Annotated in this window: 38 protein-coding genes (2 of these 38 cut by a window edge); 18 read left to right on the top strand and 20 right to left on the bottom strand. The window is 54.2% G+C overall.

All coding sequences use genetic code 11. The features are described from left to right. The 3 genes from R3C20_00615 to R3C20_00605 all read right to left on the bottom strand — a co-directional run. On the bottom strand, positions 1-431 hold the start of the coding sequence (locus R3C20_00615; protein ID MEZ6038974.1) for a protein phosphatase 2C domain-containing protein. 919 nt of this gene lie to the left of the window's left edge; only the first 431 of its 1,350 coding nucleotides appear in the window; its start codon is at positions 429-431; its stop codon lies beyond the left edge, outside the window. Positions 432-756: 325 nt separating this feature from the next. Then, complete coding sequence (locus R3C20_00610) at positions 757-1,212, bottom strand: LuxR C-terminal-related transcriptional regulator (protein ID MEZ6038973.1); 456 nt, start codon at positions 1,210-1,212, stop codon at positions 757-759. A 554-nt stretch (positions 1,213-1,766) separates the two neighbouring features. Beyond that, positions 1,767-3,068 carry an adenylosuccinate synthase gene (locus R3C20_00605; protein ID MEZ6038972.1) on the bottom strand — a complete coding sequence of 434 codons (1,302 nt, stop codon included), beginning with the start codon at positions 3,066-3,068 and terminating at the stop codon, positions 1,767-1,769. Positions 3,069-3,339: 271 nt separating this feature from the next. On the opposite strand from R3C20_00605, the gene tgt reads away from it, so the two are divergent. Then, positions 3,340-4,581 (top strand): tRNA guanosine(34) transglycosylase Tgt, encoded by a 1,242-nt coding sequence (gene tgt / locus R3C20_00600; protein MEZ6038971.1) that lies wholly within the window; start codon positions 3,340-3,342, stop codon positions 4,579-4,581. A 110-nt stretch (positions 4,582-4,691) separates the two neighbouring features. On the opposite strand, the gene rho is transcribed toward tgt, so the two are convergent. The 3 genes from rho to R3C20_00585 form a co-directional block, all read right to left on the bottom strand. Continuing rightward, the gene (gene rho / locus R3C20_00595) at positions 4,692-6,584 is read right to left on the bottom strand and encodes a transcription termination factor Rho (protein MEZ6038970.1); all 1,893 of its coding nucleotides are present in this window, start codon (positions 6,582-6,584) and stop codon (positions 4,692-4,694) included. A gap of 780 nt (positions 6,585-7,364) precedes the next feature. Continuing rightward, the gene (locus R3C20_00590; GenBank protein ID MEZ6038969.1) at positions 7,365-8,267 is read right to left on the bottom strand and encodes a thioredoxin family protein; all 903 of its coding nucleotides are present in this window, start codon (positions 8,265-8,267) and stop codon (positions 7,365-7,367) included. A gap of 237 nt (positions 8,268-8,504) precedes the next feature. Further along, the gene (locus R3C20_00585; protein MEZ6038968.1) at positions 8,505-9,938 is read right to left on the bottom strand and encodes an anthranilate synthase component I family protein; all 1,434 of its coding nucleotides are present in this window, start codon (positions 9,936-9,938) and stop codon (positions 8,505-8,507) included. 242 nt (positions 9,939-10,180) lie between these two features. Between R3C20_00585 and R3C20_00580 the strand changes: the two genes are divergently transcribed. Next, positions 10,181-11,029, top strand: coding sequence for an alpha/beta hydrolase (locus tag R3C20_00580; protein ID MEZ6038967.1), 849 nt, complete (start codon positions 10,181-10,183; stop codon positions 11,027-11,029). A gap of 36 nt (positions 11,030-11,065) precedes the next feature. Here the strand turns inward: R3C20_00580 and R3C20_00575 are convergent, their stop codons facing one another. Continuing rightward, positions 11,066-12,463 carry a DUF1501 domain-containing protein gene (locus tag R3C20_00575; GenBank protein ID MEZ6038966.1) on the bottom strand — a complete coding sequence of 466 codons (1,398 nt, stop codon included), beginning with the start codon at positions 12,461-12,463 and terminating at the stop codon, positions 11,066-11,068. 88 nt (positions 12,464-12,551) lie between these two features. Further along, complete coding sequence (locus R3C20_00570; GenBank protein ID MEZ6038965.1) at positions 12,552-15,128, bottom strand: PSD1 and planctomycete cytochrome C domain-containing protein; 2,577 nt, start codon at positions 15,126-15,128, stop codon at positions 12,552-12,554. A gap of 225 nt (positions 15,129-15,353) precedes the next feature. Between R3C20_00570 and R3C20_00565 the strand changes: the two genes are divergently transcribed. After that, positions 15,354-16,844 carry a sulfatase gene (locus R3C20_00565; protein MEZ6038964.1) on the top strand — a complete coding sequence of 497 codons (1,491 nt, stop codon included), beginning with the start codon at positions 15,354-15,356 and terminating at the stop codon, positions 16,842-16,844. Here the strand turns inward: R3C20_00565 and R3C20_00560 are convergent. From R3C20_00560 to R3C20_00525, 8 genes are all read right to left on the bottom strand, one after another. Further along, the gene (locus R3C20_00560; protein MEZ6038963.1) at positions 16,813-18,540 is read right to left on the bottom strand and encodes a redoxin domain-containing protein; all 1,728 of its coding nucleotides are present in this window, start codon (positions 18,538-18,540) and stop codon (positions 16,813-16,815) included. The two genes, R3C20_00565 and R3C20_00560, sit on opposite strands and share 32 nt — an antisense overlap. 269 nt (positions 18,541-18,809) lie before the next feature. After that, complete coding sequence (locus R3C20_00555; GenBank protein MEZ6038962.1) at positions 18,810-25,706, bottom strand: hypothetical protein; 6,897 nt, start codon at positions 25,704-25,706, stop codon at positions 18,810-18,812. Continuing rightward, positions 25,703-29,161, bottom strand: a complete 3,459-nt coding sequence (locus tag R3C20_00550) for a hypothetical protein (protein MEZ6038961.1) — start codon at positions 29,159-29,161, stop codon at positions 25,703-25,705. Before R3C20_00550 ends, R3C20_00555 begins: the two co-directional genes overlap by 4 nt. A 128-nt stretch (positions 29,162-29,289) precedes the next feature. Beyond that, positions 29,290-30,201 carry an inositol monophosphatase family protein gene (locus R3C20_00545; GenBank protein MEZ6038960.1) on the bottom strand — a complete coding sequence of 304 codons (912 nt, stop codon included), beginning with the start codon at positions 30,199-30,201 and terminating at the stop codon, positions 29,290-29,292. Further along, positions 30,191-30,646: a hypothetical protein gene (locus R3C20_00540; protein MEZ6038959.1), complete on the bottom strand. Its 456-nt coding sequence runs from the start codon at positions 30,644-30,646 to the stop codon at positions 30,191-30,193. Before R3C20_00540 ends, R3C20_00545 begins: the two co-directional genes overlap by 11 nt. 97 nt (positions 30,647-30,743) lie before the next feature. After that, positions 30,744-31,709 (bottom strand): DUF1559 domain-containing protein, encoded by a 966-nt coding sequence (locus tag R3C20_00535; protein ID MEZ6038958.1) that lies wholly within the window; start codon positions 31,707-31,709, stop codon positions 30,744-30,746. Between the two features lie 55 nt (positions 31,710-31,764). Next, positions 31,765-32,259 carry a hypothetical protein gene (locus R3C20_00530; GenBank protein MEZ6038957.1) on the bottom strand — a complete coding sequence of 165 codons (495 nt, stop codon included), beginning with the start codon at positions 32,257-32,259 and terminating at the stop codon, positions 31,765-31,767. A gap of 21 nt (positions 32,260-32,280) precedes the next feature. After that, positions 32,281-33,243, bottom strand: a complete 963-nt coding sequence (locus R3C20_00525; GenBank protein ID MEZ6038956.1) for a DUF1559 domain-containing protein — start codon at positions 33,241-33,243, stop codon at positions 32,281-32,283. Between the two features lie 404 nt (positions 33,244-33,647). On the opposite strand from R3C20_00525, the gene R3C20_00520 reads away from it, so the two are divergent. Further along, positions 33,648-35,906 (top strand): DUF1549 and DUF1553 domain-containing protein, encoded by a 2,259-nt coding sequence (locus R3C20_00520; protein MEZ6038955.1) that lies wholly within the window; start codon positions 33,648-33,650, stop codon positions 35,904-35,906. A 54-nt stretch (positions 35,907-35,960) separates the two neighbouring features. On the opposite strand, the gene R3C20_00515 is transcribed toward R3C20_00520, so the two are convergent. Then, a complete protein-coding gene (locus tag R3C20_00515; GenBank protein MEZ6038954.1) occupies positions 35,961-37,475 on the bottom strand; it encodes a sigma-54 dependent transcriptional regulator in 1,515 nt (504 codons plus the stop codon). A 14-nt stretch (positions 37,476-37,489) separates the two neighbouring features. Further along, positions 37,490-40,048 carry a CHASE3 domain-containing protein gene (locus tag R3C20_00510; GenBank protein MEZ6038953.1) on the bottom strand — a complete coding sequence of 853 codons (2,559 nt, stop codon included), beginning with the start codon at positions 40,046-40,048 and terminating at the stop codon, positions 37,490-37,492. Between the two features lie 320 nt (positions 40,049-40,368). Between R3C20_00510 and R3C20_00505 the strand changes: the two genes are divergently transcribed. Continuing rightward, positions 40,369-40,776: a hypothetical protein gene (locus R3C20_00505; GenBank protein ID MEZ6038952.1), complete on the top strand. Its 408-nt coding sequence runs from the start codon at positions 40,369-40,371 to the stop codon at positions 40,774-40,776. 321 nt (positions 40,777-41,097) lie between these two features. Beyond that, a complete protein-coding gene (locus R3C20_00500; protein ID MEZ6038951.1) occupies positions 41,098-42,534 on the top strand; it encodes a porin in 1,437 nt (478 codons plus the stop codon). 425 nt (positions 42,535-42,959) lie between these two features. Here R3C20_00500 and R3C20_00495 read toward each other — a convergent pair whose 3' ends face one another. After that, positions 42,960-43,388, bottom strand: coding sequence for a hypothetical protein (locus tag R3C20_00495; protein ID MEZ6038950.1), 429 nt, complete (start codon positions 43,386-43,388; stop codon positions 42,960-42,962). A gap of 356 nt (positions 43,389-43,744) precedes the next feature. On the opposite strand from R3C20_00495, the gene R3C20_00490 reads away from it, so the two are divergent. From R3C20_00490 to R3C20_00435, 12 genes are all read left to right on the top strand, one after another. Beyond that, on the top strand, positions 43,745-44,668 hold the full coding sequence (locus R3C20_00490; protein ID MEZ6038949.1) for a DUF1559 domain-containing protein: 924 nt from the start codon (positions 43,745-43,747) through the stop codon (positions 44,666-44,668). Positions 44,669-45,057: 389 nt separating this feature from the next. Then, positions 45,058-46,236: a DUF58 domain-containing protein gene (locus R3C20_00485; GenBank protein ID MEZ6038948.1), complete on the top strand. Its 1,179-nt coding sequence runs from the start codon at positions 45,058-45,060 to the stop codon at positions 46,234-46,236. Between the two features lie 154 nt (positions 46,237-46,390). Further along, positions 46,391-48,850, top strand: a complete 2,460-nt coding sequence (locus R3C20_00480) for a transglutaminase family protein (GenBank protein ID MEZ6038947.1) — start codon at positions 46,391-46,393, stop codon at positions 48,848-48,850. 110 nt (positions 48,851-48,960) lie between these two features. Beyond that, positions 48,961-49,917 (top strand): MoxR family ATPase, encoded by a 957-nt coding sequence (locus R3C20_00475; GenBank protein ID MEZ6038946.1) that lies wholly within the window; start codon positions 48,961-48,963, stop codon positions 49,915-49,917. Between the two features lie 121 nt (positions 49,918-50,038). Further along, positions 50,039-50,545, top strand: coding sequence for a hypothetical protein (locus R3C20_00470; protein MEZ6038945.1), 507 nt, complete (start codon positions 50,039-50,041; stop codon positions 50,543-50,545). Positions 50,546-50,758: 213 nt separating this feature from the next. Then, on the top strand, positions 50,759-52,297 hold the full coding sequence (locus tag R3C20_00465; protein MEZ6038944.1) for a permease: 1,539 nt from the start codon (positions 50,759-50,761) through the stop codon (positions 52,295-52,297). Between the two features lie 5 nt (positions 52,298-52,302). Beyond that, the gene (locus tag R3C20_00460; GenBank protein ID MEZ6038943.1) at positions 52,303-52,503 is read left to right on the top strand and encodes a hypothetical protein; all 201 of its coding nucleotides are present in this window, start codon (positions 52,303-52,305) and stop codon (positions 52,501-52,503) included. 219 nt (positions 52,504-52,722) lie between these two features. Continuing rightward, positions 52,723-53,751 carry a DUF1559 domain-containing protein gene (locus R3C20_00455; protein ID MEZ6038942.1) on the top strand — a complete coding sequence of 343 codons (1,029 nt, stop codon included), beginning with the start codon at positions 52,723-52,725 and terminating at the stop codon, positions 53,749-53,751. A gap of 16 nt (positions 53,752-53,767) precedes the next feature. Continuing rightward, positions 53,768-54,196, top strand: coding sequence for a carboxypeptidase regulatory-like domain-containing protein (locus R3C20_00450; protein MEZ6038941.1), 429 nt, complete (start codon positions 53,768-53,770; stop codon positions 54,194-54,196). Positions 54,197-54,735: 539 nt separating this feature from the next. After that, complete coding sequence (locus R3C20_00445; GenBank protein ID MEZ6038940.1) at positions 54,736-56,508, top strand: arylsulfatase; 1,773 nt, start codon at positions 54,736-54,738, stop codon at positions 56,506-56,508. Positions 56,509-56,576: 68 nt separating this feature from the next. Next, the gene (locus R3C20_00440) at positions 56,577-57,068 is read left to right on the top strand and encodes a hypothetical protein (protein MEZ6038939.1); all 492 of its coding nucleotides are present in this window, start codon (positions 56,577-56,579) and stop codon (positions 57,066-57,068) included. A 32-nt stretch (positions 57,069-57,100) separates the two neighbouring features. Further along, positions 57,101-57,322 carry a hypothetical protein gene (locus R3C20_00435; protein ID MEZ6038938.1) on the top strand — a complete coding sequence of 74 codons (222 nt, stop codon included), beginning with the start codon at positions 57,101-57,103 and terminating at the stop codon, positions 57,320-57,322. Here R3C20_00435 and R3C20_00430 read toward each other — a convergent pair. After that, positions 57,305-57,671: the 3' portion of a PQQ-binding-like beta-propeller repeat protein gene (locus R3C20_00430; GenBank protein ID MEZ6038937.1), read on the bottom strand. It continues 3,794 nt past the right edge of the window; 367 of the gene's 4,161 nt are visible here — the last part of the coding sequence; its start codon lies beyond the right edge, outside the window; it ends in the stop codon at positions 57,305-57,307. The genes R3C20_00435 and R3C20_00430 overlap by 18 nt on opposite strands.

The raw sequence follows: 57,671 nt of genomic DNA, 5'->3' as shown, positions 1-57,671 counted from the left end.
AACGTTAGCTGCTCAATCAAACCGTGGCGAACGCGATAGATCCGGCTGTCACCAATGTGACCAATGATCAGGCCTCTTGGCGAGAGGCTCAGAGCACTGCAGGTGGTGCCCATGTCTGAATACTCTGGATTCTGCTGGCCTCGATCATGAACCGCCTGGTTCGCAGCCAGCACCGCGGAACGCATCCGTTCCATCAAGTCCACTGTCTTCAGGCCTGAGTAAGCTTCAGGCAAAGTATCGGTGGTTATCCTGCTGGCGAGATCACCGACAGAGTGCCCTCCCATGCCATCGGCCACAACAAACAGGTGCCCCTGAGCGGCCCATTCCTTCAGGTCAGAGCACAGGCGAACCGCAACCGAATCCTGATTCACAGCTCGGCGCATACCCACATCCGTTCTGGATGCGTATTTGACTACCGGCTGATCGGTCATGGTGCAGATATCCGGAAGATGCTTCTCGATCACTCAGCTCTTACTGGTGATACAGCGAATTATGGGCATCTCTTCTCAGGATCGCAAAGCCCGCAGGCAGTCTGACTAACGTTGGGAATCCCAACCTGCGAACACCAGCCGAAATTCAACGTGACCTGAGAGACAATATGACTCGCAGTGTAGTCAGATCCCAGACCACATCAATTGACTGAAAGGGGTCAGCCGCATTATCCCGCCAAATGTGGCGAAGCAACGTCTTTCATTTCAAATATCGGGGCACCTTCAGCGGATCGGCAGGCTTGCGCACACCGCCGCTGCATTCGTCTCAGCGGATAAATCGCGCTGGGTGATCAATCGTTGACCTTGAGACTTCATGCGACATTTGTGGCTGAGCGGCCGGATGCTCGATCGGCGCGCGATCTCTGATGATCACGGAATCCTGGTCAGCCAGGACGCTGAGTCTTACAAGTTCAGCAGTACTGTTCACTCCAAGCTTTCGAGCAGCATTTGCTCGGTGTTTTTCAATCGTCTTGACACTGATTTCGAGTTCCTGGGCGATGCTCTTGTTTGCCAAACCATGAGCAACAAGTGTCACGACCTGCAACTCACGACGAGACAGTCTTCGAATCTGCTGACGAGCGGTTTCGCGACGCGTGACCCACGCCCGGAACGCCGCTTCATCCCCGTGATCTGCGCCGGCAACTGGTTGCGAAGGCGGAGTGTTATAACCTGGGCGAGCGTACTCTGAACCATGGGCAAATGAATAATTGGGCTGGATCATAACTTATTCGTCTCCACAAATGAATGACAGGCGGTTCGCATTGGTACCACCAGGAGGTTGAGGGGAGTACCTGCCCGCAGGCGAATCAGTGATCCACGATTCGAGTCACGTTCCGGTCACCCAGGGCTTGTGATGAGCTCACTGCCGGATCCTGCCGCCTGAGTTTGGTTCGCTTACAGACACCTGTGTATTCGGGCCGGAATGTAACCCTGGTTCACAACGAGACGGAGGAAAACCATTACATCGATAACTTGAGGGCAGTTCCCCTGGATGATTCCAGGTACCACTCCTGCAACAGACGAGCAGACATACCAAATTGCGTGGTTCTCACATGAGATGCGTGAAAACCCTCTCTGCGTGTTTTCACGCATGTACATAGAGAAACTGAGCAGTGATGATTTCCCCGCGTTACGGTGAATCAATCATGGCTGAGTGCTTCCACGCAGTCGTCACCGTAACACACAGCAACCTTTGGGAGGCAGCATTGCGGTCGTCAGGGAACACCAAGGAAACCAGTGATTACGAAGCAATCAACAGGCACCGACGGAACGACATCATACTGCCAGGGCGTCCCTCGTCAGGAGAATGGTCTGTACCCGATCCGGGCCGACAGACACCAGTTCAACGGGCCGACCAACAAGTTCAGAGACAGCGTGCACGTAGTTCCGGGCAGCGACAGGCAGATCCTCGAATCGGGTCACGCCTGTGATGTCTTCCTTCCATCCATCAATGCGGCGCAGTACGGGCCTGGCCGCAGCGAGGTCCTCACATCGGGAAGGAAGATCCCGTGTGATGTTTCCGCGGATATCGTAGGCTTCGCAGATGTACAATTCATCAAAGCCGCTCAGTACATCCAGCAAGGCAATTGCGATGCTGTCGACTCCGCTGATTCGAGCGCTGTACCTGGTCGCGACGGCGTCCAGCCATCCGCAACGACGAGGACGACCCGTCACAGTTCCATATTCGTTGCCCGCCTTACGAATGCGATCGCCGATTTCATTCTCAAGCTCCGTTGGAAACGGACCGCCTCCGACTCGAGTGGTGTAGGCTTTTACAACACCAATCATTTTTTGAATCGCTCGCTCCGGTACACCACTCCCACTATGAATTCCACACCCGGAACTGTTTGAAGATGTGACATAAGGGAAAGTCCCGTGATCCACATCCAGCAGACTCCCCTGTGCCCCCTCGAACAGAATTCGCTTTCCGGATTCCAGAGCGTCCAGCAAGTAGGCCGTCGTGTCTGCCACCATGGGCCGGATACGATCGGCCGCGGCGGAATACTCAGCAATGATTTCGTCCGCGTTCAGCTTCTCACCATCCGGATCGAAAGCATTCAACAACATCTGTTTGATTGGAACAATCTCCCGAACCCGGGCAGCAAATGTGTCCGGGTCGACCAGATCACCAACGCGAATGGCGTGAAATCGACCAACTTTCTCCCGGTAGCATGTCCCGATGCCACGCATCGTCGTTCCAATTGCGGAGCCGCCACGAGTTTTTTCCAGGGCGGCCTCCTCCAGCAGATGCCAGGGGCAAATCACATGGGCTCGATCACTAATCATCAGACGATCGGAAGCGTCCTGTCCCCCGGCCATCAGACCGTCAAGTTCCTTCAGCACTGCCATAGGATTGACGACAACGCCCGGAGCGATCACGGATTTAACATGCCCCTGCAGAATTCCTGTCGGAAGGAGGCTCAGCTTGTAGGTCTTCCCGTCAAACTTGACAGTGTGCCCTGCATTATTGCCACCCTGATAACGCACAACGATATCGTGCTTTTCGGTCAGCAGGTCAACAACTTTTCCTTTGGCTTCATCGCCCCACTGCAGACCAATTACTGATGTTGCCGGCACTATTTCGACTCGCAAATACTGAACGTTTGTAGGCAGGGTTCAACAATCCACACAAAAAGAAACCGGACATCGGCAATCACCGAAGTCCGGAACGTGTGTTGCGAAGCGATTGTACCCTCAATGACTGAAATCCGAAGCCAACAGCCCGGATTTCCTGAGATCAATGCATTCCTTTTGAAACAACGGCTCGCCGCGCAACCAATTCGCCGATCCCGCACCGAATTCTGCAGAAACCCAGACCAGACAACTCTCAGAAAGCAAAACGACGCGAATGTCGTTTGCACAGCCAGACTGCGTCTGTACGTTACGCGAAACATTGCCGTCTGACCGAGAATCACAAACACTGGAATCTGTTATGGCCGAGTGGACTCCCGGCGGAGGCCTTCATTTCGAACTACTCGCAACCAGCAATCGCGCGCGGCGAGGACGTTTTGTGACCGCACACGGCGTTGTGGACACACCGGCATTCATGCCAGTTGGTACACAGGCAACGGTGAAGTGCTGCCTTCCGGATCAAGTCGCCGCGACTGGCGCGCAGGTCGTACTGGCCAATACCTACCACCTGGGGATCCTTGATCGGACTCAGATCGTCGAACGTCTCGGCGGCCTGCACGATATGATGCGTTGGAATCAAACAATACTCACAGACTCCGGGGGGTTTCAGGTCTTCAGTCTGCCCGAGCGTGAAATCACGGAGGAAGGAGTGACCTTCAGCTTCCGGACCAGCCGGAAAGGCGACAGCGAACGAATGACTCTTTCGCCCGAAAGCGCGATGGACATCCAGCGTCGACTTGGGGCAGATATCGTGATGGCGTTTGACGAGTGCGTTGATCATAAGGCGCCACGCAATTACATGTCTCAGGCAATGGATCGAACGCTGAGATGGCTGAAACGCTGCAATCAATGCCCACTTCAACCGCACCAGCACCTTTTTGGAATCATCCAGGGAGGAATGGAACTGGACTTGCGTACCAAGGCTGCAAGGCAGGTCACATCCCTTGATCTGCCCGGCTACGCAATTGGCGGAGTCTCAGTGGGTGAAGGACATGAGGCGATGGTTCGCGTCGTCAAACATACCGCACCATTGATGCCATCAAATCAGGTGCGTTATTTGATGGGAGTTGGATTGCCTGAGGACCTCGTCGCATCGGTCGGTGCGGGGATGGACATCCATGACTGCATCATTCCGACTCGATACGCTCGTGAAGGTACAGTGTTCACGTGGGATGGCAAAATGCGGCTTCAGGACAAGAAATACCGCAAAGACCGCTACCCGATCGATACATCATGCGAATGCCTCGCGTGTTCCGGCAGCTACAGTCGAGCGTACCTGCGCCACCTGTTGTTCGCTGATGAACCTCTGTACGGCACCCTCGCCACCCTGCACAACCTGCATTTCTACCAGGATCTGATGCGGGCGATGCGGTTGGCGATTGAAGAAGATCGCTTCGATGAATGGGCGGAATCTTTCCTGCGGAGGTACCTGCCCTCAGCGTCTGCGGCAAAGCGGTAGCTCAACTCCCTCCCCGCATTCAAAGACGAAGACAAAGACGATAGCCAGGCCGTTTGTTGGCGCCAACAAACGGCCTTGCTGTTTTGAATTGGAATCGTCAGTGGGTTCGCTTACAGGATCGCTCGAATCTTCTGAAGGAATTCGGCGTTCGTTGGAAACCGTTCCATCGTCTTGATGAGCTGTTCCATTGCTTCAACGGGGCTCAGGCTGATCAAACTGCGACGCAGCATGGTTGTTCCGTCAAGAACCTCAGGAGAGAGGATTTTCTCTTCACGACGAGTGCCGGAACGGCCAATGTCGATCGCCGGCCAGATCCGACGGTCTGCAAGGTCGCGGCTGAGCACCATCTCCATATTGCCGGTGCCTTTGAATTCCTGAAAGATTGCTTCGTCCATTCGACTACCGGTATCAATCAGAGCCGTACCGCAAACAGTCAGCGATCCGCCCTCGTCAAACCGACGAGCTGTGCCGAATAGTTTCTTGGGAATATCGAGAGCCCGAATATCAAGACCACCGGTCTGTGTCCGTCCTGTGTTGCTCCACTTGTTGAATGCTCGAGCAAGTCGAGTAATACTGTCCAGCAGAATGAAGACATCCTTCCCCTCTTCTGCTAATCGCTTACCACGTTCAATGATCAACTGACTGATCCGAATGTGACTTTCGACGTCATTATCGAGTGACGAAGAGATAACTTCGCCGTTCACATAACGCCGCATTTCCGTTACTTCTTCCGGACGCTCGTCGATCAGCAGGACCATCAGATGAATCTCAGGATGATTCTCGCTTACGGAGTTGGCAATATCCTGAAGCAACATCGTTTTGCCCGTCCGCGGCGGAGCCACGAGCAAGGCACGCTGCCCCTTACCAATTGGGCACAGCAGGTCCATAACCCGCATGGTGATCGGACGCGGACCAGTCTCTAGCCTGATTTGTTCGAAGGGATTAATTGGAGTCAGTTCATCAAAGTGTTTCACGTTGACGAACTCTTCCGGGGTGAAACCATCAATGGTCTCCACATCCTTCAGTCGAGGCCCCTGATTTCGGCTTCCCTGCCCGACTTCCCCCTTAACCAGAACACCTTCACGAAGCTGATATTTTTCGACAACTGAACTGGAAACGAACGGGTTCGAATCTTCAGCGGCATAGTTTTTCTTCGGGTCACGTAGAAAACCGTATCCCTTGGGATGAAGTTCAAGCACACCTTCAAACGTGCCCTCGATCACCTCAGTCGACGCCTGAACTGGTCGCGAACGTCGCATCCCGGGGCCCCCCACGCCGGATCGACCGGGACGGTTGTCAGGACCACGGCGAGGCCGCTCATCATTTCGCCCGCCGCGTCGACGCCCACCACGCCCTCGCTGGCCGGGTGGATCCTGGCGGATGCTCGCACCACCTCGCGGCACCTGCCCGTTATCTCCGACGGGTCTGTCAGCACGATCCGGGCCGCGACGGCGACGACGACGACGGCGGCGGGGACGGCGATCTCCGTCTTCACCGGCATCTTCACCGGATGCTGCAGGCGGGCGGTCTCCATCCGAATCCCCAAAATCAATTTCATCCGTACTGAAGAACGCCATTTGCCGTGGTGCTGACTTCGACTCGGCTTCCGGTGCATCATCAGCACCACCAGAAACAGAATCCGACTTCGGCTTCCGGCCTATTGATCGCCTTCGAACACCCTCGGACGGGGCTTCGTCTGAATCCGACTTCACATCCACAGTCGTATCGGGCTCCGCTTCCACTGTGCGTTTCCGGGTCGACTTGCGGACGGCCTTCCGAGGCTTGCGAACGGGAGCCTCCTCGCTGTCGACCCCATCGCCAAAATCGTCGGCAGAATCGTTCAGTTTGCGAGAGACGACTTCTTCCACTTCAACATCGTCGGCAACCTTACGCGTACGCGTTGTGCGGGTTGAGGCAGTTGCTGTTTTCTTTCGCGCTGTCGTACGCTTGCGAGCTGGACGAGCGGCTGTTCCTTCTGAAGACTCGGAACTGCTGGTGGGCATAGACTTAACCTAACTGAAGCGGCAGATTTGGAGCGACGCGTGGCCACTCAACTAAAAGAATAGATCTTCTGCATGCACGATGGAGTCGGCAACATTGCAAGCCGAGGAATCGCGGACCGTATAAAAGGAACTAACTGCATGCGGAACCAAAAGATGCCGAACGGATCGGCCATTGGGAGACAACAAAGATCGGCAGGTACGCTCGGTATCCGGAACGGAGATCAGTTTCCATTCGTCCGGGATTCTCACAGGAACGCAACGCTGCAAATTGAGGGCCTGGCCTCGATGGAGATGTATCGAAACGCCTTTGTTCCCGGCGGTTGCCCGACAGAGAACAGAAATGGAGAATGCTCTTCAGGCCTGTCTGGACTACGAACCACCACGCCGACCCAGATTGTACAAATATCTGTAGTCGTGTTCTTCGAATCACCACTTCGAAAAGACACCGGGGGTCGCGTTCTGAGAAGAAGGCGAGAAGCGAAACTGCCTATTGCTGACTGACCCTGAAAAAACCAATCGGAAATCATGCCAGAATTCAGCACTGGCAATCACCAACGAGTTTAGTGAGCTCAGACAGCGTGGAGCCCAATCAGGCAGCTCCGTGAGCAACACAAGTAACTTGAGGCTGCAAATCTGACTGCAGCACCATCAGCACCACGATTGAGGTCTGACGAAGTCTAGTATTAACGGTTCGAAAATCTGTGTCAATCGATCTCTGCCAGGTTCAGAAAAACATTTTTCACCTGGAAGACCTTCGTTTCCATCATATTCGGCAAAATACTACTGAAAACGCGTCCCCTGAATCTGATCGATTCTGATCGCCTGACGAATTCGAGTGTACTTCAGCGGAGATTCCTTGAACGCATTCTTGTTTTCAAGGCTGCTGAACAGGTACAGCTGGTTGTCGAAGAATGCGCCGTAGCGAATGCTGCCCGTGACAGCTTTCTGAGCAGACAGCAACACAACGGGATCGCATCCCAGATTACTGGGAGCAAATCGAACCGGGTCTTCCGCAAAACGATCTCTCGCAGCTTCATCCGAAAAGTAGTAGACAATGCCTTTGTACGTCGAATTGATCGTCGGGTCCCCCGGTACCCATTCCCGCGACTGATTCAAACGGACTGGACAAAAGCCTTCCAGACCAACCAATTCTACGGGGGGCTGTGACTTCATTTCGGATTCAGTACCAGACGGCTGCTGTTCAACAGTTTCCGAAGCAGAGACCCCATTATCCGGCTCTTCTGCCGCGGCTAACTGCATGCTGCTCCGATAAGAAGCCCCGTCTTCTGATAGTCGACGAAGCAGGTCCCCGTATGCGAACGACGACAATTTACCAATATTCAGCGTACGTACCTGCCCGTCGGGCATCACAGCAACATCACGAGGAATCGTATCGGCTCCATAGCGTAAACGCAGATCATCACGCTGCGTGATGTCAATCGACACGCTGACGATTCCGTCCCCCAGCAGCCGCAGTATATTCCCATCGCGAAATACCGTCCGCTCCATTTGCAGACACGGACCGCAGTACGGAGACTTGAAGTGAATCAGCAACGGCTGATTTGTCTCAAGTGCCAATTGTCGGGCCGACTCAAAGTCCGGATACCAACCCGTATGCTGGGCCTGTACCGGAACGTCAGCGAAACACGTGATAACTGCTGCGAAAACTAAAGTACGGATCATCCGTTTCTCCCGTGGCCATCATTCGCGCACGGCGCGGTGGTGTAAGCGAGTGAGACTGACTGAGCTATCGGCGGAATTTGCAACGTGCTCGCAGGCGCCGCAGGAACGAACAGTGGCTTTGAGAATGATTCCTGCAATTCAGGACGTCATCTTCCGAACAAACCGAGCTTACTGCTTTGGCAATCCCTGCCGGTTATTGCATTCAATCACACCGGAGGTATGAGGGATCAGGCGACACTAACGCTCAGATGAAGCCGCAGTTAACGATCGCAACATTCCCGACGCCTTATGCAGCGTCTCGAGGTATTCATCATGAGGTTGCGAATCCGCTACAATTCCGCCGCCGACTGGAAACTGGACCAGACCGTTCTTCAATGTGAACGTTCTGATTAGCAGGCTGCTGTCCAGATCACCGCGCGGTCCCACGCAGAACAAACTACCACAGTAGGCTCCGCGGACAGTTGGCTCCAATTCTGCAATGATCTGCATGGCTCTGATCTTCGGCGCGCCAGTGATTGATCCCCCCGGGAAACAACCGGCAATCAAATCCCAGACATCGCATTCCGGTCGCAGTTCCCCCACAACGGTCGAAACCAGATGCTGGACCGTTTCAAATCGTTCAACCTCGCAAAGCCCCGTAACCCGAACACTACCCGGGCGACACGACCGGGATAAATCATTGCGCAGCAGATCAACAATCATGACGTTCTCGGCCCGATCTTTTTCGCTGCTCGTCAATTCGTCCGATGTAAACAGATCTGCAATCGGTGACTGCTGCCGGCGACGGGTCCCCTTGATGGGACGGGTTTCAACATGACGACCGTTTGAAATCTTCAGGAAGCGTTCCGGAGATGCGCTCACAATGGCAAAATCCGGCTGAATGAAAAGGCCGCAGAAAGGTGCGGGATTCATTGTACGGATGCGTGAATATAACTCGATCGCATTCCCCTCCCACTTTGCTGTCAACCGCTGAGATAAGTTCGCCTGAAAGATATCTCCGGCGCCGATGTACTCGACAACACGACTGACGGCGCGTAAGTACTGTTCCGGCTCGAAGCTGGACCAGACACTCGGCTGGATCTCATGTCGCGGCGCAGGGCTCCTGATGCTCTTCAAAACTGGCGGCAATGGAATCGCAGCACGGTGACCCGACATCAATCGCTCTCGGACCCATTCCATACGTGATTCCAACTCCCTTTCATCCGGATCAGAACGACCTGATTCCGGATTCCGGATCGCCAGCACGTAAATCGTTATCGATTTGCGAATATGGTCCCAGCAAAGACACCAGTCAAACAGACCCGCGACAAGCGGAGGTGTTTGGAAGTCATCGATGGCGGGACGAGGAAGATGTTCAAAGGCTTCACCGAATTCATACGAGAGGAAACCGGCGATTCCACCGCAGAATGGTGGCAACGTCTCATCAGTGGTTTCCGGCAGCCGCGATTGCCAGCCTCTGAGTCGCGTAAAGACATCGTCGCCGTACTGAACAGACTCCAATCGAAGAGTTTCGACAGGATCGCCAGTCAGAAAGGTATAGCGAGCGTCACGGGCTCGTATTTGCGATGCGCTATCCAGCAGCACCAGGAATGGCACGTCGCCAAAACGGCGAATAGCCTCTTCCACGGAAAATTCTGCTGAGAGTTCCGACTTTATGAAAGACCGTGACACGAATGTTGTACCCATCTGGAAAAGATGCTGTCTGGACGCATCAGCTTAGCAAATTTCAACTGAGTTCTGACTAATCGAACAGTGAACAGAACCTCATTTCCTGATTGCACGACGCCATGACCATGACAGGCAACCTCATGCTGTTTCATCAGACACAGGGCTTTCTCCTCACAACCAATCCGAATACGCTGCACGCAGTCAAGAACTGAACCGGCAAATGGGTGGAATACTGGAGGCAAAGAATGCACGAACTGAAAGTTGCTGCCAATGGGCTCTCATTCAACATGGCAAAACTGATATCCGGACGACCACCACTATTGATGCTGCATGGAGTAACCAGACGCTGGCAGACATTTCTTCCTTTAATGAATGCACTGGCAGCGCGATGGGATGTCTACGCGGTGGATTTCCGAGGCCATGGAGGATCTTCCAGGTCCACCCACTACAGAATCATGGATTACACCAGTGACATTATTGATTTGATTGCCACAACGTTTGAAGAACCGGTTGTCATCTACGGCCATTCGCTGGGTGCGATGGTTGCAGCCGCAACAGCCGCCGCCATCGGGGGTACCGCGAAAGCTGTGATCATGGAAGATCCGCCAATGAACACGATGGGCCCGGAAATCTCGGGAAATATCCTTCATAGTTTCTTTGCCGGTCTGGGACGGTTTGCCGGTGACCAAAGGTCAACCTCCAGCGTCGCAGCCGACCTCGCGGAAATTGAATTATTTGACCCGGCCACATCCGGAACCACACGTCTTGGAGATATCCGCGATGAAGTTCAGCTTCGATTCACAGCCAGGTCGCTTCGCTCGGTCGACCCCGGAGTCTTCGAACCGATCTCTGACGGCAAATGGATGGAGGGTTATGATACCAGCCGCATCTTTTCATCGCTTCATTGCCCTTCTCTGCTGTTGCAAGCTGATCTGTCAGCAGGGGGCATGCTGACAGAAGCAGATGCGGCGATGCTCAAACAGCTTTCACCGGACTTGACCCGCGTTAGACTTTCGGGTGTTGGACATGTCATTCACGTCGCAGCCACTCAGGCTCTGATCAACCACGTCACTGCGTTTCTGGAATCAATTTGACCGATGTATCAACGGTGATTTTCGATGAGGCTGCGATCAGGCTCCTGTCAGTTTCCTGTTGAACACTCCTTCGTTAATCGTCGGGCGTTCTGGTCGACCTTTGTGGTTATAGGTCAGCTGCATGTTGTCAATTCCAAGCAGGCCAAGAATCGATGCATGAATATCTTTGACATGCATCTTGTCATCAACAGCATACAGTCCAAGATCATCCGTCGCACCAATCGTCTGACCTCCCTTCACGCCCCCACCCGCCATGAAAATGGAAAATCCGGTTGGATTGTGGTCGCGTCCGTTCCCTTTTTCGCTCATCGGAGTTCTTCCGAATTCGCCCCCCCAGATCACGAGGGTCTCGTCCAGCAGCCCACGCCGTTTGAGGTCCTTGATCAACCCGGCAACAGGCTGGTCCATGGACTTACAGAGTCGAGAGTGATTTGCTTCGATGGCGGCATGCGAGTCCCATTTGCTGCCAGTCCCGTTGTAAAGCTGAACAAAACGCACTCCGCGTTCGACAAGTCGGCGGGCCAACAAACAGTTGCGGCCATAGACTTCAGTTTCCTTCTGATTCATGCCGTATAGTTGCTGGGTTTCGGCCGTTTCGGACTGCAAATCGACCGCAATCGGTGCCTGAGCCTGCATTCGAAACGCTAATTCATAGCTTTGAAGCCGCGCGTCCAGTTCAGATTGCTGAGGGCGCATCTTTGAGTAGTTGCTGTTGAATCGCTGCAGAACGTCCAGTTTCAGAAGTTGCTGCTCCTTCGTGATACCTTTTGGTGAATGAAGATTCGAGATGGGTTCGTCACTGTTACCCGCAAGCTGAACACCCTGGTACGTCGCAGGCATAAAGCCGCTCCCCCAGTTGCGAGTTCCATTCACCGGGCGCCCGTTGCTGTCGCAGATAACGACAAAAGATGGAAGATTCTGATTGGCTGACCCCAATCCGTAATTGACCCAGGATCCGAGCGAAGGACGTCCGGCAAAATTGATGCAGGTATTCATCTGACACACACCGCCGGCATGGTTGATGCCATTCGTCCAGCAACTTCGGATAACAGCGATATCATCCATACACGACGCGATATTTGGTATCCACTCAGAGGCCCACATCCCGCTTTCGCCGTGTTGAGTCCATTTACGAGGGGCCGCCAGTAAAGGTGCGCCCTTTTCTCCCATGGCAGTAATGGGTTCACGAAAACTTGATGGAAGTGGCTGGCCCGCTAATTCGTTCAGAAGTGGTTTGGGGTCAACCAGATCCAGATGACTGGGCCCGCCTTCCATGAAACACCAGATCACGCTCCTGGCTCGCGCAATTCGGTGCGCAATCTGACGCTCCGCGGCGGATGCAGCGTCCTGTCCGACCATCAGGTCCAAAGCAAGTGCCCCAAACCCCATGCCGCTGGATTGCAGGAGTTCTCTTCGAGTTGTGACAAACTGCATGATGGAGCCCCGACTGCCTCTTTGTCTTGTGTAGCGAGACCTGCCATAACTGACAGATCGTTCTGGCGTGATGTCCGAGAATGCTCGGCTAATCAACGTAAAGGAATTCGCTGGAATTAAACAGGATATGGCAAAAGTCAATCAGTCGAGCGTCGGGTTTCTCCGATCCCGGGTCCCCGCTGCCGGACTCACCTGAACGCGTCGATAATTGTGATTCTTCTCCCCCCTGCGAAGCGAGCTGAAGTTCGGTCGCGGAGTTCGAATCGATGAAAGCAAGTGAATACGACAATTCGTCGTCGGTTGGTGGTCGGCCCCATGCCATTGTCACTGCAGACACAACTCTCTCCTGATCTGTCGCACAGCTTGCGGCAATTCTTTCTGCAAATTTCGTCGCACGTCCAATTGGATAGTCTCCATTAATCAACAACAGAGACTGAATTGGCGTTGTTGTTGAGGTACGTTCTGACGTGCTCTGCAAACCGTTGGCGATGTCGAACGCGGCCATAAAGGCATCAGGAGTATTCCGGAAGCTCTTCACGTAAATTGCCCGGCGCGGCGATTTCGTATCGACGCTTGGTCCTCCGGATTCATGCTGAAGCTCGCCACTGCAAGTCAACATACTGTCGCGAATCTGTTCTGCTGACAGGCGACGGATTCGAGACCGCCAGAGCAAATTGTCCGCGGGATCGATCGCCTGCTGACGTGAGGCATCAGGATGATGAGCCGATTGCTGCCAGGTCGCGGATTCAAGAATAAGTCGATGCAGATGTTTCATGCTGCAACCATGATCCACGAACTCCAGCGTCAGCCAGTCCAGCAATTCCGGATGAGTTGGCTGCAGCCCCAGTTTACCGAAATCATTCGCAGTGCCTGCGATCCCCTGTCCAAAATGCTGTTGCCAGATGCGGTTGACAATGACCCGCATGGTCAGGGGATTATCAGGACTGCTGATCCACCGCGCGAGTTCGGACCGGCGGCCGGTTGAGTCTCCAACAGGCGGAATCCCGGGTATCAGTGATTCAGCATTCGCTGGCGCCATGACCGTCAGGTAGCCTGGTTCCACCGGATCGGCGATGGGTGAATCCGGAATCAGCGTTGGAGCCGTTGCTCCGTCAAAGTCGGTCACTGTCATTAATGGCGGAAGTGGTTTCGGCCGGATGTGGTCAAACTCCGCCAGCTCTTTCTTCAGGGCATCGTATTTCTCCTTGTCCTCCTTCTTCATGCTCTTCAGCGGCCCTCCCCCCTCCTCTTCAAACTGTCGAGAAATCAGGTAGGCCATTTGATGCTCCCAGGAAGTCCGTTCGCTCTCAGGCTTGTGGAAGCAGGCTTGAATATCCAGCGGAAACTTGTCAACAGTCGACTTCCATTTGCGATCATTGTAGGGCCTGACCAACGTTTCAATTTCTGCACGAATGGAAGTGGTTGCTTCTTCCCACCTGGAGAGCTGAGCTGCATAGGCCTGTTTTTCAGCCGTTGTCGCGCCGACGATATCATCGCGCCAGATCACAGGCTCAAAAAACGACCGCAGCTTGTAATAGTCAACCTGAAGGATCGGATCAAACTTATGATCGTGGCACTTCGCACACCCCATACTCAAACCAAGAAATGCGTCTCCGGTGACATCCGTCATCTCGTTCATGATGTCGTTCCACAGTCCGCGGGCGTCACGCTGGTTGTATTCGTAAATACCAAGTCGCAGGAAGCCAACAGCTGCCAGATGCTCTGGATTATCCTGACCGATTTCATCACCAGCAAGCTGTTCTCGAACGAAGTCCGGATAGGGTTTATCACTGTTGAAGGCATTAATCACGTAATCTCGATACCGCCAGATATGCGGCCGGTAAGCATCCTGATTCCATCCATCCGATTCGGCGTAGCGAACAACATCGAGCCAGAAGCGAGCCCAATGTTCACCATATCTCTGGTCGGCAAGCAAGCGTTCAACAAGTTCATTCCAGGCTGTCTCGAATCCTTTGGCAGCAGAAGCTGCCGTAAAGGCGGAGAGATCTTCTGGTGAAGGTGGCAGACCAATCAGGTCAAAATAAACTCGTCGGACCAAAGTTTGTTCGGAGGCTCGTGGAGCCGGCGTCAGTTTCCGGTTCAACATTCGTTCCAGCGCAAACTTATCGATTTCGTTGGACGACCATTTGTCATCATCAAATGCTGGCACGTCCGGCCGGTGTACCGGCTGGAAGGCCCACCACTGGCGATCTTCATCCGTAATCTCGGAAGGCCCCTCGCGAACCGGCTCGCTGTGCTCTGGCCAGACGGCTCCCATATCGATCCACCGCTGCAATTGGCGAATCTGCTTGTCGCGCAATGGGCCATTGGGAGGCATTTCAAAGCTCTCATACCGCACCGCTTCCATCAGAAGACTCTGATCGGCATGCGATGGAATGATGGCTGGGCCACTTTCTCCACCCTTGAGCACCCAGTCTCGGGTATCCAGACGCAATCCGCCTTCCTGCTTCGCTTCTCCGTGACACTTCACACATTGCGTCGCGAGTATCGGTCGAATCTGCGTTTCGAATTCTTCCGCGGAATATGGCAGCGCCTTTTCATCACCAACGGTAAAGCCGAATGGGATGGCAGAGACGCAAATGCCAATCAGAAACGCCCGTGACAGAGATCGGGCTGAACTGCCGCTGAGGTTCATCGCAATCATGGAAGTGATTCAGGCAGGATTGAGGTGGGAGGGCGAACAGGTTCGCCGGAATAAACGATTCACCCCGTTGAATCAGGGGCTGCTGCGTTCGCGTACAGAATACCAGTTTTCATTGGGCGCGGAACTGCTTAATGTTCGGGTTTTTGAGCTGCAGACACAAGCAAACTACCCGAAACCAGATTCTACGGCCCTGTTCACCCTCCCATTTGGAAAGCTCTCCCCAACATGCACGAAAAACCCTGTGTTTCTGTATGGCTGCCCGGATGGTTTCTGCTGGGAGTTTTACTTGGTGGCTCAGTTGCGGCGGCCGAGAAAGAATCCCATGACGAGCCTGCCAGGCGTCCCAATGTACTTTTCATCGCTATCGATGACCTGAGAAACGACCTCGGTTGCCTGGGCATCACGCATGCCAAAACACCATCACTGGACGCCTTTGCGGCAACTGCCCGGGTATTTTCCCACCACTACGTCCATGTACCTACCTGCGGTGCTTCCCGATGTGCGCTGCTTCGGGGACAGTATCCCAAACACGCCGTGCATCTCAGCAATAACGCAATTAAACAGACCCAGAAAGACTGGATACGGCGGAGTCTTCCGGGATGGTTTCAGCAGAATGATTACCGGACGCTGTCAATTGGAAAGATTTCTCACTATCCGGGCAATCTGACCGGAAAGGACTGGAATGAAGGTCCTCAGGAAATGCCCGGCGTCTGGGAACGATCATGGATCCCGAACTCACCTTGGCCCCATTCTCAGGCGATGATGCACGGTTACGGGAATGGGCTGGCAAGACGCCCCGGAAAATCCCACCCCTTTGAAGCATTTGATGGTCCTGACGAAGCTTATCCTGATGCCTGGGTTGCCGGGGATGCCATCCAGACTCTGGACGAACTTCAGTCAGGAGAACAGCCGTGGTTCTTCGCTGTGGGTTTCTTCAAACCGCACCTTCCATTCGCTGCCCCGAAACGATGGTGGGATCTGCATGATGCCGACAACCTGGCTGCCCCCGCCGTGACAACGAAACCTGAGGGGATCTCCGGCTGGCACAACAGCGGTGAATTTCGAGGGAACTATGGACACGACTACGAAGATGTCAATGGGCAGATTACGCATCGGGACCCCGCATCGGACGCTGAATATGCAAAGACTTTACGACATGGATATGCCGCTGCAGTCAGCTATGTGGATGCACAGGTGGGGCGTCTGCTTTCGAAACTCGATCAGGTGGACCCACATCGAAAAACGATTGTCGTCATCTGGAGCGATCATGGATTCCTACTGGGCGAACACGCAATTTGGGGTAAACATTGCCTGTACGAAAACGCTGTTCGGTCTCCATTGATGATCCGCCTGCCCGGCCTTCAGAAGGCTGGCGAAATTTCTGAGTCGATCGTCCAGACAGTCGATGTATTTCCAACACTGACAGACCTTTGTGGATTACCAAAGCCTGCTGAATTGGATGGTCAGTCACTGAGACCATTACTGACTGATCCACAACATCCATGGGAACGTCCGGCGTTTGCTTTCTGGACGGGCAACAGGAGATCGATTCGAACGGAAAGGTGGAGATTAATTGTTCACCCAGGGCGCGATACAAAAGCTCAAACGGCAGATGCGTTTGAACTTTTTGACATGCAGTCCGATCCCAATGAATCCACCAATGTGGCCATACAACACCCGGAGATTATTTCCGAGCTGATTGCCGAACTGCCGTAATGAAGCCGATCATCATTTCGTCGTTGCTTTGTTGTCCCCAGCCAATGACCTTTCCGGGATCCGGGTTGTTGGGGTTCATCTTTGAATTATCAAAGGTTGCCACGCATTCGATAACGGTTCCCCGGGGAATCGCTTTGGGCTCGGCGAACTCATAACGTAACTGCCAGTTAAAATCGTATTCCGGCACATCAAGCAGCACTTCTCTGGATCCATCCGGGTATCGCGCTTCGTACCGAAAAGACTTGCCGCGAAGATGCATATGAGGCGTCAAAGACAACAGCGAAACATCTTCTGAAATATTCTCATTCGCTCGAACCTGGTAGTCCGAATCACCCGCTGGAATCCGGAACTTGCTGTTCAGGGCTTCAAGCCCGACGACCTCCTGTTTCACATGGTCAGCATCCGTGAACCTGACCCCGATGTAGCTGAGATCCGTTTGTTCCGTCCCATTTGGTGTGTAATGCATTTCGAACAGAATTTTGGATCCTGCAGGCACCTTCATTGCCGTACCCTCGGGAAAAATCAGCGGACTCGTTCCCGGCGCGTAGCCGATCAGCATTCGTCCCAGACTGATATCTTTCTGACCAGGTACCTTCAGAAATGCGATGATATGGTGCACGACTGACGGGTTTCCTGGCCGAGCCTCTGCGGCAACGACGTACTTATCTTCTGTGAAGTTAAGATCCACTTCAAAATACTGGTAGTCGACAACACCAGTCGCAGGAACGGTGAAAGGCTCTTTGCGAACCGGAATCACCTGATCTGGTTCCGGCATTCTCCATCCGCTGGCAAAGTTCGGGGTCGGCGGAAGATCCTCGGGATTTCCTTCAGGACAACCGTTTTCAATCCATGTCAGAAGTGTCTGCTTCTCATCGGCGGAAAGTCGCGAGTCATTCCGAAAGTGCCCAAACTCCGGATTGGCATTCCAGGGTGGCATCCGGCCTTCATTAATTACTTCCGCGATCATTGCCTCCCATCCCACCGTTTCCTGATAACTGGTGAGCGGAAACGGGGCAATCTCGCCACTGCGATGACACTCAACACAACGCTTGTTCAGAACAGGAGCAACATGCTTGCTGTAATTCACCGGGCCGTGCGGCTGCGAACGTCGGCTTCGTCCAATCAGGCACCCTACTGGCTGGGTCTCTGCAATTTCAGGCAGCCCACCTGCGACCAGGCTGACTAAAGCGTCTTTGAGGTCCTCTTTGGCTGGCGACTGACGGGCCACACTAATTCCAAATTGATCATCAATCCGACCTCTGTATACGACTCTTCGTGTTTGATCCAGGACCACAACTTCAGGTGTTCGTGTGGCCTGCAGAAGGTCTGCCAGTTGCTGTTTTGGATCCATCAGAATCGGGAACTGAATACCAGCTCTATCGGCATAAATGGTGACCTCTTTCGGGCTGTCCTGGATATTTGAACAAACTCCCACGAAGACCGCCTTCCCCGAGAACTGCTCCGCCAGCTGCTGCAGACGGGGGCCGTAGAGTTTAGCCAGAGGACACTCTGTGCCCAGAAACGCAATCACGACAAACCCGGACTCCGGCAATTCACGTGCTGTGCGAACGGTTCCACGGCTGTCTCGCAGTTCAAGCGACGCGAGCGTGTCCCTGAAATCGCATTTGACGGCGTCTGCATTCACGATGAAGACACAGAAAATGACACTCAGCGAAACAAGAGAAAGACGATTCATCAGCTTGAGTCCAGAGAATTTACCACAAAGAAGAGTGTTGACTGAGTCCACCAAACGGCCGTGCCCTTACTCGAAATTGCAGGAACATTCAGGACCACTGGCCGCGAATCGAAACCACAGCCCGAACAGTCAGAGTCGTGAAAGGTACCTGAAGCAGAAAGACGGCGTTTATGGCGAACTGTCTTTTAACCTCTACCAGAAATAGTGAATTTCATGAAGATCGAATGTGTCACGAAATTCAGTGAAAGAGACAAACCTGATCGACAGCCTTAAGCCTCACCGGTTTCGCCAAGTTCGAATGTCGCGGATTGCGAAGATCCACTGCCGGATTTATGTTCACGGACATTCTCTGCTTCAGACGGGGAAGCAACAAACGTTGACGATGGGTCAGCATGCTGATTATAGATTCGGGTCGCAGCGAGCCCATTGTCGGCACCGACGAACACGCTGCTGGCAGGTACTTCACCTGCGGAAGAATAATCCTGAACCGGAATCACGAAAATCGACTTCCACGATCGAACCACCGTGGCAATGGTCAGCAACAGAATGAGTCCATACGGAACCATTGCGGCCACTGTGGGCAGACGCCTGATGATGACACGCAGACTGAATGCAGAATCGGCCTCCTCCGTATGGCCGTCCAGAAGATCGATTGATCTGACAGTCAGACCTTTGACGGCAGTATCCTCTTCCGATGAGCTGTTCAGGCTGAAGTACCACGGTGAACGTTCCGTCCCGTTGACGGATGGTGTTGTGCGTTCGAAGAACTGTTGCCTGATTGAATTCAGATCCGCAGAAGTCGTCTCGATCAACCTCTGAACGTCTTCCGATGTCATCTCCGCAGAATTTCGTTCCAGCCCCATTGCTACTATCTGGTTAATTCTTTTCTCAAACTCACCACGCGAGAGACGTTGTGGCATTGGAACGCATTCAGCGCCGGGTTCGGCATAGTGCAGTGAAAACAGGCTGAAAGTCTCGCAGTCGAGCGGAAATGGCGGCGTGAGATCAACATCCGTGGAAGAAAGATGTCCTTCCGTTCTTGAACCCAGCCATTGCACGCTTAATCGCGTGATTGGCTCCGAGATCTCAAGATCCAAACTACCATCTATGGAATTACGTTTGCGAATGCCCTCCGAATTAGAGATTGCAACCACTGCAACACCATTCGGAAGTGCGACGGACAGGTTGATTGGCATTCGCTCGGACAGGAACAATAACGTCGTTTCCGCAATGACAGATTCATTACGATCCGCCACAGCGACCGTGTCTGAAATGACGATTGGAATGTTAAGCTCGGAGGAGTCATCACTGCCTGAACCATTCCCCGCCGACGGGGCAGCCACGCTGATTCTTCCGTCCTGAATGCCAACGACCTTTCCGGGTAAACCGAAGACTGCCGGACTCATACCAGCAAGATTCGCGATGTCGCGCATCCATGTGGGATCATCATTTTTCTCGACGACGTCAGAATTGACGGAGGCCCGGAAGTCGGGTGGCAATTCAATCAGTTCAGTCACACTCCATTCAACCGCAAAACTCAGTTCCGGAACGGCGACGGCAAAAGGTGCTCCGAGGCCTTCAGAAGAAGCATTCACAATCTGCCCGGCATCATCATTCACACGCCAGAAGGCCAGTAATTCCGAGACGTCTGTATCCTCAGATTCTGAGGCCGAAGCTTCCCATCGAAAAAAACGTTGTTCCTGGGTGACTCGACACGCGTCTCGCCCGATAAAAACCCGCGGAGCAACCGCAAACTGCTGGCCTCGGGGAAACTGCAACTCTCCGGACGCGATCAGATCCTGCCCCCCCTGAATACGGACGAAAACCGTTGCATCATTCTGATCATGCACGACGATCAACTCACCACTGGCGGCAGACGATTGCTGGTGACCAAGAATAACAGCCGTTCCTTCCTCAATGACCTGGAACCTGATGGGGGTCTCCGGAACCAGTGGCGCGTCTTTCGCGAGCGGCCTGTCCGGAACTGCTCTTCCCAAATCCCGAAAATAGAGACCAGAGTCGTCCAGATCCTCTATCGTCATGGATGATTCAAGTATCTGAGCGTTCAGCAGTTGCGGAGCAATCAGGCGTATATCTGCTGAGCTACTGATGGCCTGGCGTCCACGGACAACAATCCGATGTGGTCCATCCGTTCCTTCTTTGAAGAGCACCATCAACCGATCATCCTTCTGGTAGTAGCGATCAAGTCGATTTGCTTCCCCCGCAAACACCTGCACGTCTGTGACTTCGATTGACGGATTCACGGCCAGTTGATGACGAAAGATGGGAACGAATGACGTGTCAATGAAGGCCTCGTACTTCCAGTCCACAAAGTCAGTATGGCATTCAACTGTCTGCTCGACACGAACCTCGTTATACGGCACTCGAGGTGTTAACTGAAACCGGATGCTGTCCATCATTGACGGAACTGAAAACAACACGTCAGTTGGTCGAAGATGAGCTGAAAATGCAGCCGGTATGGAGGCGGTCGTACTGATCCTTCTCTGCCCGTCTCCTGTGAGCACCTGATCGAGCGGCTGAACTGAAAACTCTCGTGGGGTTCGAATTGCAATCAAACACTCAGCAAAAGCCTGACAATCAACGATCGCGCTCAATTGTCCCGGTGATACAACATGCTGAAGAGGCTGCAGCAGACTCTCAGTGACATAACGCAGCTCCAGCAGGAATGTATCAGCGTTCAATTCGTTGAGCTGAATTTCTGCCGTGTCATCGACAACTGACCACAGCACCTGAGGAACTTGCGGGCAGGCAACCGAAACAAGACGATAACCCCTCGGCAATGGCAGTTGTATCTTGCGAACCAGCGGGTTCCATTTCTGCACACTGGAGAAAACCGTTACGAACTGCTGGCCCGCAGAAAGCTCGCAGACAATAGCCGTCTGAACTTCGGAACCAGCTTTGACAGATACAGGTGCTGTTCCAAACAGACGCACCTCTATCCCCTGCCTTTTGACCGTACCACTGCTGAGACTTCCCAGATCGACAGCCTCATCACCCACCTGCCAGTCTCGGGTGACGGAATGTGTCTGAATGAAGGCCCGACTTACCGATTCTTTCGAATCGATAATCTGAAACGTCGCCGCCGGACACGAGACCGACGGAATAGTGAACTGCACTCCGTTAGCCTGACTTGCAAGTCGAGGGCGAAGCCGAATTCGAAGTTCGTGCTTATCCCAGAGTCCGGACGGACCAGCAACATCGCCGGCTCTGCTTTCGGACCTATCCTTGTCCCGCGGCGCGAACTCGGATCGCTCAACCGAATCCAGATCCGATTCGACCGTCAAAGGCATATTGGTAACCCGAGTCGCAGCAGGAATCAGAAGGGTCACTGTCCCCTGTGAAGAAGCAGCAGGCAATACCGGCAGACCATCCAGTTGACAGTTGACAAGCAGTGCGTTGGGCAAATCAATTGTGAAACGGCAGTCCCTGATGTCCGTCAGTGTAGCGAGATGAATAATCAGCGTGGCCTCCACATCATCGGGCGACGGTGCGTCGACGGTGACATCCAGTCCTGTGACCACAACGTCAACCTGATTCTGCAGGGTTCGCTTCAGCCATTCTTCATAAGTCTTGTTCTCGACATAGGCAATGCCAGCCGGAGCACCATCTCTGAGCTGAACAATCCTGGGTTCGGTGACCTTGAATACCGATCGGTTACTGACACCTGGTGACAGCCCTCCCTCCTGAGCAACAGCTCCCAATGCATTTTGCAGACACGCTGCAGAGACAACCGCAAACAGAAAGGTCCTCACAACCTGTGAAATGACTGGCCGCCTGATCTGAAACAACGGCGCTGCGAGCGAAAGAGCGAAACCGGCAAGCAGACCCCAGAAGAGCCCAAGCAGTACCCCATCCAGTACATCAGAAGTCGTGTACCAGTGGGCCGTAACGACAACCGTCAACAAGACAAGAATCAGGCCACTCACGCTACCCAGCCTCGATCGTAGGAGGTACAGGGTCGTCAGAACGAACAACGCAACACCGTAGATGATAGCACTCTTCGTCCGCAACGAGGTCAATCGAATACTCTGTACTTCATCAGGTGATTTCAGCGAAGTGATTGTCCTTTGCTTCCAACCCTGCTCGGTCCGAAGCTTCCATTCTGCACCAAAGCCCTGAACGGCCTGATACAATTCCGAGACTTCCTGCGAGAAATTCTCTCCTGAACGACTGACCAACCCGCGTGATACTTCATTGCCAGAGACACGGTTCAGCAAGTCGCCCGCAACAGTACTCATCATCCCCAGAACATCAACGGAGGCGGACGTCTGCCACTGCGCATCTGGAGAACGAATCTGCATTTCGGGAGAAACGAGGATATGGTGAGTGCATCGATGATCAACACGGGGGTCCCCTGAAACTTCCTTCAGTGCCAGTCGACTGAATCCATTCGTCACCGAAAATACGGGGTCGGCGATTACCACAATCCTGCACTCGGCAGAGTCAGACGGAACAGGCACGGCCGACTCTGCACCAGGGCTGAGAATTGCAACTCGGCGTCCATCAATGAAGACCTTCGATGAAGTTGCGAAGTCCTCTTCAATTCTTACCGTATTCAACAAGGCAGACTCAGAAAGCTGCCCGATCGCCACACGCTGGTGTCGGACCTGATCATCACGAACATCAAAAATGTGAAAGATATGGGATACAAACGCCGGACGGTGGTTGCTGCCTCCGCTGCGTTCAATGACCAGCCGAATTCTTCGCGGAGACGCTGGAAGCAACCATTCCGACAGTGCCAGAGCCCCATCTTCATTTGAAGAATCAGCAGAAGCAGCCTGGGAAAGTGCCTCAGGAAGAATGCGAAACTGTTCGGAAGCGTCAATGGAAAGGACACCCGAAACGCCGGCATCAGGCAACGGCACTGCCAGCATGGCATGTCGAACATCATCGAGATGTCGCGTGGACTCAAAGGTAACTTCACGACCAGGAGAATTATCGTTTCCGCCGGGGACTGGAACCATAAAGGTCCGCCATTCTCCGGAATCATCCCCCCTTTGAGCGGCATCGACATTCTTCCCGTCCACAGACCAGCGAAAGGTTTCAGCACCTTCCCGGGCAGGCAGCAGGAACGGTACCGTGTGATCCGATTCCGCAGGAGCAAGCCGGATAAGTGTCACTTCCTTCAGGAACTCGCCTTCGACCTGAATCCGGCAGCGTAAGTCCTGTACCTCAATCGCAGGCCGCTCGGATGGCTGACGAGCGGAGGATTTCAGCAAAGACAAATCATTGAGGCGGTCGTCAAAAACAATTGTGCGGGCCGGAATGGTCTGTGCAGCCAGCCAACCGTTAGCCGTTGTCAGTTCCGTGAGCGAAAAAGAAGGATTCTTTACCTGTTCAATCGCTGGTAATGTCGCCACAACGTCGGGAGTGACCAAAGTATAACTGAATGGCCGATTCCTTTTGTCACGTGCAACGAAAGGCTGAAGAATCGGTGTCACGTCTGCAAGATCGGACTGCTGAAGCGACAACTGCACAACGCGGCTGGATCCCGATTCAATCGGCTCGGGCAAATGTATCTGCAGTTGACGACTTGCCGTAGCTTTTCCGCTTCGGTCAAACTCGAAAAACAATGCGCGGCTATTGGATGCATAGCGAGCCCCAATGACATCCCAGCCGGGCTGAATGTCCCAGTATAAGTCCGTTGCGATGCCCTGTTCGCATCGCACGTTCACAAGACAGTTTGCAGTGAGCACTCTGCCAGACTGCTCCAGGATCGAAACAACGGTTTCCGTCGTTGATGCGTCACTGGCCGAGATCCGAGCCACTGCACTGGCTTCGTTTACGAAGCGTGTGAGTTGATAAATGACGGCATTTTCCTGCCCGGCATTCACATCCAGTTCCTGCATGCCCGTCAAACGCCAACTATCCAGTTCTATCCCCGCCGGCAAAGTGACTCGCACAAGTGATGTCGGCATAAGCACAGCACCATTCGCACCATCAGCTTTCCTCCGCCATTGAAGCGGTTTAAGCAGCGGCACCGGCCAGTTGCTGGATGTTGGTAATGCAGACGTTGCCTGGATGCTGATTGACAATGTACTCGCAAGTTGCGGCAACTGAATGTTCAGTTGTTGCTGCGAATCCCGCATTGCAGCATCATCATCCGGATTCGCAGGCGTTAAGGGCACCGAATTGCCATCCACAGAATCCTTTTCGGTTGAGGGTGGATTCGTCGATGCATTCGAGACATCTGACTGGCGATCCCACACCATAGGCTGGTTGTCGTTTAACAGGACATCAGTGACATGGAGACGATCGGGAAGGGTTACGCTCAGTACATCTGTGCTTTGCAGCTCTGGTGTCAGGGTCAATGACCACTGTGAGATCATCGTGTCGCCCGTTGCAACGTGGTTCTCTGTCAGCTTCATCAGAGACAAAGGGATACCGGAACGTGTCCAGCGTTTTCTTCGACACCCGATCGTGACGCGGCTGGAAGAATTCGGAAGCAGTACCCACGCCGATTCAGATTCAGAACGCTCTTCAGGCCCAAGAACAAGTGCGTTTGGGCTGGTAACAATCGTTTCTGAGGAAGTCGTTAACTCAATGCGGCTGATCGTTGCTTCAGGCAACTCCATACGAAATGTCGTCACATCTCCAGTGACAGCCCCGTCAATCGACCAGTGACCGATAATCTTTTGTGCGTATCCAGCCTTCAGCAGGAACAGTCGATGATCGTCGTCTGAAGCAATCGTAACTTCCCGGTGTTCAGCCTCCATGGATAAATCATTCAAATTGACGATCCCAAGCATTAACAAATCGGGGCGATCAGCCTCTGTTGGTGGTTGCACTGTGAGTTCTATTTGCCCCTGTGTCAGCTGGCTGCCGGACAGTGTCGCGCGGTAGATGGCCTCCCGAATTCGATTTGGTCGCACGACGGCATCTGCATCTGCAGGCTTCCCGATGTGTTTGGCAATCTGCTGTGCCACCGACAGGGGAACTGGCACCCATTTCTGCCTTTCCATTAACTGCTGAAGCTGATCCGGAGCAATCGAAGGGATTTCTGCCGAAGGAGCATTCGGCCGAACAACGCCGGGGACCGTCTGATTTTCTGCAACCACCTGATCAGATGGAATCGCCGGGATCTGAGCGAAACAGTTTCCAGCAGCCTGCAGCACGAAAATAAGGCAGAAAGCTCGGATCATCATCGGATCCCCGCCCCTGAACGATCCGGCACTCCCGGTATCACCAGATCGCTCTTGTCGGCTACCGAACTGCCTCCCAGAAACCCCGACATGCCAAAAACAGTCAGGGCATCGCCCGGTCGAGGCTTCGTGCTGAAACGCATACCACGATCGGTGGAAATCCGATGAAAGAAGACGGCCGTTGAACCTGTCAACAACCCTGTTACCGCGTAAGGAAGCAGAACCACGCTCCATTGCGGCATATACAGAAATAAAGCGGGTGCTGCCGCAATGACAATGACCAATGGAACAAACAAGAGGTTCCGTGGCAGAAACAGGCCAGGGATGAATGTCACCAGGCACACAATGGCCGTTAACAGCAGCAAAGACATTCGCGGCAACAGTTTGATTTCCAGTGCGGATGAACTGCCGGAAACGAAGAACACGTCGGGCCGCGACTGACTACCATGCAGCCAGGTGTCGATACCAACTTTCCCCTGTGCACGGACCGGTTCGCTGCAGGCAGACAATAAAGCATCGATTTCGAGGGTTTCGTTAACCCCCAGACTCAATGGGAAACCTGAAAGATGCGATCGCGGAAAGCTCTGATCGGCTTCGCCCTGCCCGACCACTCGCACGGCATCATTTGATTCAAAGAACCAGACACCCAGCATAATGGAGTCAGTATCGCCGAATTGGGGTCGTCGAATACTCAGGTCCGACAACAGATTCGATTCTGCCGCAGCATCCTGATTCGTAACAATTTCCACGACGCAGGCGGTCGGATGGTCATCCGCGGCAGTGTTTCCAATGCCCTGACTGATCGATCCGGGATCGCTTCCTTCAACGTCATCTCTGAAAATGATCGACCACCGGACGCCCCCGGTTGCAGGGTACTCGTCGAAGACCCTGGCGAGTTTTTCGACAGGCACAGAATTCACAAGAACCTGACGCGGGGCGACATCCGAGGGCAACCAAAAACTAAAGCTTTCCGGATAACGGGCAAACACAGCCTGCGTCCGAGTAATCGCTTCGTTGCCGGCCAGAGTGGTCTTGCTGAATATCAACTCGGGCAGACTATAGTCATTTAGCGGAGCTGCCAGACGAATCTCGACAGGAACAACATCGGTTCGCCCCTGCTTTTGCCAGGCAGACTCGAAGGACTCTGAATAAACGGGGCGCCAGCCGGAATCACCAGAGACTCTGATTCCCGAGGAAATATCTGCCCCTACTTCGGACCGGAGCAATTCACAGCTCTGAGGTTGTGGCACGACAAGGTGAAGGTCCAGCGGCAAAGGTTTCCCCACGTTCGTTCCAGTGACCGGTACAAGATAATCGACCAGTAAACGCAGAAGCCCTCGTCTTGCCGTGGGGAGCCGGTAACTTCGGCTCGTCGACGATTCAATTGTCGCCCGAAGCGGTTGCTCTTCGCCTGCAACGTGAACAATTGGCTGAATTCCGTCCGGTACATCCAGCAGGATGCTGCTGATATCTCGATGATCAATCGAAAAGTCAATTTCCTGATGGACACCAATTCCGGATTCTTCTCGCGCCAGACCGACAATCATTTCCGCAGTAACAGAGGCGGCCTGCGACGTGATATCAAACCAGAACTCAGTGTCCTGGCTATCCAGAATCCATGTTTGCGAATCGCTGGGCTCCTGCTGAGTCGTTGCAGCAGAGGTTCGATAAGGTGCTGACGCCAGTGGACGCGATGTCTGCGCATCAATCGGCTGAAGAGAGTAATCGTCCGATTCAATTGTGGTGATGACAACGGCCTCATTCGAACGCGATGCCACCTGCGGACAAATCATTGGATTCGTATTTGTCCGAATTGCCGTCAGCGGTGCAAACGCCTCAAATTCCACAAAGAACTGACCAGACTGTCGCTCCGGAAACGTCAGCCGAAAGTAATCGGTATCGTCTGTTGTGAATTCCGGAGACAACGGAATCCGGCTCTTTTCTGTGACCAGCTGAGTCGTGCCTGGCAGGATCTTCCATTCGCTTCCTGTATAACCCGGCCATTTCAGATTCAAATCCAGCAGTGACCCTCGAAGGACGTTCACCGGGAAACGAGCCTTCAGCAAGACATTGGCCTCATCCGGACGAAACACCATTTCCGGTGAGACAGCGTAGTGCGCTTCAATCTCTTCAACGTGCAGAGTGATGGAAGAGTCGGCAGATCTCATGCGGAAAGCAGTCGCTGCAATACTGCCGTCCGTCTCATTCGAAACACGGCGTCGTTGAGCCCCCTCCACCTCTGTTTGCTTCACCAGAAGCCCCTGGGGAATCAGGATATCCAGATCGCCCGACTGAATGTTTGCATCCGGAAGCACAGGCAGACGGACCTGGATATCCTGCGGAAACAGGCGATTGGTCAGCTGCAGATCATACGTAACCGTTAAGAGCCCCTCCGTCGGAGCTGGAAGAATTACTTCAACTTCCTGCCCGTTCTGGTTCTTTGTTTCGCGATACTCATCCAGTACGGATACACCGGCCTGGTTTCGCACAATCAGTTCGAGCAGCTCGAAGCCTGGTGGAAACTGCATTCGAAACTGCGAGATACTACTGACGCTGATTTGTAATGTCTGCGTCCCGGACAAAGTCACGGGAATGGTCGTCAGGTCAAGCTTCATTCTGTTGTTCTGAATTTGAACAACAGGCTTCCGTATGACCTGAGTCACAACCTCAATCCAACTCATGCCAAAGGCAGGCTCCAGCCCCCAGAACTCTATGGAGGTCACTCCAACCGGAGTTCGCCCCGGCCTGGAAACCGCTTCAGTCGACAAACGCTGGATCTCTACAGGAGACTCAAAAGTAAAGGCCGCATGCGATTGTGTTGCACGAGGGAGATTCAGATTCAGCGAGTGCCCTGTCGGTGATTGCGGTCTTGATTTACCAATCATCTTCAGATGAATCGTATGCAACCCCGCCCCGTAAAGATGCCACCGCTTCTGCGTCGATTCCGACATGTCAGGGACCTGCTCTGCGTCCGACGCGGCCGATTCGTGCGAAAAACCAGTGATGTGCAAATCGCTGAACGCAATTGGCACCGTCACCCATTCCTGCTTACGATTGACCTGAATCTTCAGGTCAGCCTGAATGTGAACAACGTCGGATTGAATCGTTCCGGCAATCTCAAGGTCCGCAATATGAACGTCCGGAATAGATCTTTGCTCCCGAACTCGCTCCAGCAATTCGCCCGCCAACCCGGAATAGCCAGGCCCCAGAATCTGATCGACAGGAATCAAGTCGCCTGACTTTGTGCGAATCAAAAGCTGTTCTGAATCGGATTCCAGCGCATCCGATTTCAAGCCGTCGGCAAGACCATCTGCGGGACCATCGCCATCGCCACCCGATTGAGCCGGGACTGCTGCCGAGACAATCAGCGTCGGAGTCTGACAGAACAGGAGCAGAATCGTCAGGAAGAATGTCCTGCGACCTGAACGGACGTATCGATGTCTATCAATAACCGTCACTGGTCCCGCCGTTTCCGTATACGTGCTTTCATCAAAACCGGAGACCCACGGAATTGGCGAACCGAATCCGCTGGACCCACGGTTAAGTTTAGGCGGTAAACGAGGGCTGGAGAAGCTGCCGAATGTAATCAGCCAAGAACGGCTGTCAATTCCTGTTGTAGTTCAACGCTGCTGGCGACCAGGATGTCTGGCGCGAAAATGTCAATTGCGCCGCCAGATAGCGTTGTAACACTGCCCCCGGCTTCCTTCACCAGCAGAACTCCCGCAGCAATGTCCCAGGGATGAAGACTCGTTGACCAGAAGGCATCCGCCCTGCCCGCCGCAACACTTGCCAGGTTCATTGCTGCTGAACCGGTCCTTTGTACGGTTTGAAGGCGAGGCAGTGCTGTCAGGAATCTTCGCACAGCTGGATTCGCGGGATCAGCTGCAATCGGAAGACTTGCCATAGCAAAACACTGACCGGCTTCCGTCGTACCGCTCGTGGTGATTGTCTTTCCGTTCAAAGTCGCACCACCGCCTTGGCTGGCCGCAAAAACATCATCGCGCGTTGGGTCGTAGATCACACCAACCTGCAGCTGCTGGTTGGCATAAAGTGCAATCGATACAGCGTAATAAGGGAAGCCGTGCACATAATTTGATGTGCCGTCGAGTGGGTCGATAATCCAAAAGCAGTGATTTCCGGTCTCACCGTCACGACGGTTGAGGCCCTCTTCTCCAAGGAATCCATGGTCAGGGAAGGCTTCGGAAATCACCGAAACAATCGCAGCCTGAGAGGCTTCATCCGCCTCAGTCACCAGGTTAGCCCGACTCTTTTCGCGAACGGAGAATCGGCCAATCCATGACTGTAAGACTTCGCCACCAACTTTCGCAGCGCGAATTGCGGTGCTCAACCACTGGTCCAGAATCACTTCATCAACATTAACGGTCGTCATCTTTGCCTGTCCACTCTGCTTACTGCCCGTCGTCACCTTAAATGAAGTTGGAACAGTAACGAATTCATCGTGCAGGCAATACCCGGAAACGCGGGGCTCATGGGTCATTGCGTCCGCGCGACTGAATTTCAGAGCCGAACATATTGAACCCTTTTGCCTGCAACGGAACATCAATACTCAGCGTTGTCTCCTGAATATCCATCTCGATCGGGTAACCAAGGCAAATCGGCGGTTGAGACTCCGACTCCGCCGTTTCATCCTCGCTTGCGGGAACCGGTCGACTCTCGTAAGCCGTCACCCGAACAGTGTGGCTCCCGAACAGCACCCCTTTGCCACCCTCAAGAGAGGTATCGAATTTTCCATCGACAATTTCAGCAACGCCAGTTGGATTTTCGTCTGAAAGATTTGCCTTGGGAATGAACTCAATCTGCCCATAGACGATTGGTTTCCCGTCGAACCTGACATCCCCGCTCAAATCATTGACCTTGAGACCACCGCCGCAACCAATCGCAATAACGGCAAAAAACAAGAAGTGACACTGCTTAACCTTCATTGGTCAGCTCTCCAGAGAGATTCAGACACGGACACATAATGAAAAAGGGAAGCACCCTGCGAGCGCTTCCCCGAGTTTCGATTCAGAAATGACTACTCTATTCCAGAGTTGCCACTTCACCTCCCCCGATACTGGCGAGACTCTGATAGAGACCGAAGTCAATATTCTCGGAGACGAAGCGGACTGTTCCGTCCCCCATGGCAAACTGCGCACCGCCGGTATGCTGGCTTCCAAACCGGACATCATTGAACAAACGTGTTGCGTTACCGCCCACGTATCCGGATGTCTTGGAGATTGGAAAGGTTACATTCTTGACCGCGTAGCTGGCGCCATTCCCATTGGCGTTACTCGCTCCCTGGGTCCAGGCACGATAACTCTTGTTCCATCCCGCATAGTTTTCGGAAGAGATCTCGCCCATCGCCATTGTGTTTGAAGTGCCATCCGTGACGTCACGGAACTTCAGGTGCTTGTTACGTACCAACAGACCATTCTGAGCAAAGCCACCGTGGTCAGAAGTCGTATTTCCAACGTGTGAATAATTGCCTGAAGCCGGAGCCGGACGTGGACCCTTTGCACCCGCTACGCCGTAGTAATGAATCGTTGTGTAAGTGTGTGCAGTTGCTCCGGAGCCTTCGGTATTCGTTTGATCTGCCGTGCGGGCACTGGGACAGAACTGCAGTGGAAAACGCTGTTCCTTCAGTGTGTAGTTCGAAAATGTCCCATTGACAACTTTGTCGTCGTAGTGCTTGTTGAAATTAAACGCCTGGTACATGCCAGTCTGCTCAATGTATGGCAACAGCCGCACATGGAAACCAAAGTTATTGACGGGGTTTGTGCCGGAGTTGTTCAGGCCCATCGCCCCAATGGGGAATGAGTTGTAAACATCGTGGTAATTATGAAGTGCCAGCCCCCATTGTTTGAGGTTGTTCTTGCATTGTGTGCGGCGGGCGGCCTCGCGTGCCTGCTGCACGGCCGGCAGCAGAAGAGCAATCAGAATAGCAATGATGGCGATGACGACCAGCAATTCAATCAGGGTGAAACCGCGTTTCTGGCGTGCTTTCATGTAATAACCTTTCAGCAGAATAAATGATCCAGTTTCGAACCAGAAAAAATGACAATCAGGGAGCGTTGGGATCGACCGTTTGCCCGGTATTCTGAACTTCGACCGATCCGTTTGACTGAAGCGCAATTGTTTCGGGCGTGATCCCGTCGGAAGTCACTTCTATCTCGATTCCGGAAGTATCGATATCAGAATAGTACCGTGGGGTGATCCATTTGATATTCACCGGATTCGCAGCAGGATCCTCCGCGTTGTACCCTTCGGGAATTTCCTGTTTGTAGATTGCAACCTTGTACTTACCGGTTGGTATACCTTCGGCATCACCATATGCCGCCGGTTTGAACTGGCCGCTTGAGTCGCTCACTGCCCTGGAGGGGCGACCGTACTTATTGTCCGGGTCATCTGAGACAAACTTCATCGCAATGCTTGCACCCTCCAGCGGCTTTCCATCAAGTGTCACCTTTCCAGTGACAACAACCAGAGACGGACGCCCGGAACCACCGCAACCACACAGCAGGAAAGCCGAGAAAGCAAACAAAGAAAAAAACTTCATGCCGGTCTGCACCTTTCCTGATCAGAATTCGCCAAGGACATTCTTGTCGTTCACGTTGAACAGGTTCTGATAGACGTAGTTCCCGCTGGCACCGGATCCACCTGTCACTGGATTGGCGTCCACATTTTCGCTAACGAAACGGACGGATCCATCACACAGCAGCATTTGGGCTCCACCAGTATGCGGGCTCGACAACGAAGCTCGGCTCACAAGAGTTGATGGACTGTTTTCGATGTAGCAGTTGTTGGCAGAATCCCAGGAACCGTCGAATGGTGTGTTCATCGGACACTGGGCGGCAACGATACACAGCCTATTACCGCATACCCTTCCAGCACCCCACACAGCCCCGACAGAGAGCAAAGGCTGAGACATCAACGCCTTCTCACCCATCAACAGAGTGTTTGAAGTACCGTCCACAATATCGTTCCATCGGTAGGACAACGCACCACGTCGTCCACCTGCGTTCGGCTGCGTGAATATCTGATTGTTTCCGGCATACATTGCCGTACCCATGTTGTACTGATACTTGTTCACTTCTTCACCGTTGGCGGATGGACACAAGTAAAATGGCAGCGGCGAGGTGAAGAGTGCCTCAACGGATCCGGCATTTGCGGATGTGTAATCTGTGAGCACAGTCATCGCCTGACGAGGCACCAGATTGCTCTGCCCAACCCTGAGTTGCTCATAGAGATTTGCCTGCTCCAGCTGCGGCAGGATCATTGAAAGGTAGGACCAGTTCTGATTCACTTCCTGGGCATAACCGACGCCACCGGCAACGCAGTAAGGTGGCAGGCAATTATGAACGTCGTAATAGTTATGGAAGGCCAGCCCAAGCTGCTTCATGTTATTTTTGCACTGGCTGCGACGAGCAGCTTCGCGGGCCTGCTGAACAGCCGGCAGCAGCAATGCGATCAGGATGGCGATAATTGCAATCACCACAAGCAGTTCAATCAGCGTGAAACCACGCATAGAATGCTTCTTCATGGGCTCAATCCTTGGGATTTCTGCAGAGGAAAGATGGAAACTAAGAAATTTGCGATAAATCAGTCCAGGCAAACCTGATGCAATTTGCAACAGTAACAAAGGCAGGGACATCCAAACCGACTAATGATTGCCCTGCATTTGCCTCGTAAGACCAAACCTTTTGAATCTAAGGCAAGTTTCACGCCAAACAACCAACAGGGGTTGCCAAAATACCAAAACGCACTGTTGGAAATTAATGAATCTTAACAATCCTGGCCCAGAGATGGTTGATCGCCCGGAAAGATCGGGAATCATGTCAGGAAGCGTTCGTGGATTCACTTGACACGTCCCTATGATGAACCTCCGCGTCCCCGGGCCAAATCCCGGCAACCCCGCCCTTCTGTCGACTTTCGAATCATCCCACCATGAAAAGTCCCGCCCCCGGCGTGTGCCGCCTCCCAAACCTCATTATTCTCGCCATCGTTGTTGCGTCTTTATCAAATGCGGAGGCTCGGTCGGCGGACCACATCAGGGTCTCGTTCCGCAATGAGGTCATGGCTGTACTTTCACGCAGCGGCTGCAATCTGGGGACCTGCCACGGCAGCGCAAACGGAAAGGGAGGCCTGAAGCTATCATTGCGAGGACAGGACCCCGACCTCGACTTCAACACCCTCACACGGGAATACAGTGCCAGACGCGTCAACGTGCTGAATCCTGATGAAAGTTTACTCCTCCAGAAGCCATTGATGCTGGTACCACACGAGGGTGGCCGACGATTCGAAGAGAATTCTTTTGAGCTCTCGGTTCTTCGAAAGTGGATTGAAAACGGCATCCCCTCTGACCATGCAGATGAGCCAACCCTGCAAAGGATTACGACAACCCCTGAGCACCTCACGACTCCCGTGTCTGAATCTCCGGTGCAGATCATTGCCACAGGTTGTTTTTCAGATGGCTCGACCCGCGACATTACATCGCTCGCAGTCTTCGATTCGTCCTCGCTGTCTATGCCAGTCACCAGAAAAGGACAGCTGGATATCAGCACCCCGGGGTTGACAACACTGACCGTGCGATATCTGCATTTGCAGCAGCCCGTTCGAGTGGAAGTTGTCGCTGATCGGCCTGATTTTGAGTTCACATCGCCGGAACCCGCAAACTTCATCGACGAACTTGTCTTTGCACAACTGGAGCGGTTGAAAGTCAACCCTTCTGCTGTCTGTGATGATCGCACATTCCTGCGTCGAGCATGGCTGGATGTGACGGGGCAGCTACCACCAGCATCCCTCGCCAAGGACTTTGTGACATCAGGTGATGCGAACAAACGCAGTGCGATGATCGACCAGGTACTCGCTTCCGATGGTTTTATCGATCAGCAAACGATGCGCTGGGCCGAACTTCTGCGGGCTGAGGAAAAGACACTCGACAGCAAGGGGCTTCAGGTTTACCACCAGTGGATTCGGGAGGCCGTCGCAAAGGAATTGCCACTCAATCAAATGGCAGCAGAACTGATCTCCGCGAGAGGAAGTACGTATGCGGTTCCTTCCACGAATTTCTTCAGAGCCGTCAGAACTTACGAAGATCAGGCTGAATCCACAGCACAAGTGTTTCTCGGCATTCGACTCAGTTGTGCGAAGTGCCACAATCATCCATTCGACCGATGGACACAGGATGACTATTACGGATGGGCAAACTTCTTTGCGCGAATCGACTACGAGATCGTGGAAAACAAGCGTCGGGATAAGAATGACAAGCACGAATTCGTGGGCGAACAGATCGTCAAAATCAAGGACAAAGGTGAGATCAGGAATGTCCGAACCGGCCAGCCTGCTGACCTGAGATTTCTCGGGGAGTCCGAAGAAATGCCGCCGGAAATGCAGGATCGCGATCGCCTTCAAATTCTCGCGGCCTGGCTTAGCGACCCGCAGAATCGTCGCTTCGCCAGAACGCAGGCGAATCGAATCTGGTATCAAATGTTTGGGCGGGGCATTGTAGACCCGATCGATGACTTTCGCGCGACGAATCCACCCGTCAACCCCGAACTTCTGGAGGCTCTGACAGACGAGCTTATCAGGAGTAATTTCAACACACGGCACGTCATGCGACTGATCATGAATTCGCGAGTCTGGCAACTCTCCGCAACCACGAATTCCACAAACCAATTGGACGAAGAGTGTTTTTCCCACGTGATTCCAAGACGATTGACTGCGGAGCAAACCGTCGACGCCATCAGTACCGTACTGGAAGTACCCATCCCGTTCGGCGGCCATGAGCCGGGAACAAAAGCAACTCAACTGGTCGGTGTCCGAAACGGTGAATTCCGGTACGCAAAGCCGGAAGCCGGCGACGAATTCCTGAAACTGTTCGGTCGCCCAAATCGACTGCAAAGCTGCGAATGCGAACGCAGCAACGAATCCACCCTGGCTCAAACGCTTGAACTTGTCAGTGGAGACCTCGTCACTCGTTTGCTGACGACGTCCAAAAATCGCATCTCAGGGTCGCTCGCAGACAATCAGCCGGCCGAAGAGTTTCTTGAGGAACTCTACTGGACCGCCCTGACCCGCCAACCCACAGAAACGGAACTGAAACAACTGGCGGCATTCATCCGGATGCATACAGACCCGTTGCAGGCGCGACAGGACATTACCTGGGCGGTGATAAACTCGAACGAATTCCTGCTGCGGTACTGACAACTCTTCGGATCAGAGTCTTTGATTCCGGCCGGGTAATGTCACGGCCTCAAGTCAGGATTCGCCAACCACGGTCTCGATGGTAATGCCCAGGTGTCGGCATTTTACCCTGAGTGTCGCTCGCGACAGTCCCAGTAATCGGGCCGCCTGAAGCTGATTTCCCTGTGTGTGCCGCAGGACCCGACAAATAACATGACGTTCCATCAGCTTCAGAGTTTCATCGTAAATTGTCTCGGACCCCGATTTCAGCAATTCCGAAACAACGGCATCCCAGTCTGTCAGACTGTCACTTGCCTCCTGATCATGCGACGCTGGCTCATCACTCGCATGAGCCCTCTCAGCCGTACTACTGGCCACGGGCTTCCTTTCCCCCGTGCTGTAAGTCTCCTGCTGCTCGGGATTCAGGATTGTCTCCGACAGGAACACTGGAACCAGAACAGGCCCGGTCGCTTCCAGTATCGCTCGCTTAATAACGCTCTGAAGTTCTCGCACATTGCCCGGCCAGTGATAGCGCTGCAACACTTTTATCGCTTCGGGCGATATGTGCGTGATCTTTTTTCCCAGCTCTTTCGAGAACACCTTACAGAATCGTTCGGCGAGTAATCGAATGTCATCGCCGCGTTCACGCAGCGGCGGAAGATTAATCGTGTAGACATTCAGCCGATAGAACAAATCACTACGAAAGTCTCGCCGAGCAATCATGGTTTCGAGATCGCGATTGGTGGCCGCAATCAGGCGAACATCGGTCCTGATGTTCTCATTCCCACCCACTCGCTCGAACTGCTGGTCCTGCAGCACCCTCAGAACTTTGGTTTGCATCAACGGGGTCATATCCCCGATTTCATCCATGAACAGTGTCCCGTTGTGACACTGTTCGAACTTGCCGATCCGTTTTCTGTCTGCTCCGGTGAATGAGCCTCGTTCATGACCAAACAACTCACTCTCCAGCAGTTGCTCGGGAATCGCCGCACAGTTGATGGCCAGAAATGGTTTATCGCTCCGCTGGCTGTAATTGTAGATGGCCCGGGCAACAACTTCCTTACCGGTTCCACTCTCGCCGCGAATCAGGACCGTTACGTTTTGAGGTGCGACGCGACCAATGGCTCGATAAACCTCCTGCATGGCAGGACATTGTCCGATGAGGATATCTCCCGACGCTTCAGCGTCGTCTCCGCCGGATGGCAAATGCGCTGGTACCCGCATCAATCGACTGGTCTCCGCTGCGGATTCGACCAGCGGGATCAGCGTATCCGGATCGAGCGGCTTCAGAACGTACTCAAATGCGCCAGCTCTCATGGCATCGATGGCCGTCGATGCTGTGCCATGACCGGTCATCAGGATGACAGGGATCTTGGGGTCGAGCGAATGGAGTTTTTGAAACAGGTCCAGACCAGTCATGTCCGGTAGTTTGATATCACAGACCACCACATCAGGAGCCGACGTCTGAAAAAGCTCCACAGCTTCCTGACCGGTCATCGCAGACAGCAGTTGGTATTCAGGCGATGGAAATGCAAACCCGAAGCTTTTCAGGATCAGATCTTCGTCATCAATGACAAGAATTCGAGGCATTACTTATTCTGCTTTCACTCGCGTTCCTGAAGCACTCGCTTCAGGGTTTTTAAAACCAGTTCGTCAGTATACGGCTTTGGGAGAAATGCATTCGTGCCGGCAATGGAATCGGTTCCCTGCTCCGGCTTTCGAAGTCCGCTGCTGGCGATGATTGGAACAGTGCTGTTTACGGCACGTAAATGCGCAATCGTTGCTTCTCCGTCCATCTCCGGCATCATCATATCGATGATCACAGCGGCAAAGCTTTCAGCTTCGTGCTTCCACAGACTGATCACCGCCAACCCACTATTCGCAGTCACAACGTTGTAACCATAGGACTGCAGCACAGCCTCCAGCATTTGCAGAATCGAATCTTCATCGTCAATCAGAAGGATTCGTTCTCCGTGACCTTCCGGTGGAGCTTCCGGCTCCGGCGGGACTAATTCAGAGGCGGGCTCCGATTCCGCTGGCAGCAACACGCTGAATCTTGTTCCTTTGCCAGGTTCGCTTGTCACAGAAATGGTTCCGCCATGACTGGTAACGATTCCCATGCAGGTTGCCAATCCCAGCCCGGTGCCTTTCCCCTGCTCCTTTGTTGTGAAGAACGGATCGAAGACCTTGTCAATCAGTTCCGGAAGAATGCCCTGGCCCTGATCGATGACGGTAATCTGCACATACCGACCTGACCTCAAACCAGACGTACGCGGAGAGGTTGTCTTGCTGTCCGCATCCACGGTTGCATTCGTTGCTTCAAAAACTACCTGGCCGCCATTCGGCATGGCATCGCGCGCGTTGATCGCCAGATTCATCAGCACCTGAGATAGTTCGGTGGCATCACCGCGAACGGGCCAGAGCACCCCGTTCAGTTCTACCGAAACACGGATTGTCTTAGGCAGGGCATGAACCAGAATAGCTCGCGCTTCTTCGAGAAGCTCGCTCACATTGATTGACTCACGCGGGCCCGTCGTCCCCCCCGCGAATGCCAGCAACTGGCGAATCATCGCTGCACCGCGTTCAGCGCTGGTTGAGATGGACTGAATAATCTGCAGTCTTTGAGGATCCGTTGCTGTACGCTTCAGAAGTTTAGCCCCCATTGTAATCGGAGTCAGAACATTGTTCAGATCATGGGCAATCCCGCTGGCGAGCGTGCCGATACTGGTCAGCCGCTGTGAACGCCGCTCGATTTGCTGTCGATGATGCTCTTCTGTCACGTCAATATCGATGACAAGCTGGGATACGGGCTCCTCATCGTCGCCAACGATCAGCGAACGGCGGGATTCGATAATCAATTCCCGATCGTCACGTGTTCTGACCACTCGATCCCCGTGCCAGGCCCCATGGGCCAGCACCTGCTCACGAATCACTCCGTCTTCCTCATCATCCGCGCTCCGCAGCAATGCAAACGCCTGCTGACCAACAGCCTCCTCAGCAGACCAGCCGTACAGTTTTTCTGCTCCTTCATTCCAGAACATGATTCGCCCATCAAGATCGCGAACATGCACAGCATCCCTGATGCGGGCCAGGATGGCATTCTGCTCCCGAATTCGCATGCGACCAGTTTCCCGTTCGCTGACGTCCTTCAGAATCACCGTAAACAGCGGGCCGTCATTGAGCATCGTCCGTGAAACACTCGCTTCCGCCGGAAACTCCATCCCGTCAGCTCGCAATCCCCGAATCAGCCCTCCATCCAGAATGCGTTTTCGAACCACACGGTCGCGAGCGAAATTCTTCATGTGCGAGGCATGCAGCGATCGGAAACGTTCCGGGATCAGCAATTCCAGAGGTTGCCCCAGCATTTCTCGTTCTCGTCGCAGAAAAATGTCCTCGGCCATGGGATTCATCATCACAACTCGCCCATCGCTGTCGACTGATATCACGGCATCCAGCGCAGAATCCACAATCGCCGTCATGCGTGCCTGTTGAGTTTGCATGGCTTCAACCGCATGAGCGCGCTGTCGCCGTTCAATATTCGTTGTGATGGCAGCCGCAACAAACGTGCCGATACTGACCATAAGCCCAAGACTTATCAACACAGCATGCACAGCCTTGTGATCCGAAACTTCCTGGTGCAGCTGCTCCAGACGTTCATCGATGTGCAGCAGGAACGCTGCGATCATCTCTCGCAACTTGTGCATCAACAGCCGCCCCCGGTCCGTCTCAATGATCTCTCTCGCCAGCAAAAAGCCCTCGTCGCCTTCCACTTCGCGACGCTTGGTAATGGTCTGCTCGAGGTCCTGATGTCGACCTTCAATTAATTCTGACAGGGTCTGCAGTTCTGCTGCACTCATATTGCCGCTGTCTACGAATTTCTGCAGCTCCGTCAGGTCTTCCATAGCCTTGTTGACACCAACGTGATAGGGCTCCAGATAATCATCATTGCCAGTAATCAGGAAGCCGCGTTCGCCCGTCTCAGCATCTTTCAGTGACGAGAGAATATCTTTCAGAATCTTGCGCAACTCATACTGGTGGAAGATCTCATTACTGGTCTGCTCCGCCTGCGCACCCTTGCGAATGGCCAATCCGCAAATCACAGAAACAATGATCGCCGCGACAGTCAGAGCAATTGTGATCCAGTTAAATGAACGCGGATTCATCTTTGAAAGCCAGTAAGAACGAATGAAGGAGAAGTGTCCGACTGAAAAGGATTGTCTCTGAAAGGATAAAATGTGACCACCATGCAGCAATCCAACAGAAAAGCTTTCCTCCGATCCCTTCGCCCCGGCTCGGTTACACAACGTGAAACACGAGGTGCACAAACTGCGCCGCAGTCTTTCTGAGTGATGAAAGCGCGGCCTGATCAAATCCACGCCTCGCCGATTCGCGGTACGCAAAATGCCCAATCGTGCCATTGAAGCCAGGCTTTGTAACAAGATCTGGCGTTTCAGGATTTCCCAATTGCGCCCGGAGCGATGCCATGCCCGCATCCACTCTCACCCCCTCTGATATGAAAACAATACGGCAGTCACTGGCGGAAGCACAGAACGACTGGACAACTCGCGTTGCCCCATGTCTGATTGCGCTCACCGGTACCAGTCTGGCGGGCATGCGAGCATCTTCGGCCCTGTGTATGGCACGAGCCACCCGTGGAAAAGAATCGAATGCGTGGTACCGAGCCTACGAAATGCTCCTGGCAATGGAACAGGATGCTCTCGAAGCTTCCATGTCGGGCCAACGGGCTGTTGCAGCCCTGGAGCACGGAAACCTGACGCTCGCACGAATTCTGGCAAATCATGCCGCTTCACTGGAAAAACACTGGCATGCAAATGCCGGTTGGCAGGAATTTGCGGCGATTGTCTCCAGAATCACTCAATCCGAGATTTAGTCAGACGGCCCGTTGAAGAAGGAACCCGACGCGCCTGCGAGGGGTTCCTGTCCTTTGAGGCTTGTGCGAATGCCACACTTAAACGCCTCCGGTTTCTTTTCGTCTTGTTTCTCAACGGCCTGCCGACGTGGCTATTTCATCACCAACCGTGCGCGTTTGTTTTCCAGCAACTGACTTTTCATGGCAGCCGAGTCGTAACGCGACGATAACATTTGCGGGCCAGTCTGGCCTGAATCGTGACCCGGCGGTGCTCCTCACTATGGAGCATTCAGCGACTTTCTGTTCGTCACGACTGATCAAACGGGGGGAAGGGATTCCGGGATGTTTGAATGCCGATTTACGGGACGCTGCGTTCGATTCGTGAAACCCCTGGCTGCGTGGACGATTTTAAGCTGGCTGGGAATTGCCGGTCTGACGTCTCAATCCATGGGGCAGGATCCGCAGTCACTGTTCGGTAACCCCGTCGAATCGCCTGTAGCTTATCCCGTCCTCGCGCCTGTCAGCGAAAATGCCGAAGACTCCATCGAAGCTCGATTCCGGCAGATGCAGCTGGAACTGGACGAATTGCGAGCCTCGCTTAACGATACCCGCCAGCTCGCCCTACCGAAGGCCGCAGTGCCAGCCCCGACAGTTTACCCGACAACAAAAGTCACAGGATTCTTTCAAGCCGACGCAGGTTGGTTCCACCAGGACGCCAATAGTCTTGCCATGCCCCAGATCGGGGATGTTCAGGACGACCGTGGATTCCGACGAGCTCGCCTGGCCGCAACAGGCAAAGTTGCAGATAACGTCAGCTACATGCTGGAAATGGACTTTGCTTTCAATGGTCGACCTTCGTTCATGGATGTCTGGATGGACATCAGCAGCGTTCCCCTGTTCGGAAATGTTCGCATCGGTCAATGGCGACAACCATTCGGTCTGGATGAACTCACCAGCGTGAAAGAACTCACGTTTCTGGAACGCCCGCTCATGTTTGGAATGGCTCCGTTCCGCCAGACTGGTATCGGCTTCCACGATACATCGTCCGATCAGAACATCACGTGGGCCGGTTCCGCCTTCGGAACGAACACGGATCCCTGGGGTAACAGCGTGGGAGATCGAGGATACGGCGGAGCGGCCCGGGTCACAGCCGTCCTGCTGGAAGATTCCAGCCAGGATTTCCTGATACACGGAGGACTTGATTACGCCTGGTTAGCCACTCCGAACAGTCAGATTCAGTATCGAAACGTCCCTGAGTACGGTGGCCCCTTAGCAGTTCCCGGCAGTGTTCCTTTCTTCGTGGATACCGGTATGCTGGCAGCAGAAAATGCCAACTTGTTCAATGCCGAACTAGCCGCCACAAGTGGTTCATGGCACGCCCAATCCGAGCTGCGATATTCCATCGTCAACACAAACGGCTCTGGTTCAGCTGTGTTTCCGGCATTCTACGCGCAGACCGGCTACGTTCTGACTCGAGAACATCGCCCCTACAACAAAGCCGCCGGAACACTGGCCCGAATCAAACCCAACCACCCGGTTGGTGCGAAATGCGGTGGTGGCGTCGGCGCATGGGAGCTTGCATTCCGTTACTCCATGCTTGACCTCAACGACGGAGCCATTAATGGTGGCGAGATCACAAATCTGACCTACGGTGTGAACTGGTATCTGAACAACTTCACCAAACTTCAGTTCAACTATATCGATTCCCACCTGAACCGCGCCCCGATCGGCGACAGCCACACTGACATCTTTGCCGTTCGAGCCCAACTGGACTTCTAATCCACCGCCCTTCAGTCAGCGTGCCGAATCACCTGGGTTGTGCAGGAAAACTCAGGTTTTGTCAGGGAAATCCGTGTGCGCGGGAATCAAAGCGTCCGGCATTCGCCCAGTCACAGTTCGGAGCGGACCGGCACTCGCAGAATGTGAGATACCGGAAAGAATTGTGATCAATCTTCCCACAATTACCTTTGCTCACGACGTAGGCATGGCATACACTCGGAGCACTGGTCGGGCTCGGAGTTCCTGAACCTTTACCTCCATGGCCCCGAGAGCATGCTGAAGCATCGCACTCAAAATCTTAGTTTGCTGCTCGTCCTGCTGCAGCTGATTCTCCCGGTGGCGTCTCCGTGGCTGCACACCGTCGTGGACGGATCGTTTTGCGCATCGAATGCAGAACACCCGGCTCCGACGTGCTCGTGCCATCATCATCCGCACGAATCGGATTCAGATTCTTCGAGCCCTGACGAACCAGTGGATTCGCACCACGATTGCTCGGATTGTGCAATCTGCCAGGCCGTTTCGGCTCCACGCACCCCGACCGTACTGTTCGAGCTTCCAGCACTGGCAGAACAGACGGGCTTCGTTGGCGTGGCAGAGTATTCTGGCCCCGTGTCTGTCTTTCGCGTCCCTGCACGCGGCCGCGCTCCGCCAGTTGCCTGATGTACAGCGCGGCGTTCGAGCCCCGTCAGCCTGACATCATTCCCCCCGGATGGCCACTTCGCCATCACGGAATAAGCTTCATCGCTTTGCAGAGAATTGTCTGCCAGAGTAAAGGCTTCCAGGGATTGAAATCGTCGACTGCCTGGCCGTGAGTGCGCATTCGCAAATTCAACTGCGGCCTCCATGGGGTGCATCGCGGTTGATCCACGCGATGAACACTTGCCCGTTGTAGACCGTTCGAGTTTGCCTTCAGCGATTCTGAAATCGCAATAAGCGGACTTTCTTTGGCCTGCTTCCGCCACCGCGGGACCTGCTCCGATCGGTCACCCTCACTGCACTACCCTGCCCGACTTTCTGCTCCCACCGACGGGAGTCATTGGGTTCGCGCTGGGTTCGTTCCTGATTGACTTATGTATTCATCTCGTCGCGGACTGCGACGTGCTTCATACGGGTCCGACCAGTCCGTGCACGAAGCAGTCGCGACGAGGTGTTTGCCACAGCGCATTTTCGCCACTACCAACGAATTCAAACTTCATCCCGGATAAGAGTTATGAAAATTGTTTCCAGAAATCGCCAGGGTTTCACACTGATCGAACTCCTGGTGGTCATTGCGATTATTGCCATCCTGATTGCATTGCTGCTGCCTGCCGTACAACAGGCTCGCGAGGCGGCCCGAAGAACTCAGTGTAAGAATAACATGAAACAGCTGGGCCTTGCCCTGCACAATTATCACGACGTCCACCTGACGTTTCCACCGGGCTGGATCGCCGTTGATCCCGTGACGCGTCAACACAGTGCGCATGATGGTGTGAATGGTGCGGGCTGGGGGACAATGATTCTGCCGTACATGGAACAGTCCGCGCTTTACAGCCAGTTCAATTCCAACCTGGCGATACATGACACGGCGAACAGTGCGTTTATCAATAACGTGCTCCCAGCATGGCAATGCCCTTCTGATCCCAAACCGGATCGCTGGCAGATCGAAGAAGAAGGCAGTCCGGGCACGGTGCTGGCCGAACTTCCCACCGCCAACTATATCGGTGCGTTTGGCACCGAAGAACTGGACGGCTGCGAAAACGCTCCCGGAACGGCTCCGGTCAGCTCCAGCGGTCAGTGTCGCGGCGATGGAATCTTTTATCACAATAGTCGAGTCCGCATGCGAGACATCACTGACGGAACGACCAACACCTTCATCGTTGGTGAACGGCGTACGGATACACAGCTCGGCTGGTACTCCACCTGGCCCGGTATGGTGGCCGAAGGGGAAGAAGCCTTCCAGCGCATTCTGGGTTCTGCCGACCACGTGCCCAACGATCCACACTCGCACTTCGATGATTTCAGCAGCTTTCACACCGGCGGTGCTCAGTTTGTTCTGGGAGATGGATCGGTGCGATTCATCAGTGAAAACATTGACGAAGGACTCTACCAGTCGCTGGCCACAATTCGCGGCGGCGAGGTGGTCGGAGAGTTCTAAGAAGCGACATTCTCTTCCGCGCCAATCAGGCGTTTAGTTTAGCTTAGCAGCCTGTTGGAAAACGGGACTGGCTCGAGCAGGAGACCTGAAAACACGACGGTTTCCAGTCGTCCTGGGTGCCTGTCGCGGTTTTTCAACGGATAGCTAGGCTAGCCCGTGGCCGACAGGCCACGTTGCACGCTGCCAATTTGAACCAGCCAAGCCTGTCGGCCACGGGTTCAACATGGCGTCAGCTCTGCATTGGTGCTGCCGAACTGATTACGGAATCATTCATGGAATCGGACCACTGTTCATCCAGTCGATCGTTACTCGAACCGGGCCTCCTGTCGCGGGTGGGTCGGACACTGTCGATGGACTTCTGCCCATCGCTGAATCGCTGGGTGTACTGGATGAAGAATCCGTTTTGGCTGCTGGTGCTGGCGGTTTCGGGGTCGGTGTTCTGCGGGGTGTTCCTGAATCCGTGGACCTTTGTTCTAACGGCGCTGTTGCTGGCGGTTGTTGGCGTCGGCACGCTGCTGCCGTGGCTGGCGATGCGCGGCATTTCGTGTCAGGTGATGTTTGATGTGCGGCGAGTTCGTTTCAGCGAAGCGGCGCTGGTGCGTTTGCGAATTCAGAATCGCTGGCCGCTGCCGGTTTGGGGACTGTCGCTGATCAACGGGTTCGCCTCAGGGCCGGTGGCGACCCAGCAGCAGTTGAGCGAAGGGAATGAAGGCATTGCTTTCGCCCGAGTCTCCGGTTGGTCAACCATCGAGTACTCATGGCCGTTCGTGCCTGTTCGCCGAGGACTCTACCCAATTGATGGTGCGGCTGAAGTGGAAACGTCGTTTCCCTTCGGACTGTTTCGAGCTCGCCGACGCGCCTTTGTGGAAGGGCAACTCATCGCCTGGCCCGAAACGGTTTCTCTGATCGGCATGCCGGACGCTGCCGAATCGCAGTCCATCGACGATACGTTTTCCGATCGGCGAGTCGGCGATTTCGGCGACGTTCTGGGAACTCGTCCCTTCCGCGAAGGTGACAGTCTGCGGCGAGTCCACTGGGCTCAGACCGCTCGTCAAAAGACTCTGATCGTCACCGAACGCCAGGCTCCACTGACCACTTGCGTCCGAATTGTGCTGGATCTTTCTCCACAGAGTCATCCGCCGGAAACGCGCGAAGCCACTGTGGAACACTGCGTTCGCATTGCCGCCAGCCTCTGTGATTCGCTGCACGCACAGCATGGTCGAGTTGAGTTGCAGCTGGGGGACCGGCTTTTGGTGGCTGACCGCAGCAGCTCCGGCCTGCAGCGACTGATGGATGCTCTGGCGGTTGCCAGTCTGACTGACACGAAGTCGATTTCACCCGGGAGCAATGGTCGTGTATCCCATCACCGAAGTAACTTTCAGATCAACGTCACGACGTCTCGCGGTCAACAAGCGTTCGTCAGGCATCAGATCATCGTCGTAGCAGACATCCCCGGTTTATCTGTCCAACTTGAAGACCATACGACAGCCAACTCCGCATGGATCACCAGCCGGACCACAGAACCGCTGAGCCACTTCGCGACAGCGTGGAGAAAGGTGATCTCATGATGAATGGCTGCGACCGAAATCCTGGACGGAATCAGAACGCATGGAACAGGAGGCAGTAGAGAATGCAGAGTTCACAACACCGCCGTTCTCTGTTCTCTCCGAGCCCTCCTTTTCAAAAAATCGCGATGGCTGTTTCTCTCGTGAGGCCCCACCCATGACAAGAGTTCGCAGTCGAGTGCTGACATCTCGGCGACGTGGGCGGACGGGCGATCATCCTGTTCGTGACGCCAGTATTTCGGCAGACTCGCCCAAAACAATCATCACCAGCCTGCGGTTGCACGCCATCTGCGTGATTGCGACTCTGATTGCAGCCAGTATCTTTACGCTTACCGAACACGACGACCATCGGCACACGTTTTGGTGTGCGTTCGAAATGATTGTGCAGACGCTTCTTGTCATTGTCGGCACGATCTTCTTTCGTACCCGCATTCACCTGCTGCACGATACTTCGGTGGTGCAGCCCATTCTGGTGATGGTGGTCACTCTGACGCTGCTGTGCGAACCTTTCCAGCGGTTCTTTCTGGGGCACGGGCACCCGTTCGAAGTCCTGGTCATGCACAGCCAGGGCAACCTGATGCTGGCTCTGGCTGTGTGTGGCTTTCGTATCACCTTTCAACGGCTTGCCATGCTGATTGCCGTCTTCCTGACGATCTTCAGTTGCACCGTTTCCAATGCGACCGGTCTGCTGCCCCTGACTATTCTGTTTGCGATCGCTTGTCTGACCTGGCTGGTTGCGTCGTGGTGGGAAACCGTGAATTGTCGGCTGGTGCGAACCGGGAAGACTCAGCGACCACTGGTGTGGCTGGGAATCTCTGTTGCCGCGCCGATGCTGTTGATGCTGTCCGCAGCTGGTTTCGGAGCCAACACGGTCACCACGGCATTGAACGGCTTTATGCCGTCGTCAGGCGGTACCGGTCAGTTCGATCCGTTTTCGCGTGGCGGTGTGAAAGACGGTGATGCTTTGGTGGCTGGCAACGAGAACGTGAAGAGCTTTGCACCGCTGGAAGACGCACCATTCATGGACAGCGACAAACCCAGCCTGTACGACATGTTTAACGACATGTTCGATGAACCGCCGAAGATTGTCAAAGACCAGCAGCGAGCCGTCGCACTGCCGCCGGAAGATCTTCTGCACGTACACCAGAAGATGGCGGAAGCCAAACAGGCGGGTCGCGAATTCAGCCTGCTGCGCAGCGAAAAGAAGGCCGATCGCAAACGCATTCGTGATCTGGAAACTCACGCGGCGTTCTATGTGGCTGGCCGAGTACCCGCTCGGTTTCGCATGGAAGTGTATGAACATTTCGATGGAGTCACCTGGTATCCGCTGAGTGATTCCGATCCGGATTCAGAGACATCTCGCTGGACGAAGATGAGAAAGATTGAAGACCGGCACTGGCTGAGCATCCCGCTGGCCGGACGCGGTTTCGAAATGCACTCAGGATCCGACACTCACAGTCTGAAGGTGGCCAACCTGCAGGGCAACGTCATTCCCACTCCACCCGGAACTGTCGGTGTCAGTATCGACCGAATTGACCGCGAAGACATGTTCCACGTTACATCCACCGGAGTCGTCACATTACGGCGGAAATCGATTCCGGAAATGACTCCCATTGCTGTCACGTCCGAATGTGTGGTGCGAGCCCGCATCGCGGAAAACTCATTGATTGCCAGTCTGCACCGTGAGCCATCTGTGACGACAGCGTTGCCGGAAGGGCTCGAAACCGACCGCATTCGACGGTTAGCAGAAGAGTGGACCAAGGGGCTGCCACGCGGGTGGCCGCAGATTGCCGCGATTGAAGCTCGCCTGCGCGGACATGCCGTAGTGGATCGTGAAACGAAACCCGCGGATGATTGCGAATCGCCTGTGGCCGAATTTCTGTTCGAATTGCGACGCGGACCTGAATATCTGTTCGCCAGTTCTGCAGCCAGTATGATCCGTTCGCTGGGCTATTCCACTCGACTGGTCAGCGGCTTCTACGCTCACCCCAAAAACTACGACAGCCGCAAACAACACACAGCCGTTTTTGCTCGCGACGCCCATTTCTGGTGCGAAGTTTTCATCGGCAGCGACACGTGGGTCACCGTGGAAGCGACTCCCGGCTACGAGATCCCCGGGCCACCACCGACGCTGTTCGAACGCCTGATTCAGTCTGTCCGACAGCTCTGGCTTGCGGCGGTGGAGAGAGCGGTGCCCCTGACGGCTGCTGTCCTGCTGATCAGCCTGCTGATCGCACACCGACGCACGATTCGCGAGCGCCTGCGGACGTGGCACTGGCGTTGGCTGGCGAGTGGAACCGTCGAACAACGAACGCTCCGTCTGGCAGCACTCATTGACGAACGTCTGCACCTGGCTGGCCAACCCCGTCCACGCGGCACCACACTGCTGCGCTGGTCAAGACGTGCGGGCCTCAGTCATGTCCACAAAGCACTGCTGCAACTGGCGAATCGTGCCGATGCGAGTCGCTACGCCCCAACGATTGACGATTCATTGTCCAAAACCTGCTCCGAAGCGCAAGTGAAGGAACTTCTGCTGCTGGAACATCAGCTAAGCCTCCGCTCACTGCAAAGACCGGAAGCAACCACTTCAGCACAACCAACGCTCGCAACAACATAATCACAGCTCGTTTAACCCGATGCCGCAGGCGAGGTCCCCGCATCGCCTGCCTGGAAGCCTCGCCGATGGCATCGGGTTAAACGATCTGGATGAGGAAAGTCACTGCCAACATGACAACGACGTTAGAACCTCAACAACCACGTACCTCCGACATGCTGACCTCAATCGATGGTATCCGCCAGCGGCTGAACACAGCGCTGAGAGGCAAGCAGGATGTAGTGGAGATGGTGCTGGTTTGCCTGCTGTCACGAGGGCATCTGCTGCTGGAGGACAAACCGGGGCTGGGCAAGACGACTCTGGCCAAGGCTCTGGCGTCGGCTATTGGCGGTGACTTCGCGCGAGCTCAATGTACGCCCGATCTGCTGCCCAGCGACATCACCGGCTTTAATATCTTCAATCAGAAATCGCACGAGTTCGAATTCCGTCGCGGTCCTGTGTTTTCAGACGTTCTGCTGGCAGATGAAATCAATCGAGCCACCCCCAGAACTCAAAGCGCGCTGCTGGAAGCAATGGCCGAACGGCAGGTCACCGTGGATGCTCAGCGTTTCGAACTCAGCTCGCAGTTCTTCGTCATCGCAACTCAAAATCCCGTTGATCAACACGGCACGTATCCGTTGCCGGAAGCTCAACTGGATCGATTCGCCATGAAGCTCAGCGTCGGTTACCCGGAACCTCGCGACGAGCTGCAGATGCTGCAGGCAGCCGTCAGTGATGACACAGAATCTGCAAAACAGCATGAGCCGATTTTGAAGCAGGGCGAACTGGCCGAATTGCAAAACGACGTGCAGCGTCTGCATGTCGCCGAAGTGGTTCAGGACTATCTGATTCGCATTGCCACAGAGACGCGGCGACATCCGAGTATTGCGCTGGGGCTCAGCCCACGTGGACTGCTGACATTACAGCGTACCGCGCAGGCACAGGCATTTCTGGCAGGACGCCGCTTTGTCACACCCGACGATGTTCTGGATGTGGTTGTTCCGGTGCTGAGCGTTCGAATCGGCCTGGAACCCCACGAAGCGGCACGAGTCATCCAGGAAGTCCTGGAAACCGTACCGGTACCGGAATGAACATACGTGACCTCTCATCGTTTAACCCGATGCCGCAGGCGAGGCGGCTTCAAACCTGCGGAAGAGCCTCGCCTACGGCATCGGGTTAAACGAAGTGCTGCGCATTTTTTGGGAAACCACAATGATGAACCCTTCGGTCAAACTGACGATGACGCTTCTGCTGCTGTCTGCCCTGTCCGGCTGTGCAGCCTCCGAGCATGCGGACGTTCACGACGACGATCATCACCTGGAACACTTTGTTCCTCATCATAAGCCCGCGAACTTTGCGGTAGCGGTGGAAGAAGTCGAACATCGCGCTCAGCACCTCAGCGAACATGCCGGGCACGGCCACGACGATGAAGCCGAGGAATTCCAGGAGCTCATTGATATTGTCAACTGGATTCCGGAACTGGCGGCCGACAGTGATCTAAACGAACCCGACTGGAACACAGCCAACTCCGCTGCTGCAGTTCTGGCCAGGACTCTTCAGTCTCGTCAATCGAAAGACGGCAGCCTGAACCTGACAGATCTGCCCAACGCGGTCGCCACGGAGCAGAACACACTGGAATCCCTGATTGCAGCCGCCGGAAAACCTGAACCCGCAATGCACCAGGACCACGACCACGATCATCATGAGCACGATCACTGACAACGCCCGTCCCTGGCCGAATTCGTTGAACCCGATGCCGTTCAAAATGTAGTGGGAGTCGCCAGACTTCCCCCCATAGGCACAGGGACCTCTGGCGAGATCCACTACATTGTTCCCGTTCGCTGAACGGTATTGCCGGCCTGCGGCGTCGGGTTAAACGAGCGTGGATTCTTTTTCTCTGACACGCCCACGACCACAACGGAATCCCCCAACATGACCTCCATGATACTCTTCGGCTTTGCTGTTCGCCTGATGCAGTCGCTGGCCCAGGCGGCTCCGTTTATTCTGACAGGTTTTTTCATCGCGGCCGTTTTTCGGCGATTCATTGGCTATGAAAAGCTGCGACAGGTGTTCGGCGGGTCAGAGATGTCGTCGCTGTTCAAAGCGTGGGTGATCGGTATGCTGCTACCGGTGTGTTCGCTGGGCGTCATCCCGGTCATCGTGGAAATGCGTCGAGCCGGCATCAAGGGCGGAACCATTCTGGCCTTTGCCATGTCGGCTCCGTTGTTTAACCCGCTCTCGCTGTTGTATGGGCTGACACTAAGCGAACCGCTCGCCATTCTTTCGTTCGCGGCGTGTTCCCTGGTGATTGTGACGGTCGTGGGCATGATCTGGGATCGTATTTTCCCAGGCAGTGAACTGACCGGTATTCCGGACGAATCCGTGCACTACGGCATTCGCCGCATGGCGGCTCTGGGAGTTTCCGCCAGCAAAGAAGCAACGGGGCAATCGCTGAAACTGGTGGTGGCCGGACTGATAGGAGTTGGTCTGCTGGGAGCCGTGATTCCCCATTCATCGCTGCAGCATCAGTTCAACCACGACCAGCGGCTTGCTCCGCTGAAGATGGCCGCCCTGGGAATTCCAGTGTATGCCACGCCGATGCTGGCCATGTCGCAGATGGGCATGATGTTTCAGCACGCCAATTCGATTGGAGCCGCCTTTGTGCTGCTGGCTCTGGGAGCCGGAATGAACCTGGGCCTGATTGTCTGGATGCTGCAGGAATATGGTATCAAACGCAGTGCGGTGTGGATGAGCACCCTGCTGGTGGTTGTGGTTGGCCTGGGCTACGCGGTTGACAAGCCTCTGTTTCCAAAGGACGTTGATCCGGCCAATCACACTCATGCCTTTGACATTTACGCACAGCCATTTTCCGGATCAGCATCCTTCGCACGGCTTGCCACGCAGTCTGCAGAAAAGCTGAAACGTGACATTCTGCCTTACGAATGGTACAGCCTGGAACTACTGGCCCTGCTGATGATGGCCGGATGCGTGGTGCGACTGGTCAATCGATCCGGCCGCATCGAAGCCTGGATTGCTGAAGTGCCTGAACCAACAGCAACCGGCCGTCTGGATGTCGTTGTTCCGCCGCCTGTCCTGGGTGGCCTGGCATTGCTGGGACTGGTGCTCTTCAGCGGAGTCGGCTGTTACGCCTACTATCCTCCAGCCAGTGAAGTGTTCGAAGAAATCGACAGTGCTCGGGTGAATGCCCTGTCGCCGGGCAGTGTGTCTCACGTCGTTTATCACATCGACGCGTACCAGGAATGGACCCGAAAACTGGAAGTCGGCACCTTTCTGCGAAGTGGACAACTGACCGACTATCAGCGCTGGAAGGCCAGACTTGTGCGAGAACACCTTGAGATGCTGAAGCACTGCGTGGAAGACGGTGAACACGACGAAGCACGAGCCTGGGTGTCCAAAATCCAGCGCAGCCATCGTCGCATGCGAACGGCATTTCTTGTTGAGGAAGGCTGAATGGTATGAATTCAGTCTTCTTCGAAGGAAGCGTTGATCGCCGCAAACGATTTCAAAGCGGCCAGAGTTGGTGCGCTGACGTGGTGTTCAATCCCTTCAGCGTCGATGGAGGCCTGCCCCTGCCTGTTTTCGGCAACGCGTGGCCTTTGGGCCAGCATCCACTCCCACCGTTTGCCGAACCTGAAATCATGAATCTGGTGGTCTGAATACAGAGGAATCGAGTCATCCGGAACAGCCGACAAATTCTCATGTGGAATTCAGCGTTTTCCCGGAATGGTTCATGGGATAGAATCCAGAAGTGCCATCCCGGTAGATTTCTTTTCTGGTCGGAGGAAGTTCTACTGAAGTGGCATCTTCACTGCCGAATGGCTTTATCGCTTTCCTTCAGGGTTCCGCGATCGATACGTGGAAAGAATCAGACCAGTATGCGATGCCACCAAAGAATTGCGCGTCATTGGGACTCCCAACCTGAATCTCGGAAGGGTTTCACTCTGATCGAACTACTGGTCGTGATCGCGGTTATTTCCGTCTTGATTGCCATCCTATTGCCAGCTGTGCAGCAGGCCCGCGCCGCGGCACGTAAGACTCAATGCCAGAACAATCTGAAGCAAATTGGTCTCGCTCTGCATCAATTTCACGACACCAACGGAGCATTCCCCCCAGCTCGACTTGTGCTTGACGGCGTCAGGACGCTTTCTTCAGATGGTACAACCAGCGGTATGGATGAACCATCCTGGTTGATACGTATTCTGCCACACCTTGAACAAGCCGCTCTTTACGAAGAATGGGATTTGTATAAGCCGTTCGGTTCTCATCCGCTTAGTACGCGGCAAAAAGTGGTTCAGACATTCCTGTGCCCGGAGCGGCATGCCGGAACTTCGCCAGTAGCGCCTGATTCGTCCGTTGTCATTACGCTTCCTTGTGGTTGCCCCGGCGGAGCTCAGCACATCCCTGGTGGCGCTGTTGTTGATTATGTTGGGAATCATGGGGACATCTCACCGGGGGCCAATGGGCGCGCGACAGACTTCTACTGGGGAGGGCGTGGTACCGGTGTCATTATTTCAAGCCATCCCAGGCTGAAAGGCAGTGACGTGGTCGCCGGATGGGTAGACCAGATTGCAATTCGCGATGTGTCCGACGGTACTTCAAACACACTGCTCGTCGGAGAACCCTATATTCCCGAAGGCGAACTGACGAAAAGCCCATACAACGGTCCGGCATACTTTGGTCGCCACTTTCAAAACTTCACCCGGATCGGTGGCCCCGGTTTACCACTTGCTCACAACTCAAGAGACCAGCGAGGCACCCTGTATTCCTTTGGCAGTGCGCACAACGGAGTCGTGCAGTTTGCATTAGCAGATGGCAGTGTGCGGGGAGTGTCAACGTCCATCAGCACCAGCCTGCTGGCGAATTTGTGCAACCGTCGGGACGGTGTCCGTGTCGGTGGATTCTGAAGCAGGAATTTGTCCATTGAAAATCTCTCAAATCCTCTGTATTTCCGTTTGTCTCGGCTTAGTCACTGGTTGCGGGGAAAGCCGAATTCCTACTTATCCGATCGTTGGCAAAGTCGTGTTTGATGATGGCACTCCGGTTCGAACCGGGACCGTTGAGTTTTCATCAGTGGAACATGCACTGACTGCAACCGGAACCATTCGTGACGACGGAAGCTTCGTGGTCGGCACATACGACAGCAAAGATGGCGCCTGCGCTGGGGAACACAGCGTTATCGTCATGCAGCTTATCGTCAACGACGGTACAGTCAAACACTCGATGGATCACGGCAAACCTGTTGACCCGGTGTTCGCTTCCTATAACACGAGTCCGCTGACCGCGAAGGTCGCGGCCAGAGAAGAAAACGCAATTACATTGACCGTTACACCCAGCAGAGAGGTGTACTGATATGAAACGGATGCTCCGCGATATCAGGAACTTGAGACAAATCTACTGATTCCGTCGGCGGATGATTTGAATTTGTCACCATGTAGTGGACGCGGCCCTTTCGGAATAGCTCCTCAGCGTGTCGAACACACCATGCAGTATGGTGTGAATGAGAAGGCAGACTTCTCACCGCGCACGTTACTTCGCGCAGAGCCAGAATATCAGGCACTTGTCGTTCGACGCCCAGACGCATCAATCAACTGAGTTTTGGAACCCGCACTTTCGTAAGTGAAACGGGATCGTGTGTTTCGATTGCTGTTTCAATCCACTCAGGCAGCCGAACGCCGACATCATCGATATTCGTGCTGCCTGACCCCGGGGCGGGTTGTTCGATTCCACGGTTCGTTATCCACTTCAATTGTCGGCGCAATTGTATCGATTTTCTGCCGCCATTAGACTCGCGGATCATGCCTCTGGAACCCGTCAATTCGTCTATCAGGCCTGCGCTCGTGTACAGAACCCAATTCCCTGCCATCATCGCTGCATCCTGTTTGCTCGCCATGAGCCCCGTCAAGGCCGCTTCCGCAGACAGACCAAACATAGTCATCATCCTGGCCGATGATCAGGGGTATGGCGACTTCAGTCTCAATGGAAATCCATGGGTTCGAACACCACATATTGATTCACTTGCCAAAGAAGGCGCGAGGTTCGAGCGATTTTACGTGAACTCTTTCTGCGCTCCGACTCGTGCTGCGCTGCTCACCGGCCGGTATCCTGTGCGGTGTGGCGTTTGGGGTGTGACCCACAATCATGAGGCCATGCGTCCCAGTGAAGTGACGATCGCAGAGGCTTTCAAGGCGTCTGGCTATCGGACAGCCTGCATTGGAAAATGGCACAACGGAGAACAGTTTCCATTTACGCCACCTGGCCAGGGGTTCGATGAATTCTTTGGTTTTCACAATGGGCATATCAATAACTACTTTAATACAAAACTCATTCGCAATGCCCACACCGAACCAACCACCGGGTACATTACGGATGTGCTGACGAACGACGCCATTCGATTCATCATTCATAGTTCTTCAGGCGAAAATTCAACGCCCTTCTTCTGTTACGTTCCATTCAACGCGCCGCACTCGCCCTATCAGGTACCGGATCAATACTACGATCGCTTCCGGAAAATGGGCTTTGATGAATCGGTGTCAGCATTCTGGGGCATGTGCGAAAACATCGACGACAATGTCGGACGACTCCTGAAGACACTTGATGATCTGCGGATTGCCGACAACACCATCGTTGTCTTCTTAACCGACAACGGCGGAACGGCGGGAGTCAAACTTTTTAATGCCGGAATGCGTGGTGGCAAAACCAGCGTTCACGAAGGTGGATGTCGAGTGCCGATGCATATTCGCTGGCCCAACCACATTCCTGCGGGCAGGGTTGTGCAGCAGATCGCTTCGCACATCGACATCTATCCAACCCTGATCGAACTCGCCGGACTGCTGGCGCCGCCAGGACCTCAAACAGATGGAGTCAGCCTGGTACCGTTGCTGCAGGGTAATGGAACCAATTGGCCTGACCGGGAGATTTACACCCACAATCCGATTTCAGAAACGAATCGTTATCCCGGTGCAGTGCGAACACAAAGATACCGTCTGGTTCGGGAAATCAAGGGCCCGCAGGGAGGTTCATCGGCGCGGGCCAAAGATGACTCTGCCACAGACTGGCAGCTCTACGATATGCACTCCGACCCTGCAGAAGTAACCAACATTGCCGAACGGCACCCGGATATTGTCCAGCAATTAAGTGAACAATACGAACGCTGGATTGACGAAACGCATGAGACGCCGTTGCAGCAGTTCGCGATTCCCGTCGGCCACGAACAGGAGCGGCCTGTTTGGCTGATGGCACCTCAGGCATCTGTTGAGCCACCGCTGCACTTTGCCAATGGACCGGGATTCGCTCACGACTGGCTCACCGGATGGACAAGTATTGACAGCCAAATTCGATTCGATGTGGATATCCAGCATGAGGACGACTACACCATCGACTTGCAATTCTCGTGTGATGAATCCAGCGCGGGCTCTGAAATCAGCCTCAACACGGACTCGAAAGAAACTCTTTCCGTCATCGTTCCAGCGGCGCCTCCCAGCGAGATTCCTTTGCCTCACCGAGATCAACGCGGGAGATCCAGGTATCGAAATCGTGACTGGGCAATCCTGCCGATTGGTACCGTCCACCTGACGCCCGGCCGGCAGTCTTTGACATTGTCGGCCGAGACCCTGCCAGGGAAAACAGTGATGGACTTGAAAGCAATCAGGGTCTCATGGTGAAACCATCACCCGATATCAAGACCGACACACCACCATTCCTGTGCAATCCCTCAGAAGGTTAACACCACATGGCACGCGAAGAATCAGACCGTGAGGATCTGATGCGGGAAGCAACAGCGTTTGTTCGTCGAGCCGAGCTGCAGGTGGAAGGACTGGACCAACCCGTCACGGTTGGATTCCGCCGCACAGGTGCATTCAGCGTCTTCATCGATCAGGACCCTGTTTACCAGTTCACGCCGGATGGGCAGCTTCGGCGGGCATACTCGGGTGGCTTCCTGTATCGCAGCCAACAGGGAACGCTCGCCAGAATGCATCGAGAAAGAAGCAACTCACAGACGACCCTGATCCGATCGGATCTGTCTGAAAGCGAACTTTCATCGTTTCACGATACGATGAAGAATCAGTTGTGTCACATTCGCGACTGCCTGCAGGCCGGTCAGGTGCAGATCCTGCGTACCGTCCCGGATGAATTTGAGGCGGTGCCGGAAACACGGATGGCATTGCAACAAGTCCTGAATATCACAGATCACTGGATTGCGCCGCCAATTGCACCACGATGAAGTCATGACTGCTGAAGGCGAAAGGCTGGCTGATGGACGGGATTGATGACCTGTCGGATCTGGTAATAGATGCGACTGAAACATTGGGGGATGCCACGGATGGCTGCCGCTACCAGGCAGCCGTGTTCGCGACTTTTCTTTGCTGCTGCTTCACGTTCGCAGCATTTCAATCTTCGGAATGGATGTGTGTCCTGCTGTCTGCGATCGCTGTTGTGACGGGAATCATGGCTTTCTGGTTATGGATTCGCAGTTGATGTCGGGCGAGTCAATTTGTGTGAGCGTGGCATGAATCCTATTGATGTTTCCATCCACGAACCACAACTGCATCCGCCACCACCTTCGGGTGAAAGCAGCATGCCGCATGCTGGTATCGTGCTTAGCCAGCAATCGGGTCGCAAACGTGGCCAACGAGTCGTCAGGCTGGCGTCCGGCGACCACATCGTCACAGTTTCCGCACGATAGAAGACAGCATCGGTCGTACAGGCATAAGTTCCACAGCCGTGACCTTCCGGCAGGACTTCATCTCGAAGTGATCCGTCGTTCAGAGACAAGACATGCGGACGGAGAAATATTCGGTTGCCCACGATTCCTGGTCGCATCATG

Source organism: Planctomycetaceae bacterium (assembly GCA_041398825.1).
Lineage (GTDB): Bacteria > Planctomycetota > Planctomycetia > Planctomycetales > Planctomycetaceae > F1-80-MAGs062.
This window is presented reverse-complemented; position numbering and strand designations above follow the sequence as displayed.

Coding starts and splice junctions, on each gene's coding strand:
- R3C20_00490 (MEZ6038949.1), top strand. CDS start 43,745: ATGAAAATTGTTTCCAGAAATCGCCAGGGTTTCACACTGATCGAACTC.
- R3C20_00510 (MEZ6038953.1), bottom strand. CDS start 40,048: ATGAATCCGCGTTCATTTAACTGGATCACAATTGCTCTGACTGTCGCG.
- R3C20_00465 (MEZ6038944.1), top strand. CDS start 50,759: ATGACCTCCATGATACTCTTCGGCTTTGCTGTTCGCCTGATGCAGTCG.
- R3C20_00480 (MEZ6038947.1), top strand. CDS start 46,391: ATGACAAGAGTTCGCAGTCGAGTGCTGACATCTCGGCGACGTGGGCGG.
- R3C20_00440 (MEZ6038939.1), top strand. CDS start 56,577: ATGGCACGCGAAGAATCAGACCGTGAGGATCTGATGCGGGAAGCAACA.
- R3C20_00530 (MEZ6038957.1), bottom strand. CDS start 32,259: ATGAAGTTTTTTTCTTTGTTTGCTTTCTCGGCTTTCCTGCTGTGTGGT.
- R3C20_00540 (MEZ6038959.1), bottom strand. CDS start 30,646: ATGAAGGTTAAGCAGTGTCACTTCTTGTTTTTTGCCGTTATTGCGATT.
- R3C20_00470 (MEZ6038945.1), top strand. CDS start 50,039: ATGATGAACCCTTCGGTCAAACTGACGATGACGCTTCTGCTGCTGTCT.
- R3C20_00460 (MEZ6038943.1), top strand. CDS start 52,303: ATGAATTCAGTCTTCTTCGAAGGAAGCGTTGATCGCCGCAAACGATTT.
- R3C20_00445 (MEZ6038940.1), top strand. CDS start 54,736: ATGAGCCCCGTCAAGGCCGCTTCCGCAGACAGACCAAACATAGTCATC.
- R3C20_00520 (MEZ6038955.1), top strand. CDS start 33,648: ATGAAAAGTCCCGCCCCCGGCGTGTGCCGCCTCCCAAACCTCATTATT.
- tgt (MEZ6038971.1), top strand. CDS start 3,340: ATGTCGTTTGCACAGCCAGACTGCGTCTGTACGTTACGCGAAACATTG.
- R3C20_00555 (MEZ6038962.1), bottom strand. CDS start 25,706: ATGATGATCCGAGCTTTCTGCCTTATTTTCGTGCTGCAGGCTGCTGGA.
- R3C20_00560 (MEZ6038963.1), bottom strand. CDS start 18,540: ATGAATCGTCTTTCTCTTGTTTCGCTGAGTGTCATTTTCTGTGTCTTC.
- R3C20_00500 (MEZ6038951.1), top strand. CDS start 41,098: ATGTTTGAATGCCGATTTACGGGACGCTGCGTTCGATTCGTGAAACCC.
- R3C20_00565 (MEZ6038964.1), top strand. CDS start 15,354: ATGCACGAAAAACCCTGTGTTTCTGTATGGCTGCCCGGATGGTTTCTG.
- R3C20_00495 (MEZ6038950.1), bottom strand. CDS start 43,388: ATGCACCCCATGGAGGCCGCAGTTGAATTTGCGAATGCGCACTCACGG.
- R3C20_00580 (MEZ6038967.1), top strand. CDS start 10,181: ATGCACGAACTGAAAGTTGCTGCCAATGGGCTCTCATTCAACATGGCA.
- R3C20_00590 (MEZ6038969.1), bottom strand. CDS start 8,267: ATGATCCGTACTTTAGTTTTCGCAGCAGTTATCACGTGTTTCGCTGAC.
- R3C20_00455 (MEZ6038942.1), top strand. CDS start 52,723: ATGCGATGCCACCAAAGAATTGCGCGTCATTGGGACTCCCAACCTGAA.
- R3C20_00505 (MEZ6038952.1), top strand. CDS start 40,369: ATGCCCGCATCCACTCTCACCCCCTCTGATATGAAAACAATACGGCAG.
- R3C20_00485 (MEZ6038948.1), top strand. CDS start 45,058: ATGAAGAATCCGTTTTGGCTGCTGGTGCTGGCGGTTTCGGGGTCGGTG.
- rho (MEZ6038970.1), bottom strand. CDS start 6,584: ATGCCCACCAGCAGTTCCGAGTCTTCAGAAGGAACAGCCGCTCGTCCA.
- R3C20_00570 (MEZ6038965.1), bottom strand. CDS start 15,128: ATGATTGCGATGAACCTCAGCGGCAGTTCAGCCCGATCTCTGTCACGG.
- R3C20_00575 (MEZ6038966.1), bottom strand. CDS start 12,463: ATGCAGTTTGTCACAACTCGAAGAGAACTCCTGCAATCCAGCGGCATG.
- R3C20_00515 (MEZ6038954.1), bottom strand. CDS start 37,475: ATGCCTCGAATTCTTGTCATTGATGACGAAGATCTGATCCTGAAAAGC.
- R3C20_00545 (MEZ6038960.1), bottom strand. CDS start 30,201: ATGACCCATGAGCCCCGCGTTTCCGGGTATTGCCTGCACGATGAATTC.
- R3C20_00525 (MEZ6038956.1), bottom strand. CDS start 33,243: ATGAAGAAGCATTCTATGCGTGGTTTCACGCTGATTGAACTGCTTGTG.
- R3C20_00435 (MEZ6038938.1), top strand. CDS start 57,101: ATGGACGGGATTGATGACCTGTCGGATCTGGTAATAGATGCGACTGAA.
- R3C20_00610 (MEZ6038973.1), bottom strand. CDS start 1,212: ATGATCCAGCCCAATTATTCATTTGCCCATGGTTCAGAGTACGCTCGC.
- R3C20_00475 (MEZ6038946.1), top strand. CDS start 48,961: ATGACAACGACGTTAGAACCTCAACAACCACGTACCTCCGACATGCTG.
- R3C20_00535 (MEZ6038958.1), bottom strand. CDS start 31,709: ATGAAAGCACGCCAGAAACGCGGTTTCACCCTGATTGAATTGCTGGTC.